Consider the following 57,020-nt stretch of genomic DNA (forward strand, 5'->3'; position numbering starts at 1 on the left):
AAATGGCGGAAGCTCGACGGCGCAAACCGCATGCCCGAGATCATCGAAGGGATTGCATTTAAGGACGGGATCAAACAACTTAACCAAGCCGCCTGATCACGCCGTCACCAACTTTTGAGCATAGCTCGCCTTTTACTTTTTGACTGGAGAAAACCATGAGCGTTTATGTCGTCGGTCAATTGAACATTCACACCCCCGAGGACTACGAGGAGTATCTGGCTGGGTTCACACCAATTTTCGAACGCTACAACGGCGAGCTGCTCGCGACATCGCAGCAGGCGACTGAAGTCCTGGAAGGCACTTGGGGGATGCCACGAACGGTTCTGATGCGGTTCCCGAACGCTGAGACAGCACGTGCCTGGTATGACGATCCTGATTATCAGAAACTCGCTGAAATCCGTCGCCGCAATGCGGATACAAACTTGGTGATCGTGCACGGTGTCGAGTGATCGGATGTTGGCTAGGGTTCCATGACCAATTCATCGTGCGCAAGAAAATAGGTTTACCACTGCCGGAACCTTTACGTCATCTCCGTCGGAGAACTCCTCGAAGGCTGCCTTTACTGAGCTTTCAATCTCCGCCTCATCAGTTTCCGTCCCGGAATATGCTTTCATTATGCGAGCCGCCGGACCGACCTTGCTGGCTGCGCGCGCAGCACCTGCAACTCCGCCTGTAGGCGTGAGTACAATCTCGACCGGACGCGCTTCAATACTAGAAACGCCCGCCTCATCCATCAGATTGACCACCCGTTTGCAGTTCTGAAATGCAGTTGGACCAGGTGCATTTGGGTCTCCTTTCGGCTGTGCGCCCAGCCTTTCCTCCGCTGCTTTCTTCGGGATATCAAACCATGGGTTTTGCGCCACCGAAGCCCAGCAAACAAAGACCATTCTACCATGATCGCTCAGTGCACTGGACAGGTTCTTTAGCGCCGCAACGGTGTCTGAAAAGAAGCTCATTCCTAATCGTGAGACCAGAACATCGAAGTGCTGCGACGGAAAATCATGCGTTTGGGCATCAGCCAACAGGAATGACGCGTTCCGCACGCCCGCCGTTTTCGCCCTTTTGGCAGCGCGTGCAAGGAGCGGATCAGAAATATCTACCCCAAGAACTCTGCCCGCCGGAGCGCGTCGGGCGGCTTCAATGGTACTTGCTCCGGTTCCACATCCTATGTCGATGACACGGTCCGTCGAAACAATGTCTGCCATATCCAGCATCATGTCCAACATCCCAGCCATCGCGGTATCCAGAGCGCGTTCGTGTTCAATCCACTTCAGGCCCGCGGGTGAAGTCCAATAATCGGCCTGCGCTTTGTTTGCTTCCATGAAATGCCACCCCCGTTTCGGGCAACCTAGCAGGCATTCATGCTAAACGCAGCATTCGTTCAAAAGGGCTCCACAGAGACATCTCACTGAAACCATCAGATGACTGCTGCCTGCAGCGTTGCTGCCATTACCCAAAGTTATCGTGCAACACGCGGTCTTCGACTGCGTTCCAAAACACTGCGGGGAAGATCCTTTTGTAAAACACTGTGGGCAAACAGTGTGTTGCGAACAGTGTGTTCAACACCGCGATTCCAAACACTGTGTTCAACACAGCTTTTCAGCCCGCAAACCCACCCTGTAACACATGAAAAACTGTGCGATGACTGTGCAACGCAGGAAGTAAAAACTGTGCGATTCTGAAGTGCCTTACTTTTATGGCTAAAGTGGTGCCCGGGGGCGGAATCGAACCACCGACACGAGGATTTTCAAGACTTGTGTTTATTTTAAAGAATTGATTTTAAAGGGATATTTGGGGTAAATTTGAGGTGTGCGATAAACTGTGCGATGTGCTTTGGCTGCGCTGGATTGGGCAACCACTGTGTTCAACACAGTAACCTGAAACACTGTGCTTGAACACACTTTCGGCGCAACTGTTTAGAACACATGAGTTGGCTTTTGCTGGTTAAAGCCGACGTTAGTTCCGATAAGCACGAACTACTGCTAAGCAGACCAAGCGGAATTTCACAGATTGTCTTGATGATGCAATCAATTCGACCGTGTTTTGCGATCTGACAAGTATATTAAAGTTGCATTGTTTAGCAGTTCGACAAAAGCTCGGTTAATCCAGCAACGAAGTGCAAGGAGACCCCATGGCCAATCTGGGCGAACAACCGATCAGAACCCAAAGCGATATAAGCAAGTTCGAAGCGGAGATGACGCTTGACGAGCGGTTGCCCGAACAAAGTATTTTGGAGGTCTTTACCAACAGCGCGAAACGCGATCCGGACGCTACTGCGCTGACAATGCTGATGACCGGAGCAGAAGACGAACAGCCTCGGCGCGTAACTTATGCGCAGCTACTGGGACAGATCAGGCGCGCGGCCAATCTGTTTGCGGAAATCGGAGGCGAGGCGCCGGGCGTTGCGTATATGCTGCCATCTTTGATTGAAACTCACGTCACTTTGTGGGGCGCCGAAACAGCTGGTTATGCTGTTCCTATAAATTTCCTTTTACAGCCTGAGAGCATCGCAGAACTTCTCAAAACCTCCGGCGCAAAGATCCTTGTCGCACTTGGCCCTCATCCGCAACTGGACATATGGCAGAAAGCTTTGGCTCTGCGGGAACAGATTCCGGACCTTTTGATGGCGCGTGTGTCTCCGCCCGGCACACCGCCCGAAGATGGGGTTATCGATCTGGCGGATGCACTGGCGGCCCAGCCTGACGATCATTTGACGTTTGGAGAGGCACGCAGCGGTGACGATCTGGCGGCCTATTTTCACACCGGCGGCACAACAGGCGTGCCCAAGCTGGTTGCGCACACCCACCGCAGTCAGTTGGTCGCTGCGTTCGGGGGAGCGGTCATGTGCGGCTTTCGCTCGGATGATGTGTTTACCGCCACTTTTCCTCTTTTTCACGTCGCCGGTACCATTGTTGGCGGACTCAGTTGCTTCATGGCTGGTGTTGAGCTGCTGGTCATGACACCAGCTGGTCTGCGAAATCCTGCGGTTGTCGCGAGCTTCTGGCGACTTGTCGCGGATTACGACGTGACCCTTGTGGGCGGGGTTCCGACGGCAATCGGGGCGGTTTTGCAGACGCCGATCGGGGATCATGACATCTCGCGTGTGCGCGCGGGTGCGACGGGTGCATCTTTGCTACCCCCCGCGGTTGGGCAGAAGTTCAAAGAGGTCACTGGCTGCCCACTTTTTGAAATCCTCGGTATGACAGAGGCGTCCGGGCTGATCAGTATCGATCCCCTTAGCGGGTCTGGTACAACCGGCTCCGTTGGCTGGGCGTTGCCTTACACAGATGTCGACGTGCTGAAATTGGAAAGCGATGGAAGCTTGGGGGAGGTCTGTGATGTCGGAGAGATCGGCGTCATAGCAATTCGTGGCCTCCATATTTCTCCAGGCTATAGCGACCCCAGACACAACGATGACGTGTTTGCAAACGGCCTCCTGAATTCCGGCGATCTGGGATACAAGGATGAGAAGGGATGCCTGTATGTGGCCGGACGCTCGAAGGATCTGATTATTCGAAGCGGCCACAATATCGATCCGGCCATGATCGAAAACGCCATGAGCACCCATCCTGCAGTTGCGTTGGCGGCTGCGGTCGGGATGCCTGATCCCTATGCCGGAGAACTGCCCATGTGTTTCGTTCAGGTTCAGGCATCAGAAAATGTTTCGGTCGAAGACCTCATGGATCATGCCCGAAAAACCATCGACGAGAGACCAGCCTGGCCAAAGATCATTGAGGTTATCGATGAGATCCCCCTGACTTCAGTCGGCAAGATCTTCAAGCCAAGCCTGCGGTGCGATGCGGCAAAGCTCGTCGTATCAAATTTGCTCCGCGACGAACTGGAGTTGCCCGATGCCCAAGTTCAGGTGGAAGCCGGTGGACCGAGAGGGCTTTGCGTGACCGTCGGTTTGTCAGAGAGCGACGCGCCGTCGCTTTCTCGCGTGGAACAAAGGCTTCAAGATTTCCTTTTCGAGACGCGCGTTACAGTCGGATCGTAAGTTCAACTGCCCTCGCGCAACAGACCTCGGATCGCGAAATACCTTGAGTTGCCGATGATCTGTGTGCGAGCCTTATAGGGATCGTTTCGATTGGGGAGAACGAAATGACGGTACCACTTGGCGTTATGTCCGTCTTCGTTGGCTTGGTGATCTGGGCTTGTCTTGCTGTCTATGCAGTGCTTCGAGGAAGATTTTTGCCAGCCTTGCTCTTTGGCATTGCCCTGATGCTGTATTTGAATCTGGGCTATGTGATTAACGGTCCCGCGGCTGCGATTGCCAATTTTGTTGGCATCTATGACGTGTTGATCAATCTTGGCTTGAGCGATCCCGTGACAGCCAGCGCCGTGGCGACATGCCCCGACAATTCTTGCTCGGTCTGGGGCGAAACCTATACCAGCCATCCAGCATGGGGTGTTGCATTCTATGACCGTTTTGCAAATGGCCCAGAGATGCGATCGGCGCTGCTTCTGGGGCATGTTGTCTGCAACTCCATTGTGTTCGTACTCATGCACGTGCAGATGTTTTTTCCCGGTGGTCGAGCAAGCAATCATGCACTCGTCGGCCGTATCAGCTTTGCGATACTGACGGTCGGTGTCGGATGTGCCACGATCCTTGCAGCACAGCACGGATCCGTCGGAGAATATGGCGGCGCATTGTCGACCTGGGGCTTTTTCTCAATGTCGATGTTTGTCTATGCGACGGCGGTCTTGGGTGTGCTTGCGATCCGCAGGCGAGACGCTGCAGGGCACCGCATCTGGATGTGGCGTTTTGTCGGCTCAATGTGGGGGTCGTTCTGGCTGTTTCGCGTCTTGCTTTTTGTAATCGATCCGCTCTTTCGCGACATCGAAGCCCTCGCAATCCAGATCTGCATTTGGGGATCAGCACCCGCGGGTATCCTGATTGCGGAGATGATCCGCAGACGGGTTGACGCACGGAGTTCAACGATGCCAGTCGCAGCCGAATAGGCTATTTCCCTTGTGCCGATCTCATACACGGCAGGTCGCAAGACCCCTTTAAGGCAAGCGGCAGTGCCAAGGTACGCTCTTGGGTTAATCCTGCCGTTCGCTGCGACCGTCACCAATGACCGTTGTGCGGGACAAAACGGTCAATCAACTGAGCAAAGCTGACGTCTGCAATCCATCTTAGACCTGACTTCGGCCACCAGTTTTCAAAGTCTCGTGGGTTCAGGGGTGAATTCAATATTGCCACCACGCGTTACGAAATAACCAATCGTCCTGTGGTGGGCGGGATTAGGCAGATGTTGTCGCACTTGAGGCGGCTCTAGGTTTATGTGACCATCCCGTATTCTAGTATGGAGAAACGGGCAATGAATCGCCGCCTAGCCGCCATCCTTTCGGCAGACGTTGTCGGTTATACGCGACTTATGCGGGAAGACGAGGAAGGGGTTCTAGAGGGCATCAAATCAATTCGGAAGTTGATTATCGAGCCCGCGCTGAACTCCCGTGGCGGGCGCATCGTCAAGCTTATGGGCGACGGATTGCTGGTGGAGTTCCCTTCGGCCCTTGAAGCCGTTCGGGCGTCCTTGGATATCCAGAAAAACCTAGCAGAAGATCCGTCACCGGCCGGGATAACGTATCGGATTGGGATCAATCTGGGAGATGTTATCACTGAGGATGGCGACATCTTCGGCGATGGTGTGAACTTGGCCGCTAGATTGGAGGCCGCCGCGCCGCAGGGCGGTATCTGCGTCGCTGCCTCAGTCTTTGATCAGGTCAGGGATAAATTAGACATAGCATTTGAAGATATGGGCGAAATTGAGCTCAAGAACGTCGACCGCCCGATCCGCACCTTCCAATGGATGCCGCGCGTGTTCCCAAAGACTGAGCCGCAGGAACCAGCTCCGCTGGATCGCCCCTCTATCGCGGTGCTGGCATTTACGACAATGGGAGCCGACTCCGAACAGGATTTCTTTGGAGACGGGCTCGCCGAGGAGATCATAACCGGGCTTTCAAAGCTTGCCGGTCTGCTGGTCATCGCGCGGGACTCAAGTTTTGTTTATAAGGGGCGTTCTGTCGATGCGCGCGAAGTCGGACGGGAACTGGATGTCAGATATGTGCTTGTCGGCAGCGTTCGCGCGTCGGGAACGCGAATCCGTGTAAGCGCGCAACTCGTCGATTCCGAGCAAGGAGTTCATATCTGGGCCGACCGTTACGACCGTATTCTAGACGATATTTTTGAGATTCAGGACGAGATTACGCAGTGTGTGTGTGCGGCGATCGAGGGAGCCCTTTCGCTGGAGGAACAGCGTCGGGCGCAGCTACGCCGACCGGAGAGCCTCGATGCGTGGTCTGCATACCACCTTGGAATAGCTGCGCACTACGCCGCACAGCAAGCCGAGAGTTCCGAAGCCAAGCTGGAAGCAGAGCGAAAGGCAATTTCCCATTTTGAAAGAGCTACCGTGCTTGACCCACGTTTTGCACGGCCATTAGCCGCTCGCGCCCTAGTTTTGCGATCACTTGTCATTCAGAATGTGCTTCGCGGCGATGAGGCGCAATCGGCGATCGACGAGGCCATTCGCTTCTGCCGTGAAGCCATAGCACTCGATCCGCTGGACAGCGCCCCACATGTCACCAGGGGAATGCTGCTTGGCATAAGGGGGGATGATTGGAGCGGAGCCTTGCGCTCAATTGAAAATGGCATCTCGCTCAATCCGAACTCGGCTGCCGGCTTTTACGAGCGGGGACAGGTCAAGGCGCTCGGACTCGATCCGGAGGGCGCAATCGAGGATTTCGAAACCGGCGCTCGCCTATCTCCGCTTGATCCTAGGATGCTTTTTAGATTTCCGCTGGGCAGCTGGGCGTTGATGCGACTTGGAAGATACAGTGAAGCAGCTGAGTGGGGCGAGATTGGCGTTCAGGAGATTCGCTCGGTCATGTTTCCAGCGCTTGACGCTGCCGCGGCTCATGTCGCTTTGGGAAATAATCAACGCGCAGAGGGCTTAGTCGCTGAAGCAATGCGGCGCCAACCCGACCTTACCGTTGAGAACCTACGTCAGAACCTTTCCTACGCCGCGGACGAAGACTTCAAAGAGTGGTTCTTCGAATGTCTCGTGCAGTCGGGATTGCCCAAAAAGTGAGGCGTTATGACAGCTTGGCTCGACGCGCTAAAGGTACTGCTGATCAGGGTTCGATCTTATGCTACCTAGTCTTTTCACTCCGATTTCGAAAGATGGCTCACAGCAAGTGTGGATGATGCATTCACGCGTATGACGACTGGCCAAGTTTATCGTCGATAGCGGTCGTCGCAAATGCGGGGCTGTATGGCAACTCGGGGCTCAACCGAGACATCTGACTAAAACCATCAGATGACCGCCCATCTTAGCATTGCTGCCGTTCCCAAGCGCTATCGTTGAACATGTTGTCTTCAACTGTGTCCGCAAACACTGTGGGGAAGAAGTGTATTGCAGTTACTTTGGGCAAACACTGTGACCCAGCCCCCTGAAATCAGGCCACTGAGGTGTTAGTAATCCGTCCAAGCAAAGGATGGACTATGAAACGCAGATTTTCAGATGAGCAGATCATTGGGATGATCAAGGAGTACGAGGCAGGGGTGAAAGCGCAGGACCTGTGTCGGAAGTACGGGATCAGTGATGCTACGTTCTACAAATACAAGGCCAAGTTTGGCGGGATGAACGTGTCTGACGCCAAGAAGCTACGGGCGCTTGAGGATGAGAACAACCGTCTTAAGCGGATGCTGGCGGACGCGATGTTGGATAACGCCGCGCTGAAAGACCTCGCGACAAAAAACTACTGACGCCTGATGTGAAGCGCAGGGCCGTGTCGGACGTAATGGATCGGCACGGCCTGTCTGAGCGTCGGGCGTGTAAACTGGCTGATCTTCCCCGATCAGTCTTTCAATATAAGAAGCAGGATCAGGGCGATGAGGCCCTGCGCAAGCGGCTGCGTGAACTGGCGAATGAACGCCGCAGGTTCGGCTATCGCCGTTTGGGCATCCTGCTGGCTAGGGAAGGCTTTGAAGTGAACCACAAGAAGCTGTTCCGGCTGTATCGGGAAGAAGGGCTGGCGGTGCGCCGTAGGCGGTCGCGCAAGCGGGCTTTGGGCACGCGTAGACCTATTCTGGTTCCGGATCGCGCCAATCAGCGCTGGTCCTTGGACTTCGTGTCTGACGCCTTTGAGGATGGCCAGCGGTTCAGGGTGCTATGCGTCGTGGATGATTGTACGCGCGAGGCGCTGGCAACCGTCGTTGATCGTTCCCTGTCTGGTGCCCGCATGACACGTGAACTGGATACCCTGATCCGCAGGCGGGGCCAGCCGGACATGATTGTCAGCGATAATGGGACTGAAATGACTTCTCATGCCGTTCTGAGGTGGTGCCAGGACATCGGCCGTTCGCTGGCATTACATCGCGCCCGGCAAACCCATGCAAAACGCCTTCGTGGAAAGCTTCAATGGCCGATTACGGGATGAATGTTTGAACGAACACATCTTTAGCAGCCTCGCCGAAGCCCGGAAGATCATCGAGAACTGGAGGATCGATTACAACACACAGAGACCACACACATCGCTTGGCGGGCTGGCCCCGGCCGTCTACGCCAATCTCAACCGTGCCACTCGGCCTGCCTCGCTTGAGCTCCGCAAGGGCTCCGCTCAGCAGGCCTTGACCGCAACCGTATCAACAGAAAGAAACAGGAACGGATTCTACACCTGATCGGCCCGGATCAGGGGGCTGGGTCATCTTGAAATCGAAGTTCGAATTGGCTGCCGAAGGAGCGGTGTAGCGCGGTCCTGCGCGACATTGGTTGTGACCAGTGGTATCATCCGCCCTGTACAGCTGAGAGGGGTAGTGTGAGCATGCGCGATCGAGCGCTGACTTTCCTGGAGCGCTTCCTGGAAGTACCTGAGGATACGCCAGAAGAAATTCGAAGGTACTTTGCATATTGGAAGGTATTCTATGCCCTTGCGGCAGTGGCGCACGTTTCCGTTCTTGTGATGGCATGGGCGGCGGATATCGGCTTCCTCTTCTGGTTCAACTGCGTGAGCATTCCGCTCTTCATCGTCTGCTACGTCCTGCTCCATCGCCGCTACTACCGTCTTGCATTCTGGATGGCGAACGGAGAGCTAATCCTACATGGTGTCGCTGCGACCGTCTGCATTGGCACCTTGGCGGCGTTCAACGACTTTATCTTTCCAGTTGTCGTGATGGCCTTCGTTCAGCCATTCTACAGCATGGGTCGCTCAGCCTTTTTGGCGGGTGGGGCCTTGGCAGTGGCCGCCGCTCTCTCATATTTTATGCATGATCGCGCTCCGGTCTATGAGTTAAAGGCGCCGTTCGACACCATGTTCGAGGTCGTCAGTCCAATCGTTTTTGCGGTTGCCATGCTGGCTATGGTACTCCCATTCTTTGCCGAGGTGAGAAGAGCGGAGGCAAAACTTCGCGAGGCTTACCGCGAAAGTGAGGGTCTCCTACTCAACATTTTGCCCCGACCTATCGCTGACCGTCTGAAACGCTCTAAAGGCATGATTGCTGACGACCATGACAAGGTCGCGATCCTGTTTGCCGACATTGCAGGCTTCACAGATATTTCAGACAAGATGCCGCCCGCTGAAGTGGTTAAGCTTCTCAATGAAGTCTTTTCGACCTGCGATGCGCTAGCGGACAGGTATGGCGTGGAAAAGATTAAGACGATTGGCGATGCATACATGGTGGTAGCCGGATTGCCGGGATCGAAGGGTGATCCAGAGGAGGTGGCGGCGCGGCTGGCTTTGGACATTGAGAGGAAAATGTGGGAAATCCGAGCGCCCCACTCTGGCGAGCCAATCAAGATGCGGATCGGGATCAATAGCGGTCGCGTTGTGGCAGGTATCATTGGCCAGCGGAAGTTCGCATATGACTTATGGGGAGACGCGGTGAACGTGGCGGCTCGCATGGAAGCCACTGGCGAGCCGGGCCGCATCCAAACGCCCGAAGCTATGGCTCAAGCACTCGCCACTCGTTTCGAGTTCGAGCCAAGGGGGGAGATCGAAGTAAAGGGCAAAGGGCGCATGCGTACAAGTTTTCTTGTTGGGGAGCTCAGCCAAACCGGAATCTCCAATGCTCGCTAGGTGGGGTCACCTTTTAGACTGGCGCATAAACACTTTCTCCCAGGTGAGCGCCTAGCCTGAAGTACGGCTGTTCAGATTGGAAAAGTTGCGGTTTTTGAGCCATTTGACCGCTTCAGTCAGAAGCGGGCTGTGATTGATAGGGACGCGACGGCAGAGAGGTGTACATAGACAACGTTCGAAACACCTCGACACATCTTTGAATTGCGGGACGGTTTGGCAGTTCGAATTATCGGGTCAGGTGGCGGTAAGATCATGCAAAATCTACTATTCAGGCATTCCAACCCGGCCGAGGCCCTCACAAAACCGGCTAGCATCCGCTTCGTAAACGAACATGACACCATTTCGCGTGATAGTTTGCGTTACTCCAGGAGCTACTTCGAGCAATCGGGCGTAGCAATCCTTGGCTTCTACCAGACGCCCTAGATGCGCTAGAGCCGTCACTTCTCCTCGCAGTAAGGACGCGTTGCGTGGTGCGATGCGAAGGCCTTCCCTGAAGTAACTTAGGGCTGTCTCGTCATCGCCTTTGATGAAGGCGATCATTCCGCGATGGCCGACAAACATACTGGTCCAAACATCCCTCGGACTAAGACGTGCTGCACGTTTCAGCAAAGTGTCAGCGCGGTGATCATGCATGTAGGTAAGAACCATTCCGAGTGATCCCATCGCAGTCGCGTGGTTCGGATTGCTCTCTAGTACGCGTTCAAGGTGACGAGCGGCTTCTGAGTGCTGTTTGGCAATGAACAGTGCTATGGCCAAATGAACCTGCGCATTCTCGTCGTCTGGATCACACATCAGCGCCTGAGTTGCCGTTTCGATCGCTAACCGTATCGATTCAGGTTGTGGCCGCCCCCAGCCATATAAGCCATCGAAGACATAAGATTGCGCGATGAAGGCGAGAGCGGTTGCATTTCGTGGGCTCTCCTCGAGCGCAGACGTCAACACTGCCCGCGCAGCTTCCCCGTCTTCAGCTGTATATCGCTGCAAGTGCCACCAGGCGCGCGCTAGTTTTTCGCGCAAGCTAAGAGATCCTGGGTCTCGGTCAGCACTCGCAGTTATCTCCTCGGCACGAATGCTAGGTGCAACGGCCATAGCAATAGCCTGTGTCAGCTCATCTTGAATTGCGAAGATGTCATCGAGATTGCGATCATACTTCTCGGCCCATATATGCCGATCTGCGGTCGCATCGATAAGCTGGGCTGTGACCCGCACACGATCTCCCGCTCGCCGGACAGAGCCTTCGAGAACATACTGGACACCAAGCTCGCGACCGACGTCCGCGACGTTTATCGCTTTCCCACGATACGAGAAGGCTGTGTTGCGGGCGATGACGAAGAGTGAACGGAATCGAGAAAGCGCGGTAGTGACATCCTCGACCAAACCATCTGCCAAAAAACCACTATCAGCATCCTTGGACATGTCGTCGAAGGGCAACACAACGATGGAAGGCTTGTCGGCGAGAGGCAATGATGCCTTGCCTTGATCCGGCGCTGGGGAAGCGGCAACTGGCCCCTCAACCGGTATCAACCTGTGAAGGGCAACCTTCCGGGGGATGTTCTTAAGTTCCCTTAGACCGAGTTCTTCCGCTCGAACGTCAAGGCGTCCCTCGAGGTGATCCCAGACCGCACCGGAGACGAGGATTTCGCCGGGCGCGCAGAGAGCTTCGAGCCGGGCAGCGACGTTGACGCCATCGCCGTGAATGTCTCCATCCGCCTCAACCAGTACTTCGCCAAGATGCACTCCTATGCGCAGGATAAAGCGGCGATCTTCTGGATCGGCGTTTGCAATCTCGGCAAGTTGGCGCTGGACGTCGATCGCTCCTTCAACGGCGCCCACGACCGAAGAAAACTCTACCAGCGTGCCATCGCCCGTGCGCTTAACGATGCGACCACCAGCATTTTCGATGGCTGGCTCGGTGACCGTATCGCGGAGTTCGCGCATACGCTCGATCGTTCCGGCCTCATCCTCGGCGACCATGCGCGAGAAACCGGCAACATCAGCGATTACTATGGCTGCAAGACGACGTTCCACAGGATGAGCGTACCAGAGCGAATGAGCTCAAGGAAATGGCCGTTTTGGGCTCTTCTGGGACATCTGACTAAAACCATCAGATGACCGCCCATCGTAGCATTGCTGCCGTTCCCCAAAGTTGTCGCGCAACGCGCTGTCTTCGACCGTGTTCCGAAAACACTGTGGGGAAGAAGTGTGTTGCAGTTACTGCGGGCAAACAGTGTGTTGCGATGACAGATATTAGCTACCCAAGAGCTCATCGCCTCTTGGTTTATGCACAGGCTGAGAGATCGGCGAAAACTACCGCGATCTGGATCAACGGAATAGATGGTATAAAGTCCGACTTGTAGATGTAGTTTCGGTTTCCATCTAAAGGACAGGTAAGCCAATGAAGATAGCAATTATGGGTAGCGGCGGCATAGGTGGCTACTTCGGCGCACAGCTTGCTCAGAAGACGGATAGCGATGTTTGGTTTGTCGCTCGCGGCGACCATCTGCGGGCCATCCGAGAGAACGGGCTGCAGATTAAGAGTGATGTGGGTGGTACAGTCGTTTTTCCTGCTCAAGCCACGGACGATCCCAAGGAGATCGGACCAGTAGACATCGTTGTGCTCGCTGTAAAGCTATACAGTGTGAACGAAGCGGTGGAGCAATGTCGCCCATTGGTTTCTGAAGAAACAGGCGTAATCTCCTTCCAGAATGGTATCGGTACTGAAGAAAGAATTGATGAAATTCTTGGGGTTGGCCATGCTATTGGTGGCATTGCTTATGCTCCACTTGCAATCGAAGCTCCCGGCATCATCCGCCATACGGGCAATCTAGCGCGTCTTACTGTGGGTGAGATGTCCGGAGCGCGTAGTGAAAGATTAGAGGCGTTCGTTTCAGCTTGCCGCAAAGCGGAAATCGAAACTGCTATGAGCGAGAGCATAACAAGGGAGTTATGGGAGAAGTTTGTATTCTTGGCTAGCTTTTCTGGGATTACCTGTTTGACCAGGCAGCCAATCGGTTTCACCCAACAAGAGCAGTCCGCAAAAGAACTATTTGAACAAGCTTTGAAGGAGGCGGTCGCTGTTGCCGATGCCGAGGCTGTAAAACTAGAAGACGGTTTTGTAGGAAAAACAATGGCGTTTGCCATGGGCATGGGGGCGAGCGCGCAGTCTTCAATGCTGACAGATTTGCAAAATGGGAGACCTTTGGAAAACGCTTGGCTGTCCGGAAAGATCGTCGAACTGGCGAGAAAACACAAAATATGCACACCCGCGCACAAAGCGTTTTACGCGGCTATGAAGCCTTTCGAGACTGGCAGTGATTGAACCAACGCATCTATGGAGGGAGGAGGCGACTATAGATTGGGGTCCCGACCGTATCCTTCTTGTTGGACGTGACGGAGGTTGGTGTGGCGGCGCTAGCGCAGAGGTGTGCTATGAAGCGCTGGTTTGGAGCAACGGCAAGATATTGACCGTGGGCCCTGAACCCGAATGAACGCGCACCGATCTTCAAAAACTCTGGCGTGACACAATGAGTGATCTGAACATCATCCTTGAGAGCGAAATCACTTGCCCGAAGTGTGGACATAAGGCAGTGGAGACCATGCCGACCGATGCCTGTCAGTGGTTCTACGAGTGCACATCATGCAAGGCCATGATCAAGCCGTTGCCAGGCGATTGCTGTGTCTATTGCTCCTACGGAACCGTGCCTTGTCCACCGATCCAAGAAGGTGGGTCGTGTTGCGGCTGATCAATGTGCGTGATCCAAAACACTGTGGGGAAGAAGTGTGTTGCAGTTACTGTGGGCAAACCGTGTGTTGCGAACAGTGTGTCTAACACATTGATTCCAAACACTGTGTTCAACACAGTCTTTCAGCCCGTAAACCCACCCTGTAACACATGAAAAACTGTGCGATGACTGTGCAACGCAGGAAGTAAAAACTGTGCGATGCTGTAGTGGCTTATTTTTATGGCTTAAGTGGTGCCCGGGGGCGGAATCGAACCACCGACACGAGCATTTTCAATCCGCGCTCCGGCGAAATCGCCAAGATTTCGCTTTTCGTCCGCCTGATACCAAGGTTCATTCGCTAACTGGATGTCGACGAGCTCATTGCAGACATAGCGAAGTCCAAATGCCCGTCGGCATGGGTTTTCGCGACCACAGGCAGAAGATCACGCGCAAGCGAAGCCGCATCCTGAACATCGCCACGTAGCTGAGACAGACGCACCTGATCGGAAAGGATTTCTACTAGCAGCCCCGCATAGAGATCAGTCACCGAGCAGCATCTCTCCCTTGAATGCGCCAACCATTTACCCGCCTCAGAATAATTCTGAGCATCGATTTGGACGAGTGCAATGGATCGAGCGGTGGCCGCTTGCCAACAGGGATCACCCAGTTGGTTGCTGAGAGCGAGAGCTTCTTCCAAGCCATTTTGTGTTGAATTGCTTATTTCATGCAACGCCAGCCTAGCCTCTGCCAACAGGGCAACAGCCCAGGGTCGGAAGGCGAGCCAGCGCGTTTCATCGCAAAGATCCAAACACTGTTTCAGCCAGTCTCGGGCCTCATGTGCACGTCCTGCACGAAGCACTCCGCGCGCGCCAATACCCAAGGCCCAGATTTCGCGACGGCGATTGCCCGCGCTGCGAGCGAGCTCAAGCGCCTGTTGGAAATGTGAAATACCAAGCTCCACTTTCCCCCAGTCGACCAAATTAAACCCGATGAAAGCGTGTATGCTAGCCAAGCAATCTTGATTGTTCTTCGCATATCCCATTGCGTCCTCAAGGTATCGCGCGGCCGCTGGTCGCCGACCCGCAAGAGCTTCGCTATATCCCAATTCGCAAAGAGACTGCGCTGCGATCTCAGACGACCCAATCCCGACCGCAAGATCGGCCGCACTTTGCAGTGCAAGCGCGCCCTCGTCATCGAAACCGCGTATTGCATGTATCAACGCTGTTCCTAGCTCCTGAAGTGCCAATGCCTGCAAGTAGTCATTTCGAACTTCTTCGGCGTCTTCCGCGGCCCGTCTCAAACAATCGATGCCTGCGTCCACAGCGCCAGCTGAAACCGCGGCTTTCCCGGATTGGATCAACGCATCAATTGAGGCGTTCTTTGACACACCTTGCGGCACATCTGCGATAGACTTTCGGGCGGCTGCGCGCAGCGCCGGAGAGGGCTTATCGCCAGTCTCATTCAGGATGCGAGCTTCAGTTGCATCGACATGCGCAACTGCTGCAGCCATTTCGCCTGAGGCCGCCAGGCACTTGACGAGAATGATGTGAGCGGATTCGTCGAGAGGGCGACAAGTGACTGCCGTTTCGGCGAGAGCCCGGGCCTTTGGATGATTGCCTGCAGAAAGCGCTCGCATACTTTCTCGCCGAAGAGTGCCGTACAACTCGCTTGCAACGTGCTCACGTTCGATCATTAACCAAGTTTCGAATTCTGCTCCGGAAGCAGGTTCAATCCCGTCAAGGAACCGAGTTGAAGCCATGTCCGGCACCTCACCGGCATCCATGGCCCACACATCAACATAAGTCTCCGGAGGAAGATTTAGAGCGATTGGGTCACCCTGCAGCGTTTCTGAACCCAGAGCCTTCCGAAGAGAAGCGAGACACCATCGCAAGGCACCAAGCGGGTCGTCCACGTCAGCGAAAATCTCAGCGGCAAGTTCACGGCGTCCCATCGGTCGCTTGGTTCTAAGTAGCCGGGCCAATACTGCCCAAGGCTGATGCCCCGGAACCGCGCAATCTGTCCCATCGTTCGCGATGATCTTTGGCTTTCCAATCAGCTGTACATACAAAAGCCTACACCCTCCTCAGTCTCACGTTTGGTTTTACCACAAGAACCGTGTGGTGAGGCGTGAGAAAGAAACTTCAACTTTTTCTTCAATACAAACGAAGCCACTAACGGAACCTCGGCAGACTGTTTTTCGTTCAAACAAGCGATCGAAAGGAAGACCAATGCCGATGTTTCTCGTAGAACGGAATATCCCAGGTGCAGACACCCTCACGCAGGAGGAGCTCAGGGACATTTCCGCAAAGTCCAACAGTGTCGTGGAAAACCTGGGTGTCCCGTACACCTGGCATCGGACCTATGCAGCCGGTGACAAGCTATATTGCATCCATGAGGCCGACAACGCTGACGCGATCTATAACCATGCCAAGAACGGCGGATTTCCCGCAGACCTTGTGGTCGAGATCAAGAACACCTTTGGCCCAGAGACGGCGGCCGCATAGGCTACCAATCTTCAGCAGGAGGCGGACGCAAGTTGGCCTTCTGCAGCACTCACGAAGACCACCTATCAACAGATAATTCAGATGCCGTTTGCCCGCTATGGAGCAAGTTGTCGTGTGCAGGAATGCAAAGCGACGAAAAACGACTGCTTTCATTCTGGCATGGCCAGACTGCGTGAGTTAGCCTTCGTCCCCAAGGGAAGAGAGAATGGAACGTAGGCTTTCGGCAATTCTCGCGGCGGATGTTGTGGGCTACACGCGCTTGATGGGTGCGGACGAAATGGGCGTATTGACCGCGCTGCGTTCACATATTGATGACCTTATCGCTCCACTGGTTTCTGAACATGGCGGGCGCATCGTCAAGCTGATGGGTGACGGTCTTCTGATCGAATTCCCGAGTGCTGTAAGCGCTCTGCAATGCGCAGTTGGAATACAGAGCGGGATGGAAAATCGCAATGCCGGGACCGCGCAGCAGCAGCGCATCGATTTCCGCATCGGCATCAATATCGGAGATGTGATCGTCGAGGGCGACGACATATATGGCGACGGCGTGAATATTGCGGCACGTATTGAAAGCCTCTCAGAGCCTGGTGGGATACTTCTTTCCCAAAGCGCCCATGATCAAGTCAAGGGAAAGGTGAGTGGCGAACTTAGCGACCTTGGACTGCAATCGCTGAAGAATGTCGCTGATCCCATACGGGTCTTCGGTTTTCAAACTGCTGGCGTAGCCAGGAAGCGACCGATCCTGCTCGGACGACATCTGGCACGCCGCATCGGTTTGGTGTTCGCGGTTCTGATCCTGATCGCGATCACCGGCGTTGGAATATGGTGGAATAAAGATGACGCTTCTTCCGGAGAGCGTGCTGATTTTCAGCTACCCGACCGACCCTCAATCGCGGTCCTGCCGTTCGAAACATTCCGAGATGACGAAGACTATCGCTATCTCGCCGATGGCATGTCCGAAGACATCATTACGCAGCTTGCGCGCAATGCCGAGCTTACAGTGATGGCGCGGTCAGCATCTTTTGCTGTGGCAGAGAAAACGAGTGACGCCGCTGAGATTGCGCGAGAACTTGGCGTCTACTACTTGCTCACAGGCAGTGTCCGGCGCAGCGGCGATCACCTCCGGATCACAACACAGCTGGTCGACGGGAAAAGTGGGAGGAATGTTTGGGCTGAGGCCTATGAGAGCACAGCGGAAACCGTATTTGATACGCAGGACGACATCGTCGAACGGATTGTCGGTTCTCTTTTCTCCGAAGTTCGCGAAATCGAAAAGGGCGAGATTCTGAGGCGGCCGCCGGAAACCTTGGACGTCTATGAACTCGCTTTGCGTGGCGTCGCGCGGAAGCATCGGCTGAACCCTGTAGATTCGGAATTGGCGAGACAGGATCTTTCTCGCGCGATCGAACTGGACCCGGACTACGCACCGGCTTGGCTATACCTCGGTTGGGTTGAAGGTATAGCCATTGCCTTCGGTTGGGCTTCGGACCTCGGGCCAGCCGATCTGTCATCGGCGATTGCAAAGATCGAGAAGGCTTTTGAAATCGACCCGACGCTTGCGACCGCATTTCAGGCGCTTGGCATACTTCGATCTTGGGTTGGCGATACTGAAGGCGCGCTTCAAGCCGCGAGAAGGTCGGTGGAACTCGGGCCGGGAGATGCAGACAACATCCTGTTTCTTGGCCGTGCATATGCCAATATCGGTGAGTTCGACAAAGCGGTCGAAACAGCGCGGAAGGCTTTCGATCTGAACCCGATCAGACCCAGTTACTATGATGCTGCGATGAGTCGCGCGTTGTGGGGACAGGGTGAATACGATGCATCTCTAGAGGCCGCGAGCGACTGTCTTGCCAAGACGCCGGGTTATTCAGCCTGCCAAGTATTCCAGGTCGCCAGCAACATCGCACTCAACAAGCCAGATAGCGCGTCCGAAGCGGTTCGAAGACTCACTGAATTGTACCCAACTATGACAATCGGTGTTGCTGTCAGTGGTATGGGCTACGCTGGTGATCAGTCTGCAAATGCAAGGCTGGCCGAGCAATTGAAAGCCGCTGGACTTCCAGATTAAGTGCAAGCAACGGGCTGAAAAAGGCCGCTCCAGGCTTGATGAAGACATCTGACCGAAACTCTCAGATGACCGCACATCGCAGCATTGCTGCCGTTGCCGATGTCGCCACACAACACGCTGTCTTCGACCGCGTTCCCAAACACTGTGTTGTAGAGCCATGCACAAACACTGTGGGCAAACAGTGTGTTGCGAACACTGTGTTCAACACCGCGATTCCAAACACTGTGTTCAACACAGTCTTTCAGCCCGCAAATCCACCCAGCAACGCACGAAAAACTGTGCGATGAGTGTGCAACGCAGGAAGTGAAAACTGTGCGATGCTCAAGCGACTTATTTTTATGGCTAAAGTGGTGCCCGGGGGCGGAATCGAACCACCGACACGAGGATTTTCAATCCCAAGCTTGAAAAGTTGTGTCAGGACGCGGCCTGCAGGCTTAACGAAATCCAATACCGAGAAATGTCGTTGGCCGACGAATAACCACCCAAAAAAACTTCCAATGATTTCACGTCTCTTCTTTGACAATTTGGATCGTCCTGGTCGGGAATGCGAAGCTCACCCCGACCTGCTTCGCCAAATCCACAATGTCTGCAATGAGGGCAGAGCGCACCGCCACCTGATCGTCGTAGTTGGAGACGAATACAAAACACCGGCACTCGATCTCAATGGCGGACTCTCCAAAGTCCTTTAGCCCCACATAGCAGTCTTTGGCATCAGCGCTTGGTTGCCGCAAAATCATGGCGCGCAGTTCTTCGATGAACTGATCCAATTTCTGGCGCGGGGTGTCGTAGGTCAAACCAATCGAGAGGTCGATACGGCGGCGTACGCGCAATCCCCAGTTCACGATGACCTGATCGCTCAACTGGGCGTTTGGGATGATCATCACAGTGTCGTCGAGCCGCTTTAGCCGCGTGGAGCGTATGCCAACAGTCTCGACCGTTGCGAGTTGACCGTGAGTCTCGATCAGATCGCCACGCCGGAAGGGCCGATCGGTGAGGAGAAGTATCCCGCCGAGTACGTTCGACACCGTCTCGCGTGCTGCAAATGCCAGGGCGAGGCCACCAACACCCAAACCCGCCAGAACGCCCTCGTAAGGAAGATCGACGATTTCTGCGAGCAGAAGCAAACCTACCGTAATCAGGGCCAGCTTGATGATGCCGATCGCCATCGCGGTTACGATCTCATCGGCATAACCTACTGTAGACGCAGCCCTGCGCTGAAAGAAGGTTCCTATCATGCCGGTCGCGAGGACTGCGAACCAGGTCGCACCTATGACCGCCGCTACAGAGACGAGCGTGTGCAGCGCGGCGAGCGGCGTCTCAATGATCCCAATTATGCTGAAGCCCCAAACAAGGACCAGACTGCCGAGGGTCAGCCTTGCCGCCTGAACCAGGCCTTTGCTTTGAAGAGTAGGTGCATCGGCTGCGTCATCGTCGGCTTCGGCCCGTGTCTTTGGTGCCAGAAGACCGAGAAGTGCAGCCAAAACGGAGGCAGCCACAACCATCAGCAGGATCGCCAGCCATTGCCAGTTCTCTATCACCACAGCGCGGTTTAGTAGGGCTGGGGACGTATCCCGGATGCGCTCTCGCAGAGAGAAGAACTGTGTCAGCGGTTGGCTCGGCGGGATGCCTTCGGCCATTGGAAGGCTTTGCATAGCCGAATAGAGCGCAGGCAAGTTGCGCAGTGTTTCTGCATCGAAAGCCCATCGGTCGGGCGCATCTTCGTCCTCCGCCGGCATCCGCGCGATCACAATGTCCCCAACAGGATGCGCATAGTGGACATAGGGCGTTGTCCGATTTGGATTGTTGGGAATCTCCTGAAGGAAGACAAAACCGGCGCGGTCGAGGACGTTCTTCAGATAGTCCGCCAACAATGGTCCTTCCGCACTGTGCAGGTGGTCAGGCAGCATGGACAGGTCCAGCGTCGACAAAACCGCTTCCCGTCCCGCCCCGTCCCAATCATGAATCCCGAACAGGAACCTTTGCATGACGCCGCGCGGGGAATTCTCCATGGCGGTCTTGGCTGCAGCCACGTTGGGCTCACCAAGCGCGTTGAGATAGCGCCTGAGGGCAGCTGAAAGAGTTTCCGCGTCCTCTACAAGTAGTCGCCAACCGCCGTCACCAGCTCGCACGAACCGCAAATCGTAGGACGCCTCGGTTCCATCAAGCGCGATAGTGAACGCGGCAATGTCGGCTTCGAGACGCGCTGGCGCATCGTAAACCCGGAAGGTCGACAGATCGATGATATCCCAAAGCAGCGCTTGGCGATGGCGCAGCGTGTTCGCCGGGGCTTCGCCTCCTTCGAACTCGAGAAGAGTCCGGGCAAAGCGCAGAGCGTCCACATCTCCGCCGATCAGGAAATCACTCACAGATGCGACAATCGATTGGAGCGTCTCCCGTGGAGATGCATCGCCAGTAAGCAGGCGCTCACCTGCCCCGTCTGATCGGCGTCCGTTCCACCACTCTCCAGTGTCGAAGCGTCCTGTGAAACTCCCGCCATCGTCCGAGATTGCAAAGATTAGCTGCCCGCTGACCTGATCCTCAAACCAACGGCCACGCAAGATTTGCCCGTCGACCTGCCCCTCAATAAGACCGCTGCCAGGCTCATAAGTGCCGGTCACGGAGCTGCCTTCCTGCTGCAGCTCGACTACCGCCGCCCCGTCACGCCAGAACGTGTCCCAGCGACCCGACCAGTCGGGGGAGGACTGTGCGAGCACTGCGCTCGCAGATATCGTAACAAAGATACATGCTAGGAAGAGATAAAACGAAAGGCAAAGAGTCTTAAGAGGCTTTGCCGGATTACCCGCCTCTTTCACAAAGAACACAGCAGCGAGAAAGCGGAGCATGCGTTTCCTCTTCAGGAAGTGGGTCAGTATCTTTTCCGATTTCGATGTAATCTATCTCGAATAACCTGCCCCTCAAGCGTTGAGCTGTCCGGCTGCAGTCAATATCGCCGTGCGGCGGAAATTTCAGTCTTTCCGACTGACAACCTCCACCGCACGACTTCCACTTTCAGTACTCCGCTGAACTGATCGAGACGAGAGCAACGCCAAAATAGATCAATTTGCGGCAGCCTTTAGCGATTCCATCACCTCCGCACATTCAGCAGCTCCACCGACGACTGACGTGCCCTAGGGCAGCCCGTCAGTGCCGGCCAGTTCCTGCGCAGCCCGCATGAGAAGCTGATCGACCTGTTCGGCCGTCACGAGGCCCTCGGCCTGCGCTGCCTGCACCGTCGAGCAGATGCCAGCGCTGAGCCCTGTGCCAATCCCGATCCCGGCAGCCGTGCCCCCGATGAGCGATCCCCCGACGACCGCACCCCCGACTGCACCGACAACCAGTCCGATGAGTCCAACGATTACCTTATTCATAGAGTTCTTCCTTCTGTTTCAGTTTTTATGGGAGGTATGGCCCGTCGCGCGCTCCAGTGCACGGGCCACGGTCGTGAGCTTCAGTTCCGCATCGACATCGGACGCGTCGTGGAGCCGTCGCTATAGGCGATGCACTGCCACGGCGCGCGCTGCGGTCCGACACCCACCAACACCTCCGTGCCGGCTTGTGAGAAGGAGGAACCAAGCAGAACGACATCGGGATTGTTCGTCTCGATGGTCACGGCACGCAGACACGCCTGCTCTTGCACAGACACGGCCGGGGGCGAGTTTGGAGGAGATGTTGCCGCCGCGCTCAGGTAGCGGCCAGCGACCCAGCCGCGTTCGCGCATGTCCGTTATCATCTCGATCTCGCACCACCGCGTATTTCCCGCGCGTTGGCAGCCGATCACGTTGACTGGGTCACCATTGGCCAATGCACCCACGATTGGGTTCCCGGTACCCGGCCCGCTTCGTACGTTCAAGACGTCGTCCGAAGGCACGCCGGCAACACGCATCACGTTTGCGGAATCTACTGCAGGGCGGGTGGATGCCGACGGGGCAGCAGCCTCGCGCAGGTACTGGCTGGCTGCCCAGCCGGTCACACCTCCGCCCACCTGGCTGACCTGGCACCAAACGCGGCCTTCACTGCGCCGACATCCCATATTGCGAACGACGGTGCCGTTCAGCAGCCCCATCACCACTTGGGCGTTCGTGGAGGGCGCCGCGCGGACGTTGAGACTCTGCGACACGCCGAAGACCTCCCAGAAGTCAGGGCCCCCGGAGAGGCCGTCAGCGAAATCCTGACTCGGTGCTGCGCCCCCAATTCTAACGTTCAGCGTATAATTTGTGCTCTCGTTGCGGCGTGCCGCGTTCCGATTGATGAACACCTGCACCCTATAGTCACCATTGCTCGGCAGGACTCCGTCAAACCTCAGCCCATTCGTCGCGGCGACGTACATCGCAGCGCCTTGGCCAGGACGATTGCCTGGAGCGAAGATGTTGAAATAGGTCGACGGGTTCGACGGGAACATCTCGACGACCATGCGTTGCCCAGCACGTGCGCCAAGTAGGTATTCGACGCTTTCGTAGCCTGTCAGGCTCGCATTGATGGTCGTGCCGCTCTGTCCGGCCGGAAATTGAATCCTCTCGACGATAGCCTGCTGAGCAGCCGCCATCTGGACACATGCAAGAGTGAACGCGCATGCAAATAATTGAATTAGCTTCATGTTTCTCACCCAAAGTTGCGCATTTTTCTCGGGAGCACCGCAGTCGATCGGCACCAAAGCAAACGCTTCCGCATCAGTCGTGTTCAGGCCCCTTTACAGGGTGCCTTCGTTCGTTATCGACATAATGCCCGCCGTGGTCCCGTCCTGATATGCGATGCAGTTCCAAGTTCCTGTTCCTCCAACCAGCAGGATCACCTCGGTGCCTGCTTCTGAGAACGTGGAGCTCTGAACCACCGCATCCGTGTTACCCGTCACGCCACGGACGTCGCGCACGCAGGCGGCACGGGCCTGCGCATCCGGAGCATTGGCGGCGTTCAGGTCCGACGCACCAATGTCGGTCATGTCGATACAGCCTGACAGTCCAGAGACCGCGAATGCGGACGCCACAATCTTGAACTTGGCTCTCATATGTCATCTCTTCCTTGTCATGTTCGATATGTTCAGGAGCCAGCACATACCGAGGGGAAACGAACAGTCGAACGTCGCGGTAAAGCTGTTGACGACCCCGCGAATGCATACGCGCATCCTCAGTTAACAGCTTCCCGCGTCCTGATCGTTACATCAGAGTCTCACAATTCAGATTTGACGACCGGTCGCGCGCGGACCTAGCCCGTCGTTCGCGCGATGGCTTTGAGAGACCATCGCAAGGTGTCTTCGAGATCATTGGGATCGTTAACCGGCGCCAAGTCCGGGACCAATGTGCTGGGGATCAGCTTGCTGGCCTCGCTGGGTCGCACCCCGAAACGGTTCTGGAATGCGTCACTGAAATGCGCCGTAGAGCTGAAGCCCATCTCGGAGGCCAGTTCGCTCACATGGCCGCGCCGTTGCGGCTGACCAGCCAAGGCATCGTGGGCGCGGTCCAGCTTTACTCCCAATCTGAAACGTCCAAGCCCACCGTCATCCGCGAAGGCTCGGAAAACGCTGGCGCGCGACACTCCGAAGTCCCTCGCCACCGATTCCGCCGACACGTCTTGTGATATAGGGGTTTCCAAAGCAAAACGGCGCATGGCAGTGATGGTCGCCGCCCTTACGTCGGCCCTTCGACTCACACCCAGAGCGCCATTCAGTGCAGCCTCAAGGGCAGCCAAAAGGCCCGCATTGTCGGCGACGCCTTTCTCCAGAGACGCGTAATACGCCTTGATCGAATAATTCAAAATGCGGCCTGCTGGAGTTTTGCCTTTGATCGTGCGTGCGATCGGGTGCTCTGACGGGCGATAACCGATAAGTGCGTGGGGTATGATCAGCGTCTTTTGGCTATGCCTGGCATAGCGGGCGCTCCAGGGGCGTGATTGGTCAATGAAATGAACATCGCCCGGGCGCAAAAGATATTGTCCGGGCCCCGACGCCTCCTGGATTTCGGCATGACCGGCTTCATAAACCCGGACTTTGACATAGGGCGCTCTGCCCCTACCACGTGTTGCGGCCACAGCGTCAATGCGGTGCGCGCTAGCTGAAAATTGGCTAGCAACAATGTCATCCAGCACCCAAAGTTTGGATTTTAGGTCCAACCCGTTGCCGTTAGGCACACGGCCGACCCGATAGGAAGCAGGCGACACTTGCTGCCAATAGTCGTGCTGCATATCTGAGGGCGCTCCGCGGAGGTCGAGACTTATCAGCATGTCTTCAGTACTTCCCGCAGATGTCAGTTCCAGCAAGATGTGTCAGCGCAAGAAATATCCGGCGGACTTCGGGTATCAGCATTCCCCAAAAGAGTCGAGCTCCCCGCATAGCTCGATTTAGGATTGTCCAGGCACCCGTCCAGCGCCGAAGACTTGTCCCCAACGTGGCCGTAATCTGCAGTGCCATAGAATTGGGACGAGGTCTTCGTTGCGTCCCGCTGCTTTAAGATGCAGGCAGCTTTAACGCTCTCACTTCCTACGACATGAGATGTTGGACCAATCCTGATAGGACAGCGGCGCAGAAGACTGTGTGGGAAAACCGTGTTCGAGTTACTGTGGGGCAAAGGCTGTGTTCCACTTGCTGTGGCCAACACATTGATTCCAAACACTGTGTTCAACACAGCTTTCCTGCCAGCCCAGCGCCAGTTCAACGCACCACAAAACTGTGCGATGAGTGTGTAACGCATTAAGTGAAAACTGTGCGATGACTAAATTATTGATTTTGCTTTGAAAAGTGGTGCCCGGGGGCGGAATCGAACCACCGACACGAGGATTTTCAAGACTTGTGTTTATTTTAAAGCATTGATTTTAAATGGATATTTGGGGCAAATTTGAGGTGTGCGATAAACTGTGCGATGCGACAATGCTGCGGTAGTTTGGGCAAACACTGTGTTGAACACACTAACTTGAAACACTGTGCTTGAACACACTTTCAGCAACAGTGTTTGGAAGCATGTATCTGTGCCAGCATTCGCTGCGTGTGTCGCTCGAAAGCGGTGCTTCAGCTCACACTCGTCAGCGCAAACGACCTTCTTGTGTTATGATGCGGAATTGGTAGCGCTGAAGGGCCGTCATGAATGTCTTAGTCGTCTTCGATCATCCGAGACGGAAATCGCTGTCAGGCGCTGTGCTTGAACAGTTCGTGCTAGGCTTAGAGGAAAGCGGGAACACTCCAGAGATCGCGGACTTGCACGCTGAGCGATTTGATCCCCGCATGCCCGTTGAAGATGAGCCAAATCTAAGTGGTGGCGCACAATCCTATACCGAAGCCGTGCAACGCGAACAGGCCCGTGTGGAGAGAAACGATGCGGTTGCCTTCATCTTTCCAGTTTGGTGGTGGTCACTGCCTGCGACGACCAAGGGTTGGATTGACAGGGTCTGGAATGCCGATTGGGCTTACGGGAAGCAAAAGCTGACGCTTGACCGAGCACTGTTGGTTGGTCTCGCAGCTACTGGGTCCGCGTCGTTCAAGAAGCGCGGCTATACGACTGCTATGGAGACGCAGTTGGTTGTCGGAGTGATGAACTTTTGCGGTATCACGAACGCCAGATTGGAACTCCTCCACGATACCTTGGAAGGCGACGACGAAAGGCAGGCGCTTCTCGTGAAAGCGAGAGCTCTAGGGCGTACATTCGCAGACTGAGAGGATTTTGGACAAGGCCGCAGTGGAGACACATGCAATGCCGCCGACCTAAATGTCCAAGCGGTCAATCGCTGCGGTTTGCTCCAGTAGCTGCTTTGCGGACGAACCTGTCACTCGTGGAACGACTAACCTACAGCCTGACAGGCTGACCAGCATTGATACGAAATCACATTCAATAATTGACATATTTCCTTTTTGTGAAACGATAGCTCCACTCAAACAAGAAAAGGGGAGGTCTGTGATGAAGTTCATTCACAGTGTCGCATTCGCGGCATCAATCGCAATTATGGGATCAGTCTCGAATGCCCAGGACGATGCCGGATTGAACAAAGATTACCGGACGTTTCATTCAGACGGGACAATCGAATACGGCGAGATCGGAGACAGCTACAACTCGGACCTCGTAATGTATCTCGCCGGAAACCAGTTTATGGTGATGGAAGAACTCATCCAAGATTTCCAGTCGCTGAACTCCGACATCAAGACAATTTACGTAGAGACAATCCCACCGGGGCAAATCCTAAACGGTCAAATCCTGAAGCAGGGTCAGATCAACGATCAGGACACTGCGATGAACCCCGACCTCTACGCCTCGGTAAACCTCAATCACCTGAAGAAACTCGCAGGGATGGGGAAGATGAATGACTACATGATCTACATCCACAACAAGCTCGAACTCATGGTGGCTGCCGGGAACCCAAAAGGGATAAAAGGGCCTGAAGACCTTGCACGGGATGATCTTGTCCAGTCGCATCCCAATCCACTGACCGAGGGGATTTTCCGTTTCTATGGCTCTGAGATGCTCAAGGATATGGGGCTTTACGAGCAGGTCACTGCCAATGCCGAGTGTAAAAGTTGTTGGGCAATCGAAGGCAAGACATGGTTCACCTCACGTCACCACCGCGAGACGCCGCAGCGGATCGAAGACGGCGAAGCGGATGTGGGCATTGTATGGACAACGGAAGTGATCGAGGCCAAGGCGGAGGGTCGGGCGATCGAAGGTGTTGCTATCCCAGCGCCCCTGAACAAGCAGGACAAGGTCAGCTACGCTATTGGAGCGCTGAGTGAGGGACGCAACCCCTACAATGCCTACCGGTTCTTGTCCTATCTCGGCACCGACCGAGCGCAGGGAATCTACGCGTCTTACGGCTTTGTACCGGCCAGCACCGAAGAACTTAAACTGAAGCCACTCGTGACAAACTGAAAGGAGGCGGTGCGGTCTTTCACAGTTCGCACCCTCCGCCAAACAGATGAACAGGACCGGGGTCAATTCTGAGCTCCAACCGGTCATTCATCAAATGAAGCCCTTAGGGGCATTTTGGGAGGAAAACATGAACGTTACTCGTCTCTTCGTTGCCATATTGGCCATGTGTTGGTCATTAATCGCCATTCCCGTGTTGGCGCATGATGATGCGCCGCCCCACGAGACACATCGGATCGTTATCCAAGTCAGCGACAATAGCGAGGGTACATTTACCAAGGTCCTTAATAACGCGTCCAATATGTCGAACTTCTTCATGGAGCGTGGCGAGGAGTACGAAATTGAAATCGTTGCTTATAATGCCGGCCTGCATATGCTGCGCACCGATACCTCACCAGTCCTTGAGCGCGTCCAGAACTTTACCGTTAGCGTGCCGAATGTGACCATCTCTGCCTGTGGCAACACGATTAAGGGGATGAGTAAAAAGGCAGGAAAGGATATCGAAATCGTGCCCAATGCGCGGGTGGTTCCGGGTGGGATTATTCGCCTCATGGAGTTAAGCGACCAAGGCTACTTCATGATCCGTCCTTGACCCCCCCTGGCTCGCCTTGAAGTAAGGGTAGCCGTTCGCTGCAGGGCGGCACCCGTAAGCCACTAGGACAGGTCGGTCTGCGGAAAGAGTGCAGGAGATTTCGTCTGTATCTACGAACAGTATTTCTTCTTTGGAGGTTGCTGTCAGACCAATTCGAACTCGTCTCTGCAAGGACAGTGGCACTGTCCATTAATTCACGCCGAGACCGCGCCACTCAGCAAGAGCGGCGGCACGATTGAGTTTGAAATTGGGTCGAGTTGAGAGGCTGCGTTCCTGATTAAAGTGATTGTAGACGGAAGCGTGAACGGCGGCGAATTTCTGCAAACTTCGCATGCGCCGAAAGCGAAGCATGGCTCGTTCTCGTCGTCGAAACGGCAGATGTGAATTCTCCGCCCTGTTGTTCAGCCAACGGCCTGTTTCCTGCCTGTTGGCGGCGCCAATCTCTTTCAGCGCGGCACCGTAGGACCGCAGTCGGTCCGTGACGATGACTTCCGGGCGGCCATGCTTACGCATTGCTTTCTTTAAGAATTTCAATGCGGCCTTCTTATCACGGGTCTTCGTGACAAAGCTTTCCAGAACTTCGCCTTCATGATCAACTGCCGGCCAAAGATAGTGTTTCTCGCCGTTGATCTTCACGAACACCTCATCCAGATGCCAGCGCCAGCGACTGGATTTCATGCACGCAATTCGGCGCTTTCGGATCTCGGCAGCGAACAGCGGGCCAAACCGATGCCACCAATATCTCACAGCTTCATGGCTGACTTCGATGCCACGTTCGTGCAGTAGATCTTCCACATTGCGAAGGGACAGAGGGAAACGGACATACAACATCACAGCCAGGCGGATTATCTCACGGCTCGTTTTGAAATAGCGAAATGGGTCAGGTTTGCTCATATCCAGAAGCTACGAAACCACCCTGCCCGTCTCAAGCCAGTTTTGTCTGACAGAACCGTTCAAAGACATAATGGCTGGCCATCGCTTTGAAGCGCGCGTTGATGGCGCGCTGCTTACCTCGACCCACACGATCCACCGCCGTCTTCATGTTGTCGTAGATGCCGCGACCGGGAACACCACCAAAAACGCGGAAGGCATGCCAGTGGGCATCGAACAGCATCTCATGAGTTTGCAGAGGATAGGCACGCACCAAGAAGGCTCGACTGTGCGAGAGCTTGATATGGGCAACCTGCAGTTTGACCCGCTCTCCGGCAATATTGCCCCAGTCTTCGCTCCAATCGAACTGGAACGCTTCGCCAGGCTGGAACACCAAAGGCACGTAGGTGCCTCGTCCAGTTGTTTGTTCCGCACGATGCCGATCTGCCCGCCACGCCCGGGCAAATGCAGCCACACGTTCATAAGACCCATCGTAGCCAAGCTTCACCAAGTCTTCATGCATCAGTTTAACGGTGCGTCGGTCCTTGCGAGACTTCCGCGCCTGCGCCAAAAGCCATGCAGACAATCGATCCGCATAAGGATCCAGCTTGCTTGGCCGCGATGGCGTCTTAAACTTTGGCTCAACAGCGCCTTCGCGAAGGTACTTCTTGACGGTGTTACGAGACAGCCCCGTCCGGCGCGCAATCTCACGTATTGGCATTTTATCACGCAATGCCCAGCGTCGAATAACACTCAAAAATCCCATGTCGATCACTCCATGTCCCCCTGACCAAAACCGTCAGGGCAATGTGCTCACATGGGTCAATTCTCAGTGACAATTTTGGGGGATACCGGGTCAGTTCTCAGTGACATTCGACAAGCTTCAGATGATCGGAAATAAGCCGCGCCCATCGTTGGTCTCCGACAGCTTCCGCCAACGCAGAGCTGCCTACAATGTCAGTAAACATCACCGTAGCACTGCCTGACGCCTCAAGTTTGAGATCGTCCTTGGCTACCGTCGCCAAGAAATCGTCATAGGCTTTGTGCACGTAGCCAAAGACTTCTACGTTCGGCACCGGGTTTGAGTTGTGTACATGGGCGATCTTCCAAATCCCATCCTCTAGCAAGAAGACCATTGATTGGCGCAGCAATACAGGCTGGTCGGCATTCTGGAACAAAACCTCTGCCTTGGACCGAGCCCAACCGAAACTCCCACATTCCCAAGCATCTACATCAAGTGCTTTCATTACCGAAGGATCGGCTTCGCTCATATGAGCGCCGTATCCTCGTCGTAGATTATCTCCCGCCCAGTACTCTTTTTCATCTGTTCCGATGTAGCTAAGAGCATCGCTCTCTGAGAACAGATTGACCGCAGTTTTGGGCTGCTGGTTGAAGATGGCGTGAAGCCAGCGACGTACGATTGACTCCAATTCGTAAGATCGGCGTGGCGCGGCATCCATCGGCATAATTCAAAGCATTTTCTTGCTATTTCGGTGCTAGCGTATCTGCATCATGGCGGCCTGTCGATTGGTTGGGTATTGCAAGTGACAACGACTGCTTCATGGTGGGGCAGACATTGCCTGAAATCCTGCCGAAGACTGGGATGCGGGACATAGCTGACATCGGACCGAGGGTGATTGAACAGTTCAGCACCCCACCAAATGTGGCGATGTATGTACAGTCGGCTCAATCGGAGTCCCGTCGTTTTCGGTGGCATGGCGGTCAAAGGTCTTGAAGCCCGCTGGAAGGATAGTTCCAGGGAGTGCTTCCGAAACAAAAATGTGTTTGCTGTTTTCTGGCGAGGCCAAAACTGAACTCGGATGATCAAGGGTGCCGATGTAGATGCCCAACCGATCGGGCCAGCGCTCGAATGTCAGGGCAAGCTTGGTTCCGCATCTGGAGCAGAAATGAACGTTTACGTCTTTTCCGCTGCCTTCCGAAGGGAGTGTGTAGACGGACGGTTTGCCTTCGGTGAACACGAAGTGCTCGCGTTCGAAGATCGGTTCGATCATTCGGTCCGAACCCGCGGCACGCTGGCAGAACCGGCAGTAGCAGACCGTCACCCAGAGGGGTTCGCTGCCGGTAGTGTATGCCAAACTCCCGCAAAGACAGCGGCCAGCGTGTCCGTCCGACATATCAATTCCCGTTCCCATCACCCAAAGATGTTGCTTCCTAGCACATCCGGAGTTCGGTGACGCTATCATTGTTGAATGGGAGCTTTCAAGCGGGCATCCCTAATGCTGAAACGGTGATATTCGAAAACTCCGCGCATGTCGCGCATCTCGAAGAAACGGAAGCATATAACAGGTGGGTGTCGGAGTTCCTGAAACGTCATGATTGATAGGCCGCTGTGTCCGCAATTCGGACATCGATGCCCCGGAACTCGCTGCGCTGTGAACGAACGGCCGCTTTTCTCTCTGCTCCGCGGCTGAAAGCTCAGTCGATTTCACGCCGCATCTGCGAGCGTCACAGCCGGATCGGGTCCGGTAAGGGCTCAAAGCAGTCATTGCCCGCCAACACCCGCCTGATATCATGTTCAAAACACAAAGGAGATTGATATGCCTCAGATCGATATCCAGGTCCTTGAAGGCGTGTTTGACGCAGACGACAAGGAACGGATCATAATGTCAGTGATCCGCGCCTTCGGCGACGCAGCTGGTGAGAAAATGTTTGAAAACACGTCCTGTCGCATACACGAAGTTCAAAGTGGGGCGTGGGGGTTCGCTGACCAGGTCTTCACGACAGAAGTCGGACTGAGCATCAAGAACGACAAGACCTAGCCTTTGGGTGTACGGACAGAGGAGCGTCGATCACCACTCAGAGCTCCGGGCGATCGCTGCTGAGATTGGCTGAGTGATCGCGTTGCGGACAAAGACGCAATGCTCGCAGGAACTGAAGTTAGCGCAAGTCTTCGGGAACGGGATTATCTTCCCCTGCCGGTTCCCATGCGTGCGCTGCGATCGACCATCGGCCTTCCGACTTCACCAGAAGATAGCCACTGATGTCATGGTTCACTTCGGTCCCGTTTTCAGTCAGCTCAGACATGGCTAGCACCACGGCAATGTTCCCAAAGCGCATGATCTTCATGCCACGCGTATGTTCCTCGAAGCTGTGCAGGTTCTTTCGCGCGACATTCTCCATTCTGTCGATGAAGGCTTCGAGCGGTCGGACCTGCACTGGTCGGGCCGCACCGCATAGGATCGCCTCGGGCAAAAAGTCCTCCCGAAACTTGTCCCACTCGGGCACACTGTCCTCTCCCCAAGTCATCGGCTCGAAATGATTGCCGATCAGGGCCCGAATTTCCTCTTCATCAGTCATCGTTGTCCCTCCCAAGTCTTGAATGCAATTCCCATTCCCATGGGCTGTGATCTTTGCCCATCATCCTTCGCGTGCTTCTCTTCCCGGAAGTGTAGCATTGCCTAGCCGGTCATCCAAATTGCGACAGAGAACGTATAGACGCGCAAAAAAGCACCAACCGAAGCGCTCCAATTGGAGCAGCGTTCAAAACCGGGAAGGGTAGAACTGCATCAGGTATTGAACATCTAGATCACTTTGAAATGCATCCGGGTGGCCCTGCATCATTTCAAGAATGAGCTCTCGGCGTTGCAGTGCCGCTTCATGGGCATGCTCGGGCTCCCGTGAAGCAAAAGGGGCACGTTCAAATAGCTTGGGCAAATATCTGAGGGGGTTCCAGGTACCTGGTTGGGGGTCGGTGAGCGCGGTCATTGTTGGAACTCCTAGTCTATGAGATCTCCCTTTAGATTACTGGCCAGCACCAACCACTGGTATCGCAGTTGAAGCTGTGCTGTTCTACATAAATGCAGAGCGAAGCCTGGAACTGGTCGGATATACGCGTCTTCCTGATGGTTGTCAGGGAAGGATCGACGCTGGCCGCGTCTCGCAAACTCGGCTTGGCCCAACCCACCGTGGCCAGACGTATCGATGCATTGGAACATGCCACCGGCTTGGTACTTTTCGAGCGCGACACCCGAGGTTTCAAACTCACGAAAAACGGACACGATCTCATCAAGAGTGCCGAGACAGTCGAAGCTGCAGCAAATTCATTCGCCAGGCATGCAGTTGAATTGTCGGAGGCAAAACCTATCCGCATCACAGCATATGCGGCCAATTTTTCGCCGCGAATGGTCGATATTGTAAATGAGTTTTCCACAACAAACCCAGGCATCGCGTTTGAGTTCTTGCCGTCGGTCAGAGCACTCGACCTGATCGCGGGCGAAGCAGACATAGCTCTGAGATTGGTTCGAAGTGCACCTGACCCAAATCTGATTTCAAGGAAAATTAGTGATGCGAAGTGGTCTCTGTTTGGCGGAAAAACCTATGAGGAGCAGTTTGGATTGCCCATCTCATCAAAAGACTTGGAAGGCCACAGGTTCGTGACGTTCCAAAGAGGGGACGTTCCGAACGTATTTCATGATTGGTTGCTGGAGCGCATTGAGCCCGAACAGATTGTGGCGACCTACAGCGAATTGGATCTCATGCATGCGGCGATCAGAGCAGGTCATGGGTTGGGAATAAGCAACGTGAAGTTGCTTGAGCCGGACGAAACCCTCATCCGGTGCTTTGACGAGATCGAAGAACTCTCGGCTCCACATTTGTTGTTGGTTTCACCTGATGCATATCGACGTCCTGAAGTGAGAGCCTTTGTAAAATACTTCGCCCCACGTTATGCGGCGATTTACAAAGAATGACACACGTGAGGCGGAATGATGATGCCTCAGGATTAGTTTTGACGTCTCATCCGTGATAAGCTTGGCAACGTCCGTTGTGGGCTCTTCTGAGACATCTGAGCGGTTCAGTCAGATGTCCGCAAAGCAGCGCACAGTAGTCATTTGAGACGACTGGACCGCGTGGCGACGTCCGCTTTAGGGTCTGGACGACCGCTTCTCCCAGCACCTGCCATTCGGCACTGATGCCTCCGACGTCTCAGATGCGGGCCAAGCAGTCGTTGATATTTCACCTGGGCACCATGGTTTCCCACGTTCCCAGGTGAATGCGCTTATGCGGCTTGGTTGGCGGTCTCCGGACCGAACGTGTTCTTGATTTCAGATACCAGGTCCGCAGGGAATCCGCCCTCTTTGGCGTGACGGTAGATGTCGTCCGCGCTGTTGGCTTCGTGCACGCAGTAAAGCTTGTCGCCTGCTGCGTAGGTGTGGTGCCAGACATAGGGCACCCCCAGACCGTCAACCACAGCATTGGACTTGGCAGAGATGTCGCACAGTTCTGCCGCAGTCAGTTTATCCGCGCCAGGGATGTTTCTTTCAACGATGAATTTGGGCATTGGTTTCTCCTTTGGTTTGGATGAACACACCATGGCCCGAGGCACTCGCACCTGGATAGTTCAGATAATGAAGCGCCGCCGCTTCACAAAGTGAACTGGCTTGGTCTGACGTGTTTTGGTAGTTTGAGGGCGGAGGAGTACCCACCATGCCCAACAAGCCTTATGGGTTGATTTGCCCGATCTCACACGCCTGCGAAGTGCTTGAGCCTCGCTGGACCATTCCCATTCTGTCAGAAATGTGGGGCGGTTCGACCCGCTTCAACGACATTCGGCGTGGTGTTGGAAACATCTCGACGGCTTTGCTTTCGCGTCGTTTGAAAGAGCTGGCGGAACAGGGATTGATCGAACGAATTGAGGACCCGGCCACGGGCCAAGTCGATTATATCAGGACGCAACGCGCGATCGATCTCGAACCCACTTTGGAGGCAATGGGAAAATGGGCGCAATGTAACATCGAGGCTCAGGATGCCTTGGAGAACCTGACTGTCTCAAAGCTGATGTGGCAGATGCGGAACTACATTGATCCCGACCAGCTTCCAAATCGGCAGTTGGTCTTTCAGTTTCGCTTCACCGATCCGGGTCTTGACTATGACAAGTACTGGGCCCTGATCAGACCAGGTTTTCCCAACGAAATCTGCACCACCATCCCAGACTATGATGTCGATTTGTTTATTGAGACGAATTGCATGTCTCTTTCATCGATTATCCTGAACCGGACGACGATTGCTCGCGAACTGGAAAACGGGCGGCTTTTCCTGAGCGGCGACGCTATGATTTCCAGAACAATGAACAGATGGTTTTACCAACGGACCAAGGAAGACCTCTCAGAAGTGCCCCAGCTCCAAGATGATTGGTTTAATGGGCCAGACATGGGCGTAGCGGCAGCTGAGTAACCGCAAGGCCCACTTTGGGCTCTTCTGAGGCATCTGACCGAAACTCTCAGATGACTTCTAACTGCAGCATTGCTGCCGTTCCCCAATGTTGTCGCGCTACATGCTGTCTTCGACTGTGTTCGAAAACACTGTGGGGCAGGACCTTTTGTAAAACACTGTGGGCAAACAGTGTGTTGCGAACAGTGTGTTCAACACCGCGATTCCAAACACTGTGTTCAACACAGCTTTTCAGCCCTCAAACCAACCCAGCAACGCACGAAAAACTGTGCGATGACTGTGCAACGCAGGAAGTAAAAACTGTGCTATGCTGAAGTTCCTTATTTTTATGGCTAAAGTGGTGCCCGGGGGCGGAATCGAACCACCGACACGAGGATTTTCAATCCACTGCTCTACCCCTGAGCTACCCGGGCACGGGAGGCCACCGAAGTGGTCGGGTGAGCGGTTTCTAGGAGGTTGCGGTCAGGGTGTCCAGCCTCTTTTTGCGCTCAAACACGGGCTCTGACGCCGCGATGCTTCAGTGCGGCTTTTGCGCCGCATGCAGAGCGGCTTCGGTCGCGTCAACTGCCGCTTCAATATCCTCAGGATCGTCTGAGGCTACCGCGTAGGATCCATTCAGCCATTTCGCCAAGTCACGGTCAGCGCAGCGGCGCGAGCAGAAAGGCCGGTACTTCTGTACGACCTCTGCACCGCACATCGGGCAGCTCATGTCATCACCTCGCTGAGTGGGGCACGGACCCGTTTTCGCTGCAGCTCATAGTGGCCCAGCGGGGTCCAGCCGACCAGCGTGGTCTCAACCTGATCAGAGCGAAACGCGGCCCTCAGCGCGCTTTCGAAACTGCGACGGTCTTTTTTGGGCATTGGGGCCAAATCCAGGGTGATTTGCCCTGCCAGCCCCCTCAGCCGCAACGCCCTTGGAAGCGCTTTTGCACAGGCCATGTTGGCTTTAATGCCAGCCGCCAGAGAGGCATCGTTGCCCGTGTTCACATCAACGGCGACCAGCGCGCGGGTCGGCTCCACGAACATCGACGCGCCGCCGCCCAAGGCAACCTGCGCCTGCCGCGCCTCTTCCAGCGCATCCAGCACAGCGTGGGTGTCGAATGCGCCCGCCTCTGTCACGATCTCAGCCGGCCCCAACCACTCACGCCAAGCCAGCGCATGCGGGCCGTCGCCGTCAACCAAGGTCTCCATCTCACGCGACGGGTCTTCCATGACCGTATCGGCAAGCTCAAGCATTGCGACGATGTCATCGGCGACCTCATCTCGATCTGCACCGGCGCAGGACGAGCGCAGGATCAGCCCGTGCCCGGCTTCGCCCGCCGTATCATGAGCGATTTCCAGCAGACGATCGCGTTCATCCTCATTCTTGATGCTGCGCGAAATATTCAAACCCGGAGCATTCGGCGTCACGATGGCGTAGCGGCTCTTGAACAGAACTTTCGCAGTGACCGGAATAGCCTTGCCCGTTTCGGCATAACCGCCAACCTGCACCAGAATTGGCTGCCCCGGCGCCAACCCCTTGATCTGACGCAGGAAGGCTGATCCGTCAGGGGTTTTCAGGAACATGCCGCCCTGTCCTTTGACAGGCCTGTCGGCAATCGCGCGATAGATCGTGCCAGGGCGCGGGGCGTCACTGTCGATGAGCAGATCGTCAAGCTTGCCGTCGACCATGAGGGCAGCGGCTTCGGTCTCGCCCAAATGGTCAAGAATGATCGTGCGGCCTTTCATGCGGCACCTCCATATAACGGGTATCCGGCGGCGGTCAGCAGGTTCGCCGTTTCTGCCAATGGCAAGCCGACGATGGCCGTGAAAGACCCGCTGATCCAAGGGATAAAAGCACCCGCAGGTCCCTGAATGCCATAGCCGCCCGCCTTGCCCTGCCAATCATTACTGGCGAGGTACGGTTTGATTTCAGCATCCGACAAGACTTTCATTTTGACGCTGCTTTGCACATCACGTTCCCAAAAAATATTACCGCGTTTCACCGCGACGGCTGTGACAACCTTGTGACGCCGGCCTGACATCATCCGCAGGAACGCCTCAGCCTCGTTTACGTCAGAGGGTTTGCCAAGGATGCGGCGGCCCAGCGCAACCGTTGTATCTGCGCATAGCACGATGTCATCTGGCCCCGCCGGGACCGCCGCTACTTTTTCACGCGCCATGCGGGCGCAATAGGGACGCGGCAATTCGCCTGTCAGCGGTGTCTCATCAATGTTCGGTGCGCGCACGGCGTCTGGCACCACACCAATCTGGGCCAACAGCTCCAGACGACGTGGTGAACCTGATCCAAGAATGAATGTCATAGGTTCAATGCTCCGACTTGGCCCGCACCTGCGGTACGGACCAAACGCGGCTTGTCCATTTCAAGCGTTACTTGAAACGATAGTTGATCCGACCCTTGGTCAGATCATATGGCGTCATTTCGACTTGCACCTTGTCGCCTGCCAGAACACGGATGCGGTTTTTGCGCATCTTGCCTGCCGTATGCGCGATGATCTCATGGCCGTTTTCCAGCTCGACCCGAAACGTCGCGTTAGGCAGGAGTTCCTTCACGACACCGGGAAATTCGAGCGTATCTTCCTTGGCCATGGTCTCTCCTTGATTACTTCACCCCATATGCAGGGCTCAGGGTCTAAATGAGCGCATTTGCGCCCTTTTTCAAGGGTGATTCAGCGCAAGGGTACGTGTTTGGCTGGTTGATCGCGCCCGATCTGACCCTGCCAGTGGCTTCTGTTCAGCACAATGCCATCGGCGCGGACCTCAGCGATCTGGGACAGATCAGCATCGGCGTAGGTCCATCCGGGCCTATTCAACACTCCCGCCGCCAAAACCCCGGTGTCCGGAAACCCGCGATCAGGTGGCGCAAATATGCCGCCCGCACCAAACGATGTGCCCAAGGCATCTGACCAATCCGCATCGCCAACGCACGAGGACATCGCGGTAACACATTGATTTTCCAATGCTCGGGCCATGGACCCAATACGAACACGCCAGTAGCCCCCGAGCGTCTCGGTCACGCTGGGCACGCAGATCACATCACATTCCATCAACGCACGGCCCAGCAAGGGAAACTCGCTATCATAGCAAATCAGGATACCGATCTTGCCCAGCGCCGTCTCAAACACCTGCAGATCATTGCCCGGCACCACGTCCCAGACCTCTGCTTCAAAACGGGTCATAATCTGTTTGTCCTGAATGCCGATCTGGCCAGAGGGTGTGATCAGCCGTGCGCGGTTGACCGGGCGCGTATCGGAGGCCGCGGGGCCAGAGGCTGCCACGATGTGAACGCCATATTCCGCAGCCAGCTTTGCATGAACCTGATCTGCGTCAGCCATCCGGTCCGATACGGCAAAAAGGGATGCCTCAAGGTCTGCGGCCACCTCCAATCCTGCAAGGGTCGCAAGTTCCATTGCGCCGTATTCGGGAAAAACCAGCAGGTCAGCACCCTGCCCCGCTGCCTCTGACACCCATTGGGCGATCTTGTCCTCGTAGTGGTCCCAGGACGACAGGACATCAAGCGGATAGGCAGCAGTTGCGATTTTCATGGGGGATCCTTCCTGCACTTGCCACATATCGTGTCCGCCCCACGGGCGAACCGCAAGGCAAATCATGCAACAACCCAGACTGGAAAATCTCCAAAGCGGTTGTTATCTCTGGTCAAATGGCCGAACCGGTTGCTCACCTGCCGGTTGCCAAGGGCAAAGGAGGAACCCCATGAGCAAAATCGTCATACTCACCGGCGCAGGTATCTCTGCCGAAAGCGGGATCGAGACCTTTCGCGCGGACGACGGTTTGTGGGCGCAGCACCGGGTCGAGGATGTGGCCACGCCCGAAGGTTTCATGCGTGACCCTGAACTTGTGGTGAACTTCTATAACGCCCGCCGCGCCCAAGCAGCCGAGGTTGAGCCGAACGCCGCACATCTTGCGCTGGCGCTGCTTGAGGCAGAACATCATGGTGAAGTCGTGGTCATCACACAGAATGTGGATGATCTGCACGAGCGCGGCGGCACACAGAACCTCTATCACATGCACGGCCACCTGAAAGGGGCGCTATGCTATGCCTGCGATCACCGCTGGCCTGCCCCAATGGTCATGGCACCCGGTGACGCCTGCCCGTCCTGTACAGCCCCGGCTGCGCGGCCCGACATCGTCTGGTTCGGTGAGATGCCGTATGAGATGGACACGCTTTTCGACCATCTGAGCCAAGCGGACGTCTTTGCGGCAATCGGCACTTCGGGCAATGTTTACCCCGCCGCCGGGTTCGTGGCAGAAGCGCGCCGGGCGGGTGCGCATACGATCGAGTTCAATCTCGAGAAATCCGCCGTCGGCAATCAATTTGCCGAACATCGCATCGGCCCTGCATCGCAGACCGTCTCAAATTGGGTCAACGACCTTTTGCAACGCTAAAGAGCGGCGCACACCCTGCCAGCCATCCCAAGCTGACAAGGTGAACGCAGCGCCGTGCGCGCTTAGCTGTCGTTTGACTGGCTCATGCTGCCATGAGACGGTTTGCGCTCGCGGTCTACGGGGATCTGGACTTCCATCTCGCCTGCCTTTTCAAAGGTCAGCGTTACGGTGATTTCTTCGCCCTGCTCCAACGGGCGCTTCAGACCCATCAGCATGATGTGATCACCGCCGCGCTTCAGCTCATGCATACCGTTTGCTGGAACGACAAAGCCCTCCTCGACCTCCATCATCTGCATCACCCCGTTGGCGTCCTGTTTGTGGGTGTGCAGTTCGACCCTGTTCGCCACATCGGATGCGGCTGCAATCAAACGGTCATCGGTATCGGCTTCATTCATGAGGATCAAAAACGCCGCTCCCGTCACCGATGAGGGTGTCGAGCTGCGCGCATAGGCATCCTTGACCATGATGTCGCCCGCCAACAAAGGGGCAGCCATAAGCATAAGGGCCGTGGAACCGGCCGCGAAAAGTCGTGTGAGTTTCATGTAGTTCTTCCTTGTTTGATCTGTTGTGTTTCTTGGATCAAACAAAAGAAGGGGGCGCACGGGTGGGCGGCCTGAGGGCCTTGGGCGCCAGAGCAACCTGGTGTCGGAACGCCCGCGGCAGATCGGCCAGAGAAACATCCTGCGGCTGCACAGCCACAGGTACTGAGGGCACATACCCTTCGCTGAGTGCGCAGTCGGGACAGATGTGGGGGGCTGTTGTCGGTTGCCCCTGATCATCCACGTAGACCGAGACAATCTGATCCCCGACACACAGCACGACCCTGCCGGTCGCATCCGTGCTGACACGGGTGACGGCCATGACCTGACTTGTCAGTGCCAGCATCAACGCCAGCGATAATGCTATGAGACTGCGCAACGCCATAACTGTCGGGTTATCGCAAAGGGATGCGGGATACGAGGGGCAAAAACGACGCAACCCCGAAGGCAGAACCTTCGGGGTTGTCGCAAAACACTTGAGATAATGAGCGGATCAGCTCAGCGCGTCAGCTTCCATGCCGGACTTCTTGATCGCCTTCTTGATCTTCAGCGCGTTGGCGGACAGATCGCTGTCCTTGGCCTTTGCCAGGAACTTGTCCAGACCACCACGGTGGTCAACAGACCGCAGCGCATGCGCAGAGATACGCAGCTTGAAAGAACGGCCCAGTGCTTCGGACTGAAGCGTTGTGTCGTTCAGGTTCGGCAGAAAGCGGCGACGCGTCTTGTTGTTCGCGTGGCTCACGTTGTTGCCCGTCATCGGGCCTTTTCCGGTCAATTCGCAAACGCGCGACATGAGATCATCCTCTTGTTTTAGTGGTGCGGCACAGGAACCTGATGCAACACATAAAAGGGGCCGCGCGATGCGACCCTGAAACTTGTTCGCTGGCTTTAGTGGGAATCGTGTAGGGCGTCAAGCAGCGCGCGGTATTTTGCCAAGAATTGCACCATCGCGCCCCCAAGAAGCGCGACAGCTGCATGATACACGTCCTCAGGCCATCTCCATGCCATCAGAAATGAAGCGCCAATCGCCGGATGAACCTTCGAACAGGCTCATCAGAATCTCGGCGGAGCCTTGGGTGTTCTCGGGGCTAGTCGCGATATCTGCCAGCGCCAACGCTCGCGTGATCGATCCGTCGTCCAAAAGGTCAAGGTAGAATGCCTTGCCCGCCCCGTCGGAGGCCCGGTCAAGCACGTTGAGATAAATCTGCTCAAGGAACGCATCGTTGCTGAGTGTATTCACATCGCCAAATTTGGCCGTGAATTCCGGACTGGTCATCAGGTCGGCGGCCAAGAACTCAATGCTGAGACTGTCGCGCTCTGTCACCTCGATATAGAAGTTCAGGCCCGGCAGGTCGATTTCGCCGTTCCGGTCCAAAGCCGCCTCATAAAGCAGCGCCACCCGTTCATCGACCGTGAAGTCGTCACGCTGCGCATTATCAAGCGCGGACCCCTCACCAAGTTGCAAGATCGTGTCCTCGAAATGCAGGAACTCGATATTGAAAAGCTTGTCGCGCGATCCATCAGGCGCGATCACCACCGCGTAGGTCTGACCGCCGATCACCTCATAATCGGCCAAATCACCGTCAAAGCGTGCCGTGTCCCCGTCGACCGGATCGTCAATCGCTTCGTTGCCGACGATGAAATCATTGCCGCTGCCCCCTGTCATGTTGTCCTGCAATGCCCCACCAAGCAGGATGTCATTGCCCGACCCGCCCACAAGCGCATCCGGCCCGTTCTTTCCGGTCAACCAGTCGTCGCCGGCCAGACCACTGAAGTAATCGGCGTTATTGGTGCCTTCCTCCACGTTGTCCGTGGAATCGCCAATCCGTTCATAAAGCCCGACAACATTGATCGCATCCTGCGCAAGCCATGTGTTTAGCTCGACCCCGATGCCAAGGTATGTGTTGACCTCCGCCTCTGCGTAATCGTCTGCGTAAATCCGGTCAAAGGCCGCGTCGGCTGCGTTATCGATCCGGCTCTCAAACTGGGAATCGGGCTCAGGGTAAGGCAGCGGGATCAGCGTATCGGTAAAGAGCGTGCGCCGCGTCAGCTCCAGATCCTCGCTGCGGTTGCTGAACGTGCTTCTCATGCTGAACTCGACCTTGGTCTGGAGTAGGTTCACATCCAGATCGGTGGCCGAGATCCGCGACGAGATCGCCCGGGGAAACTCCGAATAGATGTCATTATCACCCACCTGATCGTAGATCAGCTGTGCCGCGGTCTTGACCTGCAGATGCAGCCCTGCAGCGCCATAGGGGCCGTCCTGCACCGTATCGGCCACTTTCATCCGCACGATGATGGCGTATTGCAATGCGCCAACCATGTAGGCCAGCGATTCCGCACTCGCCAGACCCTTCTGCGCGCTGACGATGAAAATCAGCTCGCTCAGCGTGTCCGTCGCCTCCAGCACCGCCGTTGTGGCAAAGGCAGCCCGGTCTTCGGCGCTTTCCGAATTCCGGTATTGTGTCAACTGATCAAGCGCGGTCGAGGCCCCGCCAAGCGATTGGGCAATGTCCCCATTCACCGTCGCGGTCGAGAGCGAATTGAGATCGCTAAGCGCATCCTGGATCTGGTTGAGCCTGAAATTCAGCGTAATCTCGTCTCTTTGATCGTCAAGAAACGAATAGATGCCGATAATGTCGGCGTAGACGCCCAAGGCGGCTGCGGGTCCTGGCATAATAAAAACCTTTCCCTTGTGAGGGTGAGTAAATGATAAAATACAAGCCCAAGGCTACAACTGACGCCGCGTCAGAGAAATCAGGTAATCACCCCAATTCGCAATTATGTCATTCGGCCACTGCCGTTTATCCTTTCCTAGCCCCCCCCAATTTGCGAGACACATTCCCATGTCGATCCATACGCGCGCCCTCCTCGTCCATCTTTTCACAGCCACGGGCGCGGTCTTTGCCATGCTGGCGATGCTTGCGGCCGTGGACGGCAAATGGGATCTGATGTTCCTTTGGTTGGTTGTGGCGTTCTTTGTCGATGGCATCGACGGACCGCTGGCGCGCCGCTATCACGTCAAGGTCAATGCACCTGAATTCGATGGGGTTCTTCTGGATCTGATCATTGACTATCTGACCTATGTGTTCATCCCCGCCTTCGCGCTATTCAAATCGGGCCTGATGGACGGATGGAGCGGTTGGGTCATGATCATCATCATCACCTTCACCTCGGCCATGTACTTTGCTGACACACGCATGAAAACAAAGGACAATTCCTTTTCGGGCTTTCCCGGATGCTGGAACATGCTGGTACTTGTGCTTTTCGCGCTTGAGCCTGCGTGGTGGATTTGCCTGATCATTGTCACCCTGCTGGCAATCGCGATGTTCGTACCGGTCAAATTCGTTCACCCCGTGCGCACGGAACGGTGGCGTATGATCACCTTGCCGATGGCGTTGGCATGGACCTTTTTTGCGGGATGGGCCGCGTGGGTCGATTTCCATCCTAAAAGCTGGGCACATTGGGGTCTGATCTTGTCGTCACTCTATCTGGTGACTGCGGGCGCGGTCCAGCAACTCACCGAACCCAAGGACTAGATCAGCAGTCCTGCCGCGCGCTCATGGCGCAAAAGCGCAACTTTGGTCTCGACCCCGCCACGTCCAGAAAATCCCGTAAGCCCCTTGGCCCCCATCACCCGGTGGCAAGGAATGATGACCGGAATAGGATTGCCACCACAAGCCTGCCCTACAGCCTGCGCTGGCACGCCAAGGTCCGATGCGATCTCACCATAGGTGCGGGTATAGCCGAAAGGGATCGCAGACATCGCCGCGCAGACATCGCGCTGGAATTCCGATCCCTTCACGCGTAACGGCAGATCGAAATCCTCCCGCTCTGCGGCCGCATAGGCCGCCAGTTGCGCCGCCGCTTCATCCAGCAACGCGGAATCGTCCTGCCGGTCAGACCAAAACCAATCAAGCGATACAATCGCTCCGTCCTCTTCGGTCAGGGTCAGATCGCCAAACTGCGTATGTACGGAACGTCGCTTCATGGACTTAGGATGCACCCACGGGGCGCGGCTCTCAATCCGAAACCTGCGCCAAAGGTGCCCGCGACAATCAACAAACCGGCACAGGCAAGGGGCGGACTGTCTTTCCCGCCCCCCGTGCACTCACTTGTGCGTTGATTTCCGCCTCAACCGATTTCCGATACAGCTTCATCGCAGCGATTGCAGACACCGGGATGGGCATGCGTGCCGACATCTGGCAGCACCTTCCAGCAACGCGCGCATTTCTCGCCCGACGCCTTCACAAAGGTCACCGCGACGCCATCGATCTCAGGCATGCGGAAGGCGTCTTCTGGCGCGGGATCGCCGGAAACGGTGATGTCCGACGTGATGCTTACATCCTCAAAAGACACCGACTCCAACGCTGCGCGCTGATCCGCATCCGCCACATATACGATCGGAGCGGCCTCAAGCGATGCACCGATAACCTTCTCGACCCGCTGCACTTCCAGCGCTGAGGTTACAACGCGCCGCGCCGCCCGGACCATGGCCCATTTCGCCGCCAGATTTGCGTCAAGCCAGGCGCCTGGCGTTTCAGGCATATCCACCAGATGCACCGAGCTGTCCTCGCCGGGGAAGCGCTCAAGCCAGACCTCTTCCATTGTGAAAACCAGCGCCGGGGCGAGCCATGTGGTCAGCCGATGGAACAGGATATCCAGCACCGTACGCGCCGCGCGACGCCGTAGCGTATTGCCATCGCAATAAAGCGCGTCCTTGCGGATGTCGAAGTAGAACGCCGAGAGGTCCACAGTCGCAAAGGTAAAGACCGCCTGGAACACACCCTGGAAATCAAACCGGGTGTAACCATCGCGCACGACCTTATCCAGCTCCGCGACCCGGTGCAGCACCCAGCGCTCCAGCTCCGGCATATCCGCCGGTTCCACCCGGTCCGCCTCGGTAAAGTCGCTCAAGGCACCCAGCATATAGCGCATGGTGTTGCGCAGCCGACGGTAGCTGTCCGCCACGCCTTTCAGGATCTCGTCCCCGATCCGCTGGTCAGCCGTATAATCGGTCTGCGCCACCCAAAGCCGCAGAATGTCAGCGCCGTATTGCTGAACGATTTTCTCGGGCACGATGGTGTTGCCGATGGACTTCGACATCTTCAGCCCCTTGGCATCCAAGGTAAAGCCATGCGTCACCACGTTGCGGTACGGCGCATGACCGGTCGTGCCAACCGATTGCAGCAGCGACGAATGGAACCAGCCACGGTGCTGATCCGTGCCTTCCATGTAAACGTCAGCGATGCCGTCCTCGGTCCCGTCGGGCCGGTCGCGCAGAGTAAAGGCGTGGGTCGATCCGGAATCGAACCAAACATCCAGAATGTCCGTGACCTGATCATAGGCCTCCGGGTCCACGATCCCGCTCAGGAACCGTTCCTTCGCGCCCTCCTCGTACCAGCAGTCCGCGCCTTCTTCCTCGAACGCCGCGACAACCCGCGCGTTCACCTCTGGATTGCGCAGCAGGAAATCCTCGTCCGTGGGCAGCGCCCCTTTCTTGGTAAAGCAGGTCAGCGGCACGCCCCAGGCGCGCTGGCGGCTCAGCACCCAGTCAGGGCGGGCTTCCATCATCGAGTGCAGCCGGTTACGGCCCGATTTCGGGGTCCAGTTGACCAGGTCGATTTCGCGCAAAGCACGTTCACGGATGGTGAATTCGTCATCGCCGATCTTCATCTTGCGGTCGATCGCCACGAACCACTGCGGCGTGTTGCGATAGATCACCGGCGCCTTGGAGCGCCACGAATGCGGGTAAGAGTGTTTGATCTTGCCACGCGCCAGCAGACCGTCCACTTCAACCAGCTTGTTAATTACGGCGGTATTTGCGTCTCCTTCACCGCCTTTGCGGGACAAGATGTACTTGCCGCCAAAGAACGGCAGGTCCTTGCGGAAACTGCCATCGTCCGTGACGTTGTAGGTGATGACCTCGGACAGCATGCCCAGATCACGGTAAAGCTCGTATTCCTCCATCCCGTGGGACGGCGCACAATGCACGAAACCGGTGCCTTCGTCATCGGTCACAAAATCGGCGGCGCGGAAGTCGCGCAGATCGTCCCACTCACCATTCGACCCTTCAGCCCCGGCCAGCGGATGCTTGAGCGACAGACTCGCCAGTTCATCCGCCGTCACGTCCCGCAGGCGTGTCCACTGGCCCTCTTCCAGCCGCGCACGCCCAAACACATCCGCCGCCAGATTGTCAGCCAACAAATAGCGGTCGCCAACCGACGCCCAGCATTCATCCGGCGTCCCCGTCACCTCGTAAAGCCCGTAGGAGATGTTTTCGCCGTACACGACAGCCTTGTTTGACGGCATTGTCCAGGGCGTCGTGGTCCAGATCACGACCTTGGCCCCTTCAAGATCGCCCCCGCCGACAACCTTGAACTTCACCCAGACGGTAAAGCTCTCTTTGTCGTGGTACTCCACCTCCGCCTCGGCCAGCGCCGTCTGCTCGATGGGCGACCACATGACAGGCTTGGAGCCCTGGTAGAGCGTCCCGTTCATCAGGAACTTCATGAATTCCTCGGCAATCACCCGCTCCGCGTGGAAATCCATCGTCAGGTACGGATCGGCCCAGTTGCCGGTCACGCCCAGCCGCTTGAACTCTTCACGCTGGATATCGACCCATTCCGCGGCAAAGGCCCGGCATTCGCCCCGGAACTCATTGATCGGCACGTCGTCCTTGGACTTGCCCTTCTTGCGGTATTGCTCTTCGATCTTCCATTCGATGGGCAGACCGTGACAGTCCCAGCCGGGGATATAACGGGCATCGAACCCCATCATCTGATGGCTGCGCACGATCATGTCCTTGATCGTCTTGTTCAGCGCATGCCCGATGTGCAGATGCCCGTTGGCATAAGGAGGCCCGTCATGCAGCGTGAACGGCGTCCGCCCTTCTTTCTCGCGCAAACGGTCATAAACACCGATCTTTTCCCACCGCGCCAGCCAGTCGGGCTCGCGCTTTGGCAATCCCGCACGCATCGGGAAATCGGTTTTCGGCAGGTTCAGTGTGTCTTTGTAATCGAGTGTCTCAGGCGTATCGGCGCACATGTCAGGCGTCCTTCGGATGGTATTTTCGGGATACAGGTTCAAACGGTGCGATGGGCTCAAACACCTTTGCCCGGCGTCTCATCAGATCAGAGCGCCGGGGAAATAATTCGAATAATGATCAGGCTGCGCTGCATCATGTCCGCGCTTATAGGCAGGCGGACCAAAGGCTACAAGACCTTCGTATCGGCGACACGGCACCCGCTGCTCTCAATCGCGGCCACCGAACAACCCACCCAAGGCACGCTTGATGATTGACCTCACCTTGGGGCGTTTGTCAGTGGCAAAGGGCAGCGGGCGGCACACCTCCATCGCGGCAACCCCGACCCGAGCAGTCAAGGCGCCATTCACCAAGCCCTCGCCGAAACGGCGGCTCAGCTTGCCTATAATCGTCCCGCCCAGCACCGGCTCCAACAGGTCATCGCCCACAGCGACCGCCCCTGTCGCGACCATATGGCTCAGCACCGCGCGCGTCAGACGCCAAGAGCCAAAGAAACCTGACCGCCCGCCATAGACTTCAGCCACCCGGCGGATCATCCGCAAGTTCGCGGTCAGTGCCGCCGCCACATCCGCCAGCGCCAGCGGCACAAGCGCAGTTATCGTCGCAACCTGCCGCGCGGCCGCCTCAACCTCGCGGCTGGCCGCCTGATCCAGCGGACCCAGCAGTTCCGCCTCCGCCAGTCCCAAAAGACCCAGCGCATCCAGCTGGTCCTTGCGCAGATCCGCCAGCCGGTCACGTCCCCAGCGGGTGTCCTCGCGCCCTTTGTACAGCCGCACGAGCCGGTCCGTCACGTCCCGTGCCGCCCCCAGATCCTCCTGCGCCAGCGCCTCCGCCGCCGCATGCCGCAACCCGTCCAACCGTGACAACCGGCCAAACGCCGCCGTCTCACGCAAGGCCAACAGCGTCAAAACCAGCAGAAAGGCCCCGAATAAAACTGTCATGCCCCAGCCCAAAAGCGGATAACGCGCCATTAGATCAGTCACGAATGTCCAGGCGGCGATTGACACAATGGCCCCGATCAAAGCCGTCGCCAACCACCAGAAAGCACGGCCCAGAAACGACGGTTTGCGCGCCGCCAAACGAGCCGCCATCTGCATCGCCTGACCCTGCGGTGGCGCTGGCACGAGATCGGGCACCGGCGGCGCGTCGGCCACCTGCGGACGCGGGTCGGCGTCGGTATCTAAATCGAAAAGAACCGGACCTTTGGCCATCTATGCTGCCTCTCTTTTCCATTGATAGCGGATGTCGGGCAACCGCTCGTCATTGTCCGCACCATCGGTGCGCCTGAGTTCGATAAAGCCATGCTTCAGATAGAAGCTCTGCGCCAGCATGTTGGCCTGAAATGTCCATAATTCAATAACTTCACACCCACTTTTGATGCGGTTCAACAACTGAGACCCGATGCCCTGACCACGCATCGCAGCACTGACATAAAGTGCGTCAAGGTCCTTGCCATCCTGTGCGGCAAATCCAGCGACTGCCCCTTCCAGTTCGGCCACGGTCACCCAGCCGCGCGCAATCAACGCGCCTGCATGTGCCAGGTCTTCTGCGCGCGTATGAATGCGCGGCATCCAGTCGGTGGTATCCACAAACTCTGACAGGATCGCACCAACTGCGCCCGCATCGGTGGCGCGTGCCCTGCGCAAGGCAATCACAGCCGATCCCCGAACAGAAACTCCGCCGCGCGGTCCAGCCGGATATGCGGCGGCCCATCACCGGGTTTCAGCACCAGCGGCGCGGGCGCAAACCGCATCACCTGATAATCCTGATCCAGCCATTTTTCCGCCCCCTGACGGGCGGGGTTTAGCAGGTGGGCCGGATCATCGGGCAAATCGCCGGGATAGAACGCGGCCTCTTTGCCGCTTTCCAGCAAGGTGCCACGCACCACATTAAGCGGTGTGCCTTCATGCTCCATCACGGCTTCGGTCGTCGCGCGCAGCGAAGCGATCGCCATTGCCGCAGTACCGGCACCTGCGTATTGCGCCCGGTCGCGGGCCTCGCGGGTCAGCGCCTCCATGATGGCGCTTAGCTTGCCGTGTTGGGTGTGGTGCAGGTGATCCGCCTTGGTCGCGGCGAACAGGATCTTCTCAACCCGCTTTCCGCCAAGAAGATTTGTCAAAAAGGAGTTCCTGCCGGGCCGAAACGCGCTCAATGTTTCTTGCATTGCGTGGCGCATGTCTTCAACGGCTTGCGGCCCTTGATGGATGGCGCCCAAAGCATCGATCAGCACGACCTGACGGTCGATACGGGCAAAATGATCGCGGAAAAATGGTTTGACGACACGGTCCTTGTACGCATCGAAGCGCCGCGACATTTCCCGGTGCAGCGTACCCCTGCGCGAATATCCCTCAACCGGCAGCGGAGCGAAGGTCAGCACGGGCGAGCCTGCCAAATCGCCGGGCAACAGGAACCGCCCCGGCGTACAGTCCGAGAAGCCTTCCGCGCGGGCTTGATTGAGGTAGCTCGCGAAATGTTTGGCAAGCTTCTGGGCGAGCACCTCGTCATGGTCAAGTGTAGGATCAACCTCCTGCGTCAACATCATGAAATCATGTGCCGAATCTCTATTGGCGATACGCGCCAAAGTATCCTTCGACCACTCTTCGTAGCTGTGATCCATCAGCCCCAGATCCAGCAGCCATTCCCCCGGATAATCCACGATATCCAGATGGATCGTGCGTGGCCCCTTCAACCCTGACAGCAGCCCCGTGGGCCGCACCCTTAATGACAGCCGCAATTCGGAAATCGCGCGTGTACTGTCGGGCCAGTGCGGCGTTTGCCCGGTCAAAGCGGCCAGATGCGCCTCGTATTCGAAGCGCGGCAAGGTATCGTCTGGCTGTGGCTGCAGAAACGCCGCCTCTATCCGCCCTTCAGCAGCCGCCACCAGTCCCGGCATCCGCCCCCGGTCCAGCATATTGGCCACCAGCGATGTGATGAAAACTGTCTTGCCGGAACGCGCGAGGCCCGTGACCCCCAGCCGGATCACCGGCTCAAAGAATGTCTCGGACACGGTGTCCTGAACCGCCTCAACCTGACGCCAGATGCCATCGGCAATACTTGAGATGACCAAAACCGCGCCCGCCTCTAAAAGTTCCGACCCTTAACATAGGGACCGCGCTGAGGGATTGCCAGACGCCAAGCCGCACGCTAAGGCGCAGCTCATGCCCCGTTATGCCCTGAAAATCGAATACCACGGCGCGCCCTTCGTTGGCTGGCAACGCCAGACTGATCTGCCGTCGGTGCAGGGTGCGGTTGAGACGGCACTCGCCAAGCTGGAACCGCGCGGCCATACCATTGCCGCGGCGGGTCGCACCGACGCCGGCGTACATGCGCTGGGACAGGTCGCACATTGCGACATGAAACAGGATTGGGACGCTTTCCGTCTGTCCGAGGCGCTGAATTACCACCTCAAGCCGCAGCCCGTCGCAATCACCGCCTGTGCTGCAGTCCCGGATGATTTCCACGCGCGTTTCTCTGCATGCGAGCGGCGCTATCTGTTCCGCATCCTGAGCCGCCGCGCACCTGCCACACATCAGGACGGGTTGGTCTGGCAAATCAAGCATGAGCTTGATCTCGAAGCGATGAACGAAGCCGTCAGCTTTCTGCAAGGAAAACATGACTTTACAACCTTTCGTTCAACCATTTGCCAAGCGGACAGCCCGGTAAAGACACTCGACCACCTCAGCGTGGCGCGTGTCGAAACCCTTGGCGGGCCAGAATATCACTTTGACGTCCGTGCCCGGTCTTTCTTGCACAACCAGGTACGCAGTTTCGTGGGTACGCTGGAACGGGTCGGCACCGGTTCGTGGTCACCTCAGGATGTGCAATCAGCGCTTGAAGCGCGGGATCGCTCCGCATGCGGCCCAGTTTGTCCGCCGCAGGGGCTTTACCTTGCGCATGTCACCTACCCGCAGGATCCGTTCGCCTAAAGCGCGTTCCAGTCCCCGTGATGCAATCCATCCGCATCCACACGCGCAAACCCATGTGCGCCAAAGAAATCACGCTGCGCCTGTATCAGGTTCGTCGTCCCCCGACCGCGGCGCATCGTATCATACCAGGCCAGAGACGCGGACAGCGCGGGCATCGCGACCCCGGCAGACACCGCCGCCGCCAAGGTGCGGCGCAGGGCTGGAACGCTTTGCGCCAAAAGGGCGCGCATCGCTGGTGCGAGGATCAAATGCCCACCTGGCAATTCATCGCGGAAGGCATCCGCAAAATCGTCCAGCAGGGCCGAGCGGATGATGCAGCCCGCCCTCCAGATCTCGGAAATACGGGCAAGGTCCAGCGACCAATCAAATTCCTCTGACGCAGCGGACAAGACCCGAAAGCCTTGCGCGTGGGCCAGAATGCGGCCAGCAAGCAGCGCCTGCTCAAGGTCAGCATCTGTGGGCAGTGCAGCACCAATGGCCCCCTCCACAAGCAGTGGCTCTGCCAGCTCGCGCACCGTCTTCTCCGATGACCAGCCGCGCGCGCCGACCGCTGCCTCGATCGTGCTTGCCGATTGCCCCATCTTCAGCGCTTCGATCAATGTCCAGCGACCTGTACCCTTTTGCCCGGCCTGATCAAGGATCACGTCCACCATCGGCTGCCCTGTTTGAGGGTCAACCGATTGCAGCGCCGCCGCCGACACCTCGATCAGGTAGGAACTGAGAGGTCCGTCCTGCCAATGTTCAAACAGCGCGCCGATATCCTGTGCAGCCCTACCACCAGAGTCCCGCAACATTCCGTAAACCTCAGCTATCATCTGCATGTCGGCTTACTCGATGCCGTTGTGCACCGTCTTGACGAAATGCCCTGCCCCGTCCGGCCCCAGGTGATCCACGCATGGGTCGCCCTCGAATTTCGCCGCAATCGCTTCGACCATCGGGCGCAGCGCGGTCCAGGAATGGTCCGTACCGCCCACCATCATCGACGGGCCGTGCCGCGCGCCCTCTTCGCTACCCGATACGCCCAAGCCAACGAAATGGCGCCCCGTTCCCTCGAAGGCTTGGGACCTGCGGCGCGTGGCGTTGAAATCGGCGTTGCCGCCGTCAATAAGCGTATCACCTTCCTCCAGAAGCGGACTGATCGCGTCAATCATGGCATCCATCGGTGCACCAGATGGGATCATGAAGAGGATATTGCGGGGCCGTGCGATGGCTTGCACAAAGGCCCGCAACTCCGCTTCACCGACCATACGCTCTGACAAGGGTCCGGCGTCCTGCAGAAAGCGGCTGATCCAATCAGCTTCGCGGTTGGATACAGCAACGTGAAACCCTTTATCGGCAAAATTCAGCGCGAGGGCAGAGCCCATTGTGCCAAGGCCATAAACCCCGATGTCTGCGCCTTTTGTCATAGCTCATCTGCTCCTGTTTATCGGCCCCAAAGTGCGTGCAGGGGCTCCACAACACAAGAGCGAGAGGAACTCGGTTAATACACTTGAAAAACGAATCACGTATGTTTATGTTAAGTTGCTAATAAAAATGAAAAATTGAGTGGTAGTTTTCAGTGATCCACGTTCTCAAACGTGCATGGGCAGATATGCTTATGCCTATTCTTCAGCGTCCCAAGCGCGTGCAGGTCGCCGCGTTGTGTTATAAAAACACGGAAGACGGGAAAAAGGTCCTGTTGATCACCAGCCGGGATACCGGACGCTGGATTCTGCCCAAAGGCTGGCCTGTTGAGGGCAAGGATGGACCCGGCTCTGCCCTGCAGGAGGCGTGGGAAGAGGCTGGCGTCAGCAAGGCTGATATCGAAGAAGAGCCGATGGGGTACTACGAATACGCGAAGGGCCTTGATAACGGCGTGAGCGTCCCCGTTGAAACCCAAGTTTATATGACCCGCGTGCGCGACCTTAAGAAATCCTACCCTGAAGTTGATGAACGCGAGCGGCAATGGTTCTCGCCTGGCGAAGCCGCCAATCTGGTCGACGAACCTGATCTCAAAGAGATCCTCAAGGCGCTCTGAGCCTTCCGCCCCACAGGCTGCGAAACTCTGCTGTCATGCCTTGTATTGACGCCCCCCTTATGCCACCCGTGCCGAAAGGGCGATAAGACAGGGGAGCCGGGCACGCATGGCACAGGGACCGCAAGGCAGCCAGTGGAAGACACTGGACACCGATCTTAATCGCATTTCTCAGGTAGAACTGGCCACAGCCTACGTGGCACGTCCACTGGTCGGACCGGGTATCGCGCTCGCCTTCATGGTGATCGCGGGTATCATGGCCGCCATTTTCTTTGGCCAGACACCGGTCAGTTTTGTCGTCGTCGCGGCGGCGGTCTTTGGGGCCTATATGGCCGTGAACATTGGCGCCAACGATGTCGCGAACAACATGGGACCTGCGGTCGGGGCGAACGCGCTGACCATGGGCGGTGCCATCGCAATTGCTGCTGTATGCGAAAGTGCAGGCGCGCTCTTGGCAGGCGGTGATGTGGTCTCGACCATCTCGAAAGGGATCATTGACCCGACCTCCATCGCGGATACGCAGATTTTCATCTGGGCGATGATGGCCGCCCTGATCTCTTCGGCACTTTGGGTCAACCTTGCCACTTGGGCGGGCGCACCGGTTTCGACCACCCACTCGGTTGTTGGCGGCGTGATGGGGGCCGGGATTGCCGCCGCTGGTCTGACCGCTGTGAACTGGCCATCCATGGGTCTAATTGCCGCCAGCTGGGTCATATCCCCGGTCCTTGGCGGCGCAATCGCTGCGCTGTTTCTGGCCTTCATCAAGGCCCGCATCCTGTATCAGGAGGACAAGATCGCCGCCGCACGGACCTGGGTGCCTGTACTGGTGGGCGTCATGGCGGGGGTTTTCGCAGCCTATCTGGCGCTCAAAGGTCTCAAACGGATCATCAAGATCGATCTGTTGACCGCCCTCATCATCGGGTCGGCGATCGGAGCGATGGCTTACGCCATATCAGCCCCGCTGATCAAACGCGCCTCCGAAGGCATGGAAAACCGCAACAAATCCGTCAAAATCCTGTTCGGCCTACCGCTCGTCCTCTCCGCCGGTTTGCTGAGTTTTGCCCATGGTGCCAATGACGTGGCGAATGCAGTTGGGCCGCTTGCCGCCATTGTCCACGCAACCGAATTCGGCGGGTTCGAAGCGAAGGTGGCGATCCCCACATGGGTCATGGTCATCGGTGCCTTCGGGATCTCATTTGGCCTGTTCCTTTTTGGTCCCAAGTTGATCCGCATGGTCGGCAGTCAGATTACCAAGCTGAACCCGATGCGGGCCTATTGCGTCGCACTGTCTGCAGCGATCACCGTGATCGTGGCAAGCTGGTTGGGATTGCCCGTCAGTTCCACTCATATCGCAGTGGGCGGGGTGTTTGGCGTCGGCTTTTACCGCGAATGGCATATGGAACGGCGGCTGCGCCGTCCGGGCGTGACCGCAGGCCAAGTGAAAACCATCGCCAACGAGGAACGTCGTCGCCGCAAACTGGTGCGTCGATCCCACTTCATGACGATCGTCGCGGCATGGGTGATCACGGTACCTGCGGCTGCGCTGCTGTCAGCTGTCGTGTTCCTGATCCTCAACGCGCTTGTGAGCTAGGATGGTCGATTCTGCGAAAGTTCTGCGCGCAGGCTCTCAGGCGTCAAGTTTGGCAGCCCCTCTTCCGCCAACTCAGCGGTCTTCATCACGTCCACGACCATCGCGTTGATGGGCGTAGGCACGCCAGCTTCTGCGCCCTTTCGCACGACCATACCCTGCAATGCATCAATCTCGGTGGGCCGCCCCTCCATCAGGTCATAGGACATCGACGCCCGCGCCTGCGGATCGATCTTTAGCATGGCCGACGCGAGGCGCAGGAAGATCGCATTGGGTAATCGCAACACCAACGGCAGCGCACCGACCGGCACAGGTGTGAAAGACTTTGGCTTTATGCCGCAAGCTTTCAGCACGCTATACGCCTCGGCCCACTGGTCGGCCATCAGCCTGCGCCACCCGCGATTTTTCAGCTGTTCCTGCAATGGCAATCCGCTGAGTGCGTTCAGCGCATTGTTAAGGTTCATCAGGAACTTACCCCATTGCACGCTTTCGATGTCGCGGCTTTCCACGCATTCCAAGCCGGGAGCCTGCATCACGGCCGCCAGATCGCCCGGTCCGGCCTCAACCACGACGTCGCCCTCTACCGCGCGATGATAGCACCCCTGCCCCATTGGCACGACGTTGAAGGCGACCATCCCGGCGCGCACATCGCGCCCCGGCAGGCGCTTGCGCAACACCTCGGCATTGGTCACGCCGTTTTGTAGGCTGACGACCGGCGCATGGCGCGGCGCGTATTGCGCGATCTCGCGACCCAATGCATCTGTGCTGCGTGACTTGACCGTGACCAGAACAACATCTGCCTCTTCCATGCAAGCCGGGTCTTCGGACAGCCCGATGGCATCCGCTCGGACCTGCACGGCCATGCCGTCCAGATCTGTCAGCGTCAGCCCATGCGCCCTGATCTCTGCGGCGATGCGCGGGCGCACCAGCAGGGTCACATTGCGCCCTGCCGCTGCCAATAGTCCCCCGACAAAACAGCCGATGGACCCCGCACCCGCTACCACGATATGCGGGTCGCTATCCAGTTGATCCGCATCAGCGTCCAAGGCAGTACCGCATGATGGCCTTTTGCGCGTGCAACCGGTTTTCGGCTTCATCGAAGATCACCGAATGCGGCCCGTCCATGACCGCGCTTGTCGCCTCATCCTCGCGGTGGGCAGGAAGGCAATGCATGAACAGCGCGTCTTCCTTCGCCTTGGCCATGAGCGCCTCGTTCACCTGATAGCCGCGCAATTGATTGTGGCGCCGTTCCCTTGCAGATTGGGGGTCGTGCATGGAAACCCACGTATCCGTCACCACCAGATCGGCGCCCTGCACAGCAAGATCCGGATTACGTTCGATCGAATAGAGGCCCTGCAGATCCGGATGTGGGTCCAAAGGTGGCGGGCCTGTAAACGTCAGGTCAAAATCAAATTGCTTGGCCGCGTGGGCAAAGCTTGCAAAGACATTGTTGCCGTCACCGGACCAGACGACCTTCCTGCCCTTGATCGGCCCGCTATGTTCTTCGAAGGTCATAACATCGGCCATGATCTGGCAAGGGTGGCTGGCGTTGGTCAGCCCGTTGATGACCGGCACGCTGGCGTACTCCGCCATTTCCAGCAGCGTCTGTTCTTCAAACGTGCGGATCATGATCAGGTCGACATAGCGGCTGAGCACGCGGGCCGTATCAGCGATGGTTTCACCATGGCCCAATTGCATGTCCGCACCTGACAGAACCATGGTCTGCCCGCCCATCTGGCGCACGCCTACGTCAAAGCTGACGCGGGTCCGGGTCGATGGTTTTTCAAAGATCAGCGCAACCATATGGTCCTTGAGGGGCTGCTCCTCATCAAGCGCCCCTTTGGGCCGTCCCGCCCGGGATTTCTTCATGCTGATTGCATTGTCGATGATGTGCCGCAAGTCGTCCTGCGGTGTGGTGTGGATATCAAGAAAATGTGTCATCTAAGTCTCTGAATGTCTGGCGCGGCCCTGCCAAGCAGGAGCTCCGCTGCGGAAATTTCGGGTCGAAAGGGATCAGGAAGCGCTCAGGCTGCCTGCCGCGGCGTCCAGTCTGGATACGGCCTCGGCAATCTCCTCATCGGAGATGGTCAGCGGTGGCAGCAGACGCACCACATTGTCGGCAGCAGGCACCGTGATCACCTCGTGGGCGTAGCCTGCATTGACCACATCACCCGGTGCGACCTTGCACTTCAGCCCCAGCATCAGCCCCGAACCACGCACAGCCTCGAAAACATCGGGGTGACCGGCAACCAGCCCCTCCAGTTTCTGGCGCAGCAGGCTTGCCTTGCGGTTCACCTCGGCCAGAAAATCCGGGTCGCTGACAATATCCATCACCGCACAGCCCACCGCGCACCCAAGTGGATTGCCGCCATAGGTTGATCCATGGGTGCCCGCCGTCATGCCTGACGCCGCATCTTCCGTCGCCAGCACCGCACCCAGTGGGAAACCCCCGCCGATACCCTTGGCGACCATCATGATATCAGGCGTCACACCGGCCCATTCATGGGCAAAAAGCTTGCCCGTTCGGCCCACGCCGCACTGCACCTCATCCAGAATCATCAGGATGCCGTGTTCGTCACACAGATCGCGCAGGCCCTTGAGACACTGGTCTGGAACAGCGCGAATACCGCCCTCCCCCT

At 56.7% G+C, this 57,020-nt stretch carries 51 protein-coding genes, 1 tRNA gene and 4 pseudogenes (1 of these 56 running past the window's edge); 21 read left to right on the forward strand and 35 right to left on the reverse strand.

Features of this window, described 5'->3' with window-relative positions:
• Positions 1-155 precede the first annotated feature (155 nt).
• On the forward strand, positions 156-449 hold the full coding sequence (locus GV827_RS07715) for a DUF1330 domain-containing protein (protein ID WP_164353229.1): 294 nt from the start codon (positions 156-158) through the stop codon (positions 447-449).
• Positions 450-479: 30 nt separating this feature from the next.
• Here GV827_RS07715 and GV827_RS07720 read toward each other — a convergent pair whose 3' ends face one another.
• On the reverse strand, positions 480-1,322 hold the full coding sequence (locus GV827_RS07720) for a class I SAM-dependent methyltransferase (RefSeq protein WP_268895730.1): 843 nt from the start codon (positions 1,320-1,322) through the stop codon (positions 480-482).
• 809 nt (positions 1,323-2,131) lie between these two features.
• Here GV827_RS07720 and GV827_RS07725 point away from each other — a divergent pair.
• From GV827_RS07725 to GV827_RS07745, 5 genes and pseudogenes are all read left to right on the forward strand, one after another.
• Positions 2,132-3,997: an AMP-binding protein gene (locus tag GV827_RS07725; RefSeq protein WP_164353231.1), complete on the forward strand. Its 1,866-nt coding sequence runs from the start codon at positions 2,132-2,134 to the stop codon at positions 3,995-3,997.
• A gap of 104 nt (positions 3,998-4,101) precedes the next feature.
• Positions 4,102-4,962: a hypothetical protein gene (locus GV827_RS07730; protein WP_164353232.1), complete on the forward strand. Its 861-nt coding sequence runs from the start codon at positions 4,102-4,104 to the stop codon at positions 4,960-4,962.
• 362 nt (positions 4,963-5,324) lie between these two features.
• Complete coding sequence (locus tag GV827_RS07735; protein ID WP_164353233.1) at positions 5,325-7,094, forward strand: adenylate/guanylate cyclase domain-containing protein; 1,770 nt, start codon at positions 5,325-5,327, stop codon at positions 7,092-7,094.
• Between the two features lie 413 nt (positions 7,095-7,507).
• Positions 7,508-8,686 (forward strand): annotated as a pseudogene (locus tag GV827_RS07740) (IS3 family transposase).
• Positions 8,687-8,829: 143 nt separating this feature from the next.
• Entirely contained in the window at positions 8,830-10,080 is a 1,251-nt protein-coding gene (locus tag GV827_RS07745) for an adenylate/guanylate cyclase domain-containing protein (RefSeq protein ID WP_235930296.1), read from the forward strand.
• Positions 10,081-10,344: 264 nt separating this feature from the next.
• On the opposite strand, the gene GV827_RS07750 is transcribed toward GV827_RS07745, so the two are convergent.
• The gene (locus tag GV827_RS07750; protein WP_235930284.1) at positions 10,345-11,604 is read right to left on the reverse strand and encodes a tetratricopeptide repeat protein; all 1,260 of its coding nucleotides are present in this window, start codon (positions 11,602-11,604) and stop codon (positions 10,345-10,347) included.
• A 90-nt stretch (positions 11,605-11,694) separates the two neighbouring features.
• Positions 11,695-12,054 (reverse strand): annotated as a pseudogene (locus GV827_RS24095) (adenylate/guanylate cyclase domain-containing protein); the annotation flags it as partial.
• Positions 12,055-12,475: 421 nt separating this feature from the next.
• Between GV827_RS24095 and GV827_RS07755 the strand changes: the two are divergent.
• The gene (locus GV827_RS07755) at positions 12,476-13,399 is read left to right on the forward strand and encodes a ketopantoate reductase family protein (protein ID WP_050932110.1); all 924 of its coding nucleotides are present in this window, start codon (positions 12,476-12,478) and stop codon (positions 13,397-13,399) included.
• Positions 13,400-13,604: 205 nt separating this feature from the next.
• On the forward strand, positions 13,605-13,823 hold the full coding sequence (locus tag GV827_RS23585) for a GDCCVxC domain-containing (seleno)protein (RefSeq protein ID WP_235930286.1): 219 nt from the start codon (positions 13,605-13,607) through the stop codon (positions 13,821-13,823).
• 337 nt (positions 13,824-14,160) lie between these two features.
• Here GV827_RS23585 and GV827_RS07765 read toward each other — a convergent pair whose 3' ends face one another.
• On the reverse strand, positions 14,161-15,753 hold the full coding sequence (locus GV827_RS07765; RefSeq protein ID WP_164353236.1) for a BTAD domain-containing putative transcriptional regulator: 1,593 nt from the start codon (positions 15,751-15,753) through the stop codon (positions 14,161-14,163).
• Positions 15,754-16,030: 277 nt separating this feature from the next.
• Here GV827_RS07765 and GV827_RS07770 point away from each other — a divergent pair, with 277 nt between their 5' ends.
• Positions 16,031-16,306 (forward strand): DUF4242 domain-containing protein, encoded by a 276-nt coding sequence (locus GV827_RS07770; RefSeq protein ID WP_164353237.1) that lies wholly within the window; start codon positions 16,031-16,033, stop codon positions 16,304-16,306.
• A gap of 205 nt (positions 16,307-16,511) precedes the next feature.
• A complete protein-coding gene (locus GV827_RS07775) occupies positions 16,512-18,374 on the forward strand; it encodes an adenylate/guanylate cyclase domain-containing protein (RefSeq protein WP_164353238.1) in 1,863 nt (620 codons plus the stop codon).
• Between the two features lie 503 nt (positions 18,375-18,877).
• On the opposite strand, the gene GV827_RS07780 is transcribed toward GV827_RS07775, so the two are convergent.
• The 5 genes from GV827_RS07780 to GV827_RS07800 form a co-directional block, all read right to left on the reverse strand.
• Entirely contained in the window at positions 18,878-21,217 is a 2,340-nt protein-coding gene (locus GV827_RS07780; protein ID WP_164353239.1) for a mechanosensitive ion channel family protein, read from the reverse strand.
• Between the two features lie 285 nt (positions 21,218-21,502).
• Positions 21,503-21,742, reverse strand: coding sequence for a hypothetical protein (locus GV827_RS07785; protein ID WP_164353240.1), 240 nt, complete (start codon positions 21,740-21,742; stop codon positions 21,503-21,505).
• Positions 21,743-21,822: 80 nt separating this feature from the next.
• Positions 21,823-22,968, reverse strand: a complete 1,146-nt coding sequence (locus tag GV827_RS07790; protein ID WP_204325792.1) for an SH3 domain-containing protein — start codon at positions 22,966-22,968, stop codon at positions 21,823-21,825.
• 93 nt (positions 22,969-23,061) lie between these two features.
• On the reverse strand, positions 23,062-23,376 hold the full coding sequence (locus tag GV827_RS07795) for a hypothetical protein (RefSeq protein WP_164353242.1): 315 nt from the start codon (positions 23,374-23,376) through the stop codon (positions 23,062-23,064).
• 197 nt (positions 23,377-23,573) lie between these two features.
• On the reverse strand, positions 23,574-24,623 hold the full coding sequence (locus GV827_RS07800) for a helix-turn-helix transcriptional regulator (protein ID WP_164353243.1): 1,050 nt from the start codon (positions 24,621-24,623) through the stop codon (positions 23,574-23,576).
• A gap of 817 nt (positions 24,624-25,440) precedes the next feature.
• On the opposite strand from GV827_RS07800, the gene GV827_RS07805 reads away from it, so the two are divergent.
• The 3 genes from GV827_RS07805 (at position 25,441) to GV827_RS07815 (ending at position 27,803) form a co-directional block, all read left to right on the forward strand.
• Positions 25,441-26,010 (forward strand): NAD(P)H oxidoreductase, encoded by a 570-nt coding sequence (locus tag GV827_RS07805; protein WP_164353244.1) that lies wholly within the window; start codon positions 25,441-25,443, stop codon positions 26,008-26,010.
• 241 nt (positions 26,011-26,251) lie between these two features.
• A complete protein-coding gene (locus tag GV827_RS07810; protein WP_164353245.1) occupies positions 26,252-27,214 on the forward strand; it encodes a molybdate ABC transporter substrate-binding protein in 963 nt (320 codons plus the stop codon).
• 127 nt (positions 27,215-27,341) lie between these two features.
• Positions 27,342-27,803 carry a DsrE family protein gene (locus GV827_RS07815; RefSeq protein WP_235930287.1) on the forward strand — a complete coding sequence of 154 codons (462 nt, stop codon included), beginning with the start codon at positions 27,342-27,344 and terminating at the stop codon, positions 27,801-27,803.
• A gap of 189 nt (positions 27,804-27,992) precedes the next feature.
• Here the strand turns inward: GV827_RS07815 and GV827_RS07820 are convergent, their stop codons facing one another.
• From GV827_RS07820 to GV827_RS07835, 4 genes and pseudogenes are all read right to left on the reverse strand, one after another.
• Positions 27,993-28,697 (reverse strand): IS6 family transposase, encoded by a 705-nt coding sequence (locus GV827_RS07820; RefSeq protein WP_164353246.1) that lies wholly within the window; start codon positions 28,695-28,697, stop codon positions 27,993-27,995.
• A gap of 49 nt (positions 28,698-28,746) precedes the next feature.
• Positions 28,747-29,439: pseudogene (istA, locus tag GV827_RS07825) on the reverse strand (IS21 family transposase); the annotation flags it as partial.
• A 97-nt stretch (positions 29,440-29,536) separates the two neighbouring features.
• Complete coding sequence (locus tag GV827_RS07830; protein WP_164353247.1) at positions 29,537-30,139, reverse strand: nuclear transport factor 2 family protein; 603 nt, start codon at positions 30,137-30,139, stop codon at positions 29,537-29,539.
• Positions 30,140-30,319: 180 nt separating this feature from the next.
• Complete coding sequence (locus tag GV827_RS07835) at positions 30,320-30,877, reverse strand: GFA family protein (protein ID WP_328823123.1); 558 nt, start codon at positions 30,875-30,877, stop codon at positions 30,320-30,322.
• Between the two features lie 354 nt (positions 30,878-31,231).
• On the opposite strand from GV827_RS07835, the gene GV827_RS07840 reads away from it, so the two are divergent.
• Positions 31,232-31,453 (forward strand): tautomerase family protein, encoded by a 222-nt coding sequence (locus tag GV827_RS07840; protein ID WP_164353248.1) that lies wholly within the window; start codon positions 31,232-31,234, stop codon positions 31,451-31,453.
• 118 nt (positions 31,454-31,571) lie between these two features.
• Here GV827_RS07840 and GV827_RS07845 read toward each other — a convergent pair whose 3' ends face one another.
• Positions 31,572-31,991 (reverse strand): nuclear transport factor 2 family protein, encoded by a 420-nt coding sequence (locus GV827_RS07845; protein WP_050931671.1) that lies wholly within the window; start codon positions 31,989-31,991, stop codon positions 31,572-31,574.
• A 183-nt stretch (positions 31,992-32,174) separates the two neighbouring features.
• Entirely contained in the window at positions 32,175-32,399 is a 225-nt protein-coding gene (locus GV827_RS07850) for a hypothetical protein (RefSeq protein WP_164353249.1), read from the reverse strand.
• A gap of 92 nt (positions 32,400-32,491) precedes the next feature.
• Here GV827_RS07850 and GV827_RS07855 point away from each other — a divergent pair, with 92 nt between their 5' ends.
• Complete coding sequence (locus GV827_RS07855; protein ID WP_050931673.1) at positions 32,492-33,382, forward strand: LysR family transcriptional regulator; 891 nt, start codon at positions 32,492-32,494, stop codon at positions 33,380-33,382.
• A gap of 308 nt (positions 33,383-33,690) precedes the next feature.
• Here the strand turns inward: GV827_RS07855 and GV827_RS07860 are convergent, their stop codons facing one another.
• Complete coding sequence (locus tag GV827_RS07860; protein ID WP_050932076.1) at positions 33,691-33,972, reverse strand: DUF4242 domain-containing protein; 282 nt, start codon at positions 33,970-33,972, stop codon at positions 33,691-33,693.
• 146 nt (positions 33,973-34,118) lie between these two features.
• Between GV827_RS07860 and GV827_RS07865 the strand changes: the two genes are divergently transcribed.
• On the forward strand, positions 34,119-34,865 hold the full coding sequence (locus tag GV827_RS07865) for a winged helix-turn-helix transcriptional regulator (protein WP_050932077.1): 747 nt from the start codon (positions 34,119-34,121) through the stop codon (positions 34,863-34,865).
• Between the two features lie 335 nt (positions 34,866-35,200).
• On the opposite strand, the gene GV827_RS07870 is transcribed toward GV827_RS07865, so the two are convergent.
• The 6 genes from GV827_RS07870 to GV827_RS07895 form a co-directional block, all read right to left on the reverse strand.
• A tRNA-Phe gene (locus tag GV827_RS07870) sits at positions 35,201-35,275 on the reverse strand.
• 104 nt (positions 35,276-35,379) lie between these two features.
• Positions 35,380-35,571 carry a DNA gyrase inhibitor YacG gene (locus tag GV827_RS07875; RefSeq protein WP_164353250.1) on the reverse strand — a complete coding sequence of 64 codons (192 nt, stop codon included), beginning with the start codon at positions 35,569-35,571 and terminating at the stop codon, positions 35,380-35,382.
• On the reverse strand, positions 35,568-36,590 hold the full coding sequence (locus GV827_RS07880; RefSeq protein ID WP_164353251.1) for a ribonuclease E/G: 1,023 nt from the start codon (positions 36,588-36,590) through the stop codon (positions 35,568-35,570). Before GV827_RS07880 ends, GV827_RS07875 begins: the two co-directional genes overlap by 4 nt.
• Positions 36,587-37,165, reverse strand: a complete 579-nt coding sequence (locus GV827_RS07885; RefSeq protein WP_164353252.1) for a Maf family protein — start codon at positions 37,163-37,165, stop codon at positions 36,587-36,589. The genes GV827_RS07880 and GV827_RS07885 overlap by 4 nt, the downstream gene beginning before the upstream one ends.
• A gap of 67 nt (positions 37,166-37,232) precedes the next feature.
• On the reverse strand, positions 37,233-37,451 hold the full coding sequence (gene infA / locus GV827_RS07890; protein WP_005978431.1) for a translation initiation factor IF-1: 219 nt from the start codon (positions 37,449-37,451) through the stop codon (positions 37,233-37,235).
• A gap of 80 nt (positions 37,452-37,531) precedes the next feature.
• A complete protein-coding gene (locus GV827_RS07895) occupies positions 37,532-38,407 on the reverse strand; it encodes a carbon-nitrogen hydrolase family protein (RefSeq protein WP_164353253.1) in 876 nt (291 codons plus the stop codon).
• Between the two features lie 169 nt (positions 38,408-38,576).
• Between GV827_RS07895 and GV827_RS07900 the strand changes: the two genes are divergently transcribed.
• On the forward strand, positions 38,577-39,269 hold the full coding sequence (locus GV827_RS07900) for an NAD-dependent deacylase (RefSeq protein ID WP_164353254.1): 693 nt from the start codon (positions 38,577-38,579) through the stop codon (positions 39,267-39,269).
• Positions 39,270-39,331: 62 nt separating this feature from the next.
• Here GV827_RS07900 and GV827_RS07905 read toward each other — a convergent pair whose 3' ends face one another.
• The 4 genes from GV827_RS07905 to GV827_RS07920 form a co-directional block, all read right to left on the reverse strand.
• Positions 39,332-39,811, reverse strand: coding sequence for a copper chaperone PCu(A)C (locus tag GV827_RS07905; protein ID WP_164353255.1), 480 nt, complete (start codon positions 39,809-39,811; stop codon positions 39,332-39,334).
• Positions 39,812-39,848: 37 nt separating this feature from the next.
• On the reverse strand, positions 39,849-40,193 hold the full coding sequence (locus tag GV827_RS07910) for a hypothetical protein (protein WP_164353256.1): 345 nt from the start codon (positions 40,191-40,193) through the stop codon (positions 39,849-39,851).
• A gap of 108 nt (positions 40,194-40,301) precedes the next feature.
• Positions 40,302-40,601: a 50S ribosomal protein L28 gene (gene rpmB / locus GV827_RS07915; protein ID WP_164353257.1), complete on the reverse strand. Its 300-nt coding sequence runs from the start codon at positions 40,599-40,601 to the stop codon at positions 40,302-40,304.
• A 195-nt stretch (positions 40,602-40,796) separates the two neighbouring features.
• Entirely contained in the window at positions 40,797-42,485 is a 1,689-nt protein-coding gene (locus GV827_RS07920; protein ID WP_164353258.1) for a DUF4214 domain-containing protein, read from the reverse strand.
• Between the two features lie 169 nt (positions 42,486-42,654).
• Between GV827_RS07920 and GV827_RS07925 the strand changes: the two genes are divergently transcribed.
• A complete protein-coding gene (locus tag GV827_RS07925) occupies positions 42,655-43,347 on the forward strand; it encodes a CDP-alcohol phosphatidyltransferase family protein (RefSeq protein WP_164353259.1) in 693 nt (230 codons plus the stop codon).
• Here the strand turns inward: GV827_RS07925 and GV827_RS07930 are convergent.
• The 5 genes from GV827_RS07930 to GV827_RS07950 form a co-directional block, all read right to left on the reverse strand.
• Positions 43,344-43,799 (reverse strand): methylated-DNA--[protein]-cysteine S-methyltransferase, encoded by a 456-nt coding sequence (locus GV827_RS07930; protein ID WP_164353260.1) that lies wholly within the window; start codon positions 43,797-43,799, stop codon positions 43,344-43,346. The two genes, GV827_RS07925 and GV827_RS07930, sit on opposite strands and share 4 nt — an antisense overlap.
• A gap of 143 nt (positions 43,800-43,942) precedes the next feature.
• A complete protein-coding gene (gene ileS, locus GV827_RS07935) occupies positions 43,943-46,855 on the reverse strand; it encodes an isoleucine--tRNA ligase (protein WP_164353261.1) in 2,913 nt (970 codons plus the stop codon).
• A gap of 207 nt (positions 46,856-47,062) precedes the next feature.
• The gene (locus GV827_RS07940; RefSeq protein WP_164353262.1) at positions 47,063-48,064 is read right to left on the reverse strand and encodes a YcjF family protein; all 1,002 of its coding nucleotides are present in this window, start codon (positions 48,062-48,064) and stop codon (positions 47,063-47,065) included.
• A complete protein-coding gene (locus GV827_RS07945; RefSeq protein ID WP_328823124.1) occupies positions 48,065-48,508 on the reverse strand; it encodes a GNAT family N-acetyltransferase in 444 nt (147 codons plus the stop codon).
• Positions 48,505-49,920 (reverse strand): YcjX family GTP-binding protein, encoded by a 1,416-nt coding sequence (locus tag GV827_RS07950; protein WP_164353263.1) that lies wholly within the window; start codon positions 49,918-49,920, stop codon positions 48,505-48,507. The genes GV827_RS07945 and GV827_RS07950 overlap by 4 nt, the downstream gene beginning before the upstream one ends.
• Before the next feature lie 91 nt (positions 49,921-50,011).
• Between GV827_RS07950 and truA the strand changes: the two genes are divergently transcribed.
• Positions 50,012-50,779, forward strand: coding sequence for a tRNA pseudouridine(38-40) synthase TruA (truA, locus tag GV827_RS07955; protein ID WP_164353264.1), 768 nt, complete (start codon positions 50,012-50,014; stop codon positions 50,777-50,779).
• Here truA and gndA read toward each other — a convergent pair.
• A pseudogene (gene gndA / locus GV827_RS07960) lies at positions 50,776-52,185 on the reverse strand (NADP-dependent phosphogluconate dehydrogenase). The gene truA and the pseudogene gndA sit on opposite strands and share 4 nt — an antisense overlap.
• 152 nt (positions 52,186-52,337) lie before the next feature.
• On the opposite strand from gndA, the gene GV827_RS07965 reads away from it, so the two are divergent.
• Entirely contained in the window at positions 52,338-52,796 is a 459-nt protein-coding gene (locus tag GV827_RS07965; RefSeq protein ID WP_164353265.1) for an NUDIX hydrolase, read from the forward strand.
• Positions 52,797-52,902: 106 nt separating this feature from the next.
• Positions 52,903-54,384, forward strand: coding sequence for an inorganic phosphate transporter (locus GV827_RS07970; protein ID WP_164353266.1), 1,482 nt, complete (start codon positions 52,903-52,905; stop codon positions 54,382-54,384).
• On the opposite strand, the gene GV827_RS07975 is transcribed toward GV827_RS07970, so the two are convergent.
• From GV827_RS07975 to GV827_RS07985, 3 genes are all read right to left on the reverse strand, one after another.
• Entirely contained in the window at positions 54,381-55,427 is a 1,047-nt protein-coding gene (locus GV827_RS07975; RefSeq protein ID WP_235930289.1) for a 2-dehydropantoate 2-reductase, read from the reverse strand. The genes GV827_RS07970 and GV827_RS07975 overlap by 4 nt on opposite strands.
• Positions 55,417-56,322 (reverse strand): ornithine carbamoyltransferase, encoded by a 906-nt coding sequence (argF, locus tag GV827_RS07980; protein WP_164353268.1) that lies wholly within the window; start codon positions 56,320-56,322, stop codon positions 55,417-55,419. The genes GV827_RS07975 and argF overlap by 11 nt, the downstream gene beginning before the upstream one ends.
• 72 nt (positions 56,323-56,394) lie before the next feature.
• Positions 56,395-57,020: the 3' portion of an aspartate aminotransferase family protein gene (locus GV827_RS07985; protein ID WP_164353269.1), read on the reverse strand. Its footprint extends 550 nt past the window's final position; the window shows 626 of its 1,176 coding nt (coding positions 551-1,176); its start codon lies off the right edge, out of view; its stop codon occupies positions 56,395-56,397.

Origin of the sequence: Sulfitobacter sediminilitoris, assembly GCF_010667575.1 — a bacterium.
GTDB classification, from domain to species: Bacteria; Pseudomonadota; Alphaproteobacteria; order Rhodobacterales; family Rhodobacteraceae; genus Sulfitobacter; species Sulfitobacter sediminilitoris.

What these genes read in the sequence shown, in the direction of transcription:
- GV827_RS07715 (WP_164353229.1), top strand. Translation starts at nt 156, where the DNA reads ATGAGCGTTTATGTCGTCGGTCAATTGAACATTCACACCCCCGAGGAC.
- GV827_RS07720 (WP_268895730.1), bottom strand. Translation starts at nt 1,322, where the DNA reads ATGGAAGCAAACAAAGCGCAGGCCGATTATTGGACTTCACCCGCGGGC.
- GV827_RS07725 (WP_164353231.1), top strand. Translation starts at nt 2,132, where the DNA reads ATGGCCAATCTGGGCGAACAACCGATCAGAACCCAAAGCGATATAAGC.
- GV827_RS07730 (WP_164353232.1), top strand. Translation starts at nt 4,102, where the DNA reads ATGACGGTACCACTTGGCGTTATGTCCGTCTTCGTTGGCTTGGTGATC.
- GV827_RS07735 (WP_164353233.1), top strand. Translation starts at nt 5,325, where the DNA reads ATGAATCGCCGCCTAGCCGCCATCCTTTCGGCAGACGTTGTCGGTTAT.
- GV827_RS07745 (WP_235930296.1), top strand. Translation starts at nt 8,830, where the DNA reads ATGCGCGATCGAGCGCTGACTTTCCTGGAGCGCTTCCTGGAAGTACCT.
- GV827_RS07755 (WP_050932110.1), top strand. Translation starts at nt 12,476, where the DNA reads ATGAAGATAGCAATTATGGGTAGCGGCGGCATAGGTGGCTACTTCGGC.
- GV827_RS23585 (WP_235930286.1), top strand. Translation starts at nt 13,605, where the DNA reads ATGAGTGATCTGAACATCATCCTTGAGAGCGAAATCACTTGCCCGAAG.
- GV827_RS07765 (WP_164353236.1), bottom strand. Translation starts at nt 15,753, where the DNA reads ATGGGACGCCGTGAACTTGCCGCTGAGATTTTCGCTGACGTGGACGAC.
- GV827_RS07770 (WP_164353237.1), top strand. Translation starts at nt 16,031, where the DNA reads ATGCCGATGTTTCTCGTAGAACGGAATATCCCAGGTGCAGACACCCTC.
- GV827_RS07775 (WP_164353238.1), top strand. Translation starts at nt 16,512, where the DNA reads ATGGAACGTAGGCTTTCGGCAATTCTCGCGGCGGATGTTGTGGGCTAC.
- GV827_RS07780 (WP_164353239.1), bottom strand. Translation starts at nt 21,217, where the DNA reads ATGCTCCGCTTTCTCGCTGCTGTGTTCTTTGTGAAAGAGGCGGGTAAT.
- GV827_RS07785 (WP_164353240.1), bottom strand. Translation starts at nt 21,742, where the DNA reads ATGAATAAGGTAATCGTTGGACTCATCGGACTGGTTGTCGGTGCAGTC.
- GV827_RS07790 (WP_204325792.1), bottom strand. Translation starts at nt 22,968, where the DNA reads ATGAAGCTAATTCAATTATTTGCATGCGCGTTCACTCTTGCATGTGTC.
- GV827_RS07795 (WP_164353242.1), bottom strand. Translation starts at nt 23,376, where the DNA reads ATGAGAGCCAAGTTCAAGATTGTGGCGTCCGCATTCGCGGTCTCTGGA.
- GV827_RS07805 (WP_164353244.1), top strand. Translation starts at nt 25,441, where the DNA reads ATGAATGTCTTAGTCGTCTTCGATCATCCGAGACGGAAATCGCTGTCA.
- GV827_RS07810 (WP_164353245.1), top strand. Translation starts at nt 26,252, where the DNA reads ATGAAGTTCATTCACAGTGTCGCATTCGCGGCATCAATCGCAATTATG.
- GV827_RS07815 (WP_235930287.1), top strand. Translation starts at nt 27,342, where the DNA reads ATGAACGTTACTCGTCTCTTCGTTGCCATATTGGCCATGTGTTGGTCA.
- GV827_RS07820 (WP_164353246.1), bottom strand. Translation starts at nt 28,697, where the DNA reads ATGAGCAAACCTGACCCATTTCGCTATTTCAAAACGAGCCGTGAGATA.
- GV827_RS07830 (WP_164353247.1), bottom strand. Translation starts at nt 30,139, where the DNA reads ATGCCGATGGATGCCGCGCCACGCCGATCTTACGAATTGGAGTCAATC.
- GV827_RS07835 (WP_328823123.1), bottom strand. Translation starts at nt 30,877, where the DNA reads ATGATAGCGTCACCGAACTCCGGATGTGCTAGGAAGCAACATCTTTGG.
- GV827_RS07840 (WP_164353248.1), top strand. Translation starts at nt 31,232, where the DNA reads ATGCCTCAGATCGATATCCAGGTCCTTGAAGGCGTGTTTGACGCAGAC.
- GV827_RS07845 (WP_050931671.1), bottom strand. Translation starts at nt 31,991, where the DNA reads ATGACTGATGAAGAGGAAATTCGGGCCCTGATCGGCAATCATTTCGAG.
- GV827_RS07850 (WP_164353249.1), bottom strand. Translation starts at nt 32,399, where the DNA reads ATGACCGCGCTCACCGACCCCCAACCAGGTACCTGGAACCCCCTCAGA.
- GV827_RS07855 (WP_050931673.1), top strand. Translation starts at nt 32,492, where the DNA reads ATGCAGAGCGAAGCCTGGAACTGGTCGGATATACGCGTCTTCCTGATG.
- GV827_RS07860 (WP_050932076.1), bottom strand. Translation starts at nt 33,972, where the DNA reads ATGCCCAAATTCATCGTTGAAAGAAACATCCCTGGCGCGGATAAACTG.
- GV827_RS07865 (WP_050932077.1), top strand. Translation starts at nt 34,119, where the DNA reads ATGCCCAACAAGCCTTATGGGTTGATTTGCCCGATCTCACACGCCTGC.
- GV827_RS07875 (WP_164353250.1), bottom strand. Translation starts at nt 35,571, where the DNA reads ATGAGCTGCCCGATGTGCGGTGCAGAGGTCGTACAGAAGTACCGGCCT.
- GV827_RS07880 (WP_164353251.1), bottom strand. Translation starts at nt 36,590, where the DNA reads ATGAAAGGCCGCACGATCATTCTTGACCATTTGGGCGAGACCGAAGCC.
- GV827_RS07885 (WP_164353252.1), bottom strand. Translation starts at nt 37,165, where the DNA reads ATGACATTCATTCTTGGATCAGGTTCACCACGTCGTCTGGAGCTGTTG.
- infA (WP_005978431.1), bottom strand. Translation starts at nt 37,451, where the DNA reads ATGGCCAAGGAAGATACGCTCGAATTTCCCGGTGTCGTGAAGGAACTC.
- GV827_RS07895 (WP_164353253.1), bottom strand. Translation starts at nt 38,407, where the DNA reads ATGAAAATCGCAACTGCTGCCTATCCGCTTGATGTCCTGTCGTCCTGG.
- GV827_RS07900 (WP_164353254.1), top strand. Translation starts at nt 38,577, where the DNA reads ATGAGCAAAATCGTCATACTCACCGGCGCAGGTATCTCTGCCGAAAGC.
- GV827_RS07905 (WP_164353255.1), bottom strand. Translation starts at nt 39,811, where the DNA reads ATGAAACTCACACGACTTTTCGCGGCCGGTTCCACGGCCCTTATGCTT.
- GV827_RS07910 (WP_164353256.1), bottom strand. Translation starts at nt 40,193, where the DNA reads ATGGCGTTGCGCAGTCTCATAGCATTATCGCTGGCGTTGATGCTGGCA.
- rpmB (WP_164353257.1), bottom strand. Translation starts at nt 40,601, where the DNA reads ATGTCGCGCGTTTGCGAATTGACCGGAAAAGGCCCGATGACGGGCAAC.
- GV827_RS07920 (WP_164353258.1), bottom strand. Translation starts at nt 42,485, where the DNA reads ATGCCAGGACCCGCAGCCGCCTTGGGCGTCTACGCCGACATTATCGGC.
- GV827_RS07925 (WP_164353259.1), top strand. Translation starts at nt 42,655, where the DNA reads ATGTCGATCCATACGCGCGCCCTCCTCGTCCATCTTTTCACAGCCACG.
- GV827_RS07930 (WP_164353260.1), bottom strand. Translation starts at nt 43,799, where the DNA reads ATGAAGCGACGTTCCGTACATACGCAGTTTGGCGATCTGACCCTGACC.
- ileS (WP_164353261.1), bottom strand. Translation starts at nt 46,855, where the DNA reads ATGTGCGCCGATACGCCTGAGACACTCGATTACAAAGACACACTGAAC.
- GV827_RS07940 (WP_164353262.1), bottom strand. Translation starts at nt 48,064, where the DNA reads ATGGCCAAAGGTCCGGTTCTTTTCGATTTAGATACCGACGCCGACCCG.
- truA (WP_164353264.1), top strand. Translation starts at nt 50,012, where the DNA reads ATGCCCCGTTATGCCCTGAAAATCGAATACCACGGCGCGCCCTTCGTT.
- GV827_RS07970 (WP_164353266.1), top strand. Translation starts at nt 52,903, where the DNA reads ATGGCACAGGGACCGCAAGGCAGCCAGTGGAAGACACTGGACACCGAT.
- argF (WP_164353268.1), bottom strand. Translation starts at nt 56,322, where the DNA reads ATGACACATTTTCTTGATATCCACACCACACCGCAGGACGACTTGCGG.